Source organism: Brevibacillus borstelensis, assembly GCF_036700025.1.
GTDB classification, from domain to species: Bacteria; Bacillota; Bacilli; order Brevibacillales; family Brevibacillaceae; genus Brevibacillus; species Brevibacillus borstelensis.
Genome location: NZ_CP144922.1, coordinates 2,036,337 through 2,093,354 on the forward strand (window position 1 = coordinate 2,036,337; position 57,018 = coordinate 2,093,354).

General features: G+C 51.5%; 55 protein-coding genes, 2 tRNA genes and 2 pseudogenes (2 of these 59 running past the window's edge). 32 read left to right on the plus strand and 27 right to left on the minus strand.

The features are described 5' to 3' along the window. The 3 genes in view from V5G20_RS09375 to V5G20_RS09385 are tightly spaced (at most 52 nt apart) and all read right to left on the minus strand, a layout consistent with a single transcriptional unit that may run on beyond the window. A protein-coding gene (locus V5G20_RS09375; RefSeq protein ID WP_311068246.1) for a hypothetical protein crosses the window boundary here: on the minus strand, positions 1-382 show its start. The gene continues 1,037 nt to the left of window position 1, outside the view; only the first 382 of its 1,419 coding nucleotides appear in the window; its start codon is at positions 380-382; its stop codon lies beyond the left edge, outside the window. Beyond that, the gene (locus V5G20_RS09380; RefSeq protein ID WP_003386667.1) at positions 363-932 is read right to left on the minus strand and encodes an RNA polymerase sigma factor; all 570 of its coding nucleotides are present in this window, start codon (positions 930-932) and stop codon (positions 363-365) included. Before V5G20_RS09380 ends, V5G20_RS09375 begins: the two co-directional genes overlap by 20 nt. Before the next feature lie 52 nt (positions 933-984). Continuing rightward, on the minus strand, positions 985-2,703 hold the full coding sequence (locus V5G20_RS09385) for a DNA repair helicase XPB (RefSeq protein WP_338463354.1): 1,719 nt from the start codon (positions 2,701-2,703) through the stop codon (positions 985-987). 148 nt (positions 2,704-2,851) lie between these two features. Between V5G20_RS09385 and V5G20_RS09390 the strand changes: the two genes are divergently transcribed. Together V5G20_RS09390 and V5G20_RS09395 are read left to right on the plus strand one after the other, a co-directional pair. Further along, complete coding sequence (locus V5G20_RS09390; RefSeq protein WP_338463355.1) at positions 2,852-4,195, plus strand: hemolysin family protein; 1,344 nt, start codon at positions 2,852-2,854, stop codon at positions 4,193-4,195. Positions 4,196-4,301: 106 nt separating this feature from the next. Next, positions 4,302-5,312: an ABC transporter substrate-binding protein gene (locus V5G20_RS09395; RefSeq protein WP_024984975.1), complete on the plus strand. Its 1,011-nt coding sequence runs from the start codon at positions 4,302-4,304 to the stop codon at positions 5,310-5,312. 26 nt (positions 5,313-5,338) lie between these two features. Here the strand turns inward: V5G20_RS09395 and V5G20_RS09400 are convergent, their stop codons facing one another. After that, entirely contained in the window at positions 5,339-6,784 is a 1,446-nt protein-coding gene (locus V5G20_RS09400; RefSeq protein WP_024985259.1) for an IS1182 family transposase, read from the minus strand. 241 nt (positions 6,785-7,025) lie between these two features. Here V5G20_RS09400 and V5G20_RS09405 point away from each other — a divergent pair, with 241 nt between their 5' ends. The 3 genes from V5G20_RS09405 to V5G20_RS09415 are packed head-to-tail and all read left to right on the plus strand — an operon-like array spanning position 7,026 to position 9,822. After that, entirely contained in the window at positions 7,026-8,084 is a 1,059-nt protein-coding gene (locus V5G20_RS09405; protein ID WP_003386660.1) for an ABC transporter substrate-binding protein, read from the plus strand. Positions 8,085-8,099: 15 nt separating this feature from the next. Further along, complete coding sequence (locus V5G20_RS09410) at positions 8,100-9,032, plus strand: ABC transporter permease (RefSeq protein WP_024984977.1); 933 nt, start codon at positions 8,100-8,102, stop codon at positions 9,030-9,032. Then, entirely contained in the window at positions 9,025-9,822 is a 798-nt protein-coding gene (locus V5G20_RS09415) for an ABC transporter ATP-binding protein (protein ID WP_003386658.1), read from the plus strand. The genes V5G20_RS09410 and V5G20_RS09415 overlap by 8 nt, the downstream gene beginning before the upstream one ends. 44 nt (positions 9,823-9,866) lie before the next feature. Here V5G20_RS09415 and V5G20_RS09420 read toward each other — a convergent pair whose 3' ends face one another. Further along, a complete protein-coding gene (locus V5G20_RS09420) occupies positions 9,867-11,093 on the minus strand; it encodes an MDR family MFS transporter (RefSeq protein ID WP_172920317.1) in 1,227 nt (408 codons plus the stop codon). Positions 11,094-11,210: 117 nt separating this feature from the next. Between V5G20_RS09420 and V5G20_RS09425 the strand changes: the two genes are divergently transcribed. From V5G20_RS09425 to V5G20_RS09455, 7 genes are all read left to right on the plus strand, one after another. Further along, positions 11,211-13,019, plus strand: a complete 1,809-nt coding sequence (locus tag V5G20_RS09425; RefSeq protein ID WP_338463356.1) for an SgrR family transcriptional regulator — start codon at positions 11,211-11,213, stop codon at positions 13,017-13,019. A 101-nt stretch (positions 13,020-13,120) separates the two neighbouring features. Continuing rightward, positions 13,121-13,552 carry a TerB family tellurite resistance protein gene (locus V5G20_RS09430; RefSeq protein WP_024984980.1) on the plus strand — a complete coding sequence of 144 codons (432 nt, stop codon included), beginning with the start codon at positions 13,121-13,123 and terminating at the stop codon, positions 13,550-13,552. Positions 13,553-13,767: 215 nt separating this feature from the next. Beyond that, a complete protein-coding gene (surE, locus tag V5G20_RS09435) occupies positions 13,768-14,568 on the plus strand; it encodes a 5'/3'-nucleotidase SurE (RefSeq protein WP_003386653.1) in 801 nt (266 codons plus the stop codon). Then, positions 14,565-15,626, plus strand: a complete 1,062-nt coding sequence (locus tag V5G20_RS09440) for a hypothetical protein (RefSeq protein ID WP_003386652.1) — start codon at positions 14,565-14,567, stop codon at positions 15,624-15,626. The genes surE and V5G20_RS09440 overlap by 4 nt, the downstream gene beginning before the upstream one ends. A gap of 153 nt (positions 15,627-15,779) precedes the next feature. Further along, complete coding sequence (locus V5G20_RS09445; RefSeq protein WP_338463357.1) at positions 15,780-16,268, plus strand: hypothetical protein; 489 nt, start codon at positions 15,780-15,782, stop codon at positions 16,266-16,268. Positions 16,269-16,416: 148 nt separating this feature from the next. Beyond that, positions 16,417-16,995 carry an RNA 2',3'-cyclic phosphodiesterase gene (gene thpR, locus V5G20_RS09450; RefSeq protein ID WP_024984982.1) on the plus strand — a complete coding sequence of 193 codons (579 nt, stop codon included), beginning with the start codon at positions 16,417-16,419 and terminating at the stop codon, positions 16,993-16,995. An 89-nt stretch (positions 16,996-17,084) separates the two neighbouring features. Next, the gene (locus tag V5G20_RS09455) at positions 17,085-17,753 is read left to right on the plus strand and encodes a hypothetical protein (protein ID WP_003386649.1); all 669 of its coding nucleotides are present in this window, start codon (positions 17,085-17,087) and stop codon (positions 17,751-17,753) included. A gap of 108 nt (positions 17,754-17,861) precedes the next feature. On the opposite strand, the gene V5G20_RS09460 is transcribed toward V5G20_RS09455, so the two are convergent. From V5G20_RS09460 to V5G20_RS09485, 6 genes are all read right to left on the minus strand, one after another. Beyond that, positions 17,862-18,773, minus strand: coding sequence for a M23 family metallopeptidase (locus V5G20_RS09460; RefSeq protein WP_227277892.1), 912 nt, complete (start codon positions 18,771-18,773; stop codon positions 17,862-17,864). Further along, positions 18,761-19,237 carry a chemotaxis protein CheW gene (locus V5G20_RS09465; protein WP_003386646.1) on the minus strand — a complete coding sequence of 159 codons (477 nt, stop codon included), beginning with the start codon at positions 19,235-19,237 and terminating at the stop codon, positions 18,761-18,763. The genes V5G20_RS09460 and V5G20_RS09465 overlap by 13 nt, the downstream gene beginning before the upstream one ends. A gap of 93 nt (positions 19,238-19,330) precedes the next feature. Then, complete coding sequence (locus V5G20_RS09470; protein WP_003386645.1) at positions 19,331-19,651, minus strand: AzlD domain-containing protein; 321 nt, start codon at positions 19,649-19,651, stop codon at positions 19,331-19,333. Continuing rightward, entirely contained in the window at positions 19,648-20,388 is a 741-nt protein-coding gene (locus V5G20_RS09475) for an AzlC family ABC transporter permease (RefSeq protein ID WP_024984983.1), read from the minus strand. The genes V5G20_RS09470 and V5G20_RS09475 overlap by 4 nt, the downstream gene beginning before the upstream one ends. Continuing rightward, positions 20,385-21,803 carry a PLP-dependent aminotransferase family protein gene (locus V5G20_RS09480; protein ID WP_338463358.1) on the minus strand — a complete coding sequence of 473 codons (1,419 nt, stop codon included), beginning with the start codon at positions 21,801-21,803 and terminating at the stop codon, positions 20,385-20,387. The genes V5G20_RS09475 and V5G20_RS09480 overlap by 4 nt, the downstream gene beginning before the upstream one ends. A 155-nt stretch (positions 21,804-21,958) precedes the next feature. Further along, the gene (locus tag V5G20_RS09485) at positions 21,959-22,480 is read right to left on the minus strand and encodes a hypothetical protein (protein WP_003386642.1); all 522 of its coding nucleotides are present in this window, start codon (positions 22,478-22,480) and stop codon (positions 21,959-21,961) included. 131 nt (positions 22,481-22,611) lie between these two features. Between V5G20_RS09485 and V5G20_RS09490 the strand changes: the two genes are divergently transcribed. Then, positions 22,612-23,295, plus strand: a complete 684-nt coding sequence (locus V5G20_RS09490; RefSeq protein ID WP_003386641.1) for a TerC family protein — start codon at positions 22,612-22,614, stop codon at positions 23,293-23,295. A gap of 149 nt (positions 23,296-23,444) precedes the next feature. Here V5G20_RS09490 and V5G20_RS09495 read toward each other — a convergent pair whose 3' ends face one another. Both V5G20_RS09495 and V5G20_RS09500 read right to left on the minus strand, forming a co-directional pair. Beyond that, positions 23,445-24,533: an HD-GYP domain-containing protein gene (locus V5G20_RS09495; protein ID WP_003386640.1), complete on the minus strand. Its 1,089-nt coding sequence runs from the start codon at positions 24,531-24,533 to the stop codon at positions 23,445-23,447. Between the two features lie 150 nt (positions 24,534-24,683). After that, positions 24,684-25,307: a MerR family transcriptional regulator gene (locus V5G20_RS09500; protein WP_122958789.1), complete on the minus strand. Its 624-nt coding sequence runs from the start codon at positions 25,305-25,307 to the stop codon at positions 24,684-24,686. Between the two features lie 208 nt (positions 25,308-25,515). Here V5G20_RS09500 and V5G20_RS09505 point away from each other — a divergent pair, with 208 nt between their 5' ends. The 3 genes from V5G20_RS09505 (at position 25,516) to fabI (ending at position 27,376) form a co-directional block, all read left to right on the plus strand. After that, positions 25,516-26,253, plus strand: a complete 738-nt coding sequence (locus tag V5G20_RS09505; RefSeq protein WP_003386637.1) for a ZIP family metal transporter — start codon at positions 25,516-25,518, stop codon at positions 26,251-26,253. 75 nt (positions 26,254-26,328) lie between these two features. Next, positions 26,329-26,496 carry a hypothetical protein gene (locus V5G20_RS09510; protein ID WP_155808021.1) on the plus strand — a complete coding sequence of 56 codons (168 nt, stop codon included), beginning with the start codon at positions 26,329-26,331 and terminating at the stop codon, positions 26,494-26,496. Positions 26,497-26,602: 106 nt separating this feature from the next. After that, positions 26,603-27,376, plus strand: a complete 774-nt coding sequence (fabI, locus tag V5G20_RS09515) for an enoyl-ACP reductase FabI (RefSeq protein WP_003386635.1) — start codon at positions 26,603-26,605, stop codon at positions 27,374-27,376. A gap of 207 nt (positions 27,377-27,583) precedes the next feature. On the opposite strand, the gene V5G20_RS09520 is transcribed toward fabI, so the two are convergent. Beyond that, positions 27,584-28,486, minus strand: a complete 903-nt coding sequence (locus tag V5G20_RS09520; protein WP_003386633.1) for a LysR family transcriptional regulator — start codon at positions 28,484-28,486, stop codon at positions 27,584-27,586. Between the two features lie 124 nt (positions 28,487-28,610). Between V5G20_RS09520 and V5G20_RS09525 the strand changes: the two genes are divergently transcribed. From V5G20_RS09525 to V5G20_RS09535, 3 genes are all read left to right on the plus strand, one after another. Then, positions 28,611-29,876: an FAD-dependent oxidoreductase gene (locus tag V5G20_RS09525; protein ID WP_003386631.1), complete on the plus strand. Its 1,266-nt coding sequence runs from the start codon at positions 28,611-28,613 to the stop codon at positions 29,874-29,876. 90 nt (positions 29,877-29,966) lie between these two features. Further along, on the plus strand, positions 29,967-31,202 hold the full coding sequence (locus tag V5G20_RS09530) for an MFS transporter (RefSeq protein WP_003386630.1): 1,236 nt from the start codon (positions 29,967-29,969) through the stop codon (positions 31,200-31,202). 4 nt (positions 31,203-31,206) lie between these two features. Beyond that, positions 31,207-32,016, plus strand: coding sequence for a methyl-accepting chemotaxis protein (locus tag V5G20_RS09535; RefSeq protein WP_003386628.1), 810 nt, complete (start codon positions 31,207-31,209; stop codon positions 32,014-32,016). 184 nt (positions 32,017-32,200) lie between these two features. Here the strand turns inward: V5G20_RS09535 and V5G20_RS09540 are convergent, their stop codons facing one another. Beyond that, entirely contained in the window at positions 32,201-34,825 is a 2,625-nt protein-coding gene (locus V5G20_RS09540; protein ID WP_338463461.1) for an ATP-dependent helicase, read from the minus strand. A gap of 106 nt (positions 34,826-34,931) precedes the next feature. Beyond that, complete coding sequence (locus V5G20_RS09545) at positions 34,932-36,344, minus strand: hemolysin family protein (protein WP_003386625.1); 1,413 nt, start codon at positions 36,342-36,344, stop codon at positions 34,932-34,934. A gap of 209 nt (positions 36,345-36,553) precedes the next feature. On the opposite strand from V5G20_RS09545, the gene V5G20_RS09550 reads away from it, so the two are divergent. Further along, the gene (locus tag V5G20_RS09550) at positions 36,554-37,189 is read left to right on the plus strand and encodes a YitT family protein (protein ID WP_003386623.1); all 636 of its coding nucleotides are present in this window, start codon (positions 36,554-36,556) and stop codon (positions 37,187-37,189) included. 29 nt (positions 37,190-37,218) lie between these two features. After that, positions 37,219-38,136 carry an MBL fold metallo-hydrolase gene (locus tag V5G20_RS09555; RefSeq protein ID WP_122958794.1) on the plus strand — a complete coding sequence of 306 codons (918 nt, stop codon included), beginning with the start codon at positions 37,219-37,221 and terminating at the stop codon, positions 38,134-38,136. Here V5G20_RS09555 and V5G20_RS09560 read toward each other — a convergent pair. Continuing rightward, entirely contained in the window at positions 38,097-38,465 is a 369-nt protein-coding gene (locus V5G20_RS09560; protein ID WP_024985103.1) for a hypothetical protein, read from the minus strand. The two genes, V5G20_RS09555 and V5G20_RS09560, sit on opposite strands and share 40 nt — an antisense overlap. A gap of 105 nt (positions 38,466-38,570) precedes the next feature. Here V5G20_RS09560 and V5G20_RS09565 point away from each other — a divergent pair, with 105 nt between their 5' ends. Continuing rightward, on the plus strand, positions 38,571-39,431 hold the full coding sequence (locus tag V5G20_RS09565) for a PHP domain-containing protein (RefSeq protein WP_024985104.1): 861 nt from the start codon (positions 38,571-38,573) through the stop codon (positions 39,429-39,431). A 139-nt stretch (positions 39,432-39,570) separates the two neighbouring features. Here the strand turns inward: V5G20_RS09565 and V5G20_RS09570 are convergent, their stop codons facing one another. Together V5G20_RS09570 and V5G20_RS09575 are read right to left on the minus strand one after the other, a co-directional pair. Then, positions 39,571-40,098, minus strand: a complete 528-nt coding sequence (locus V5G20_RS09570; RefSeq protein ID WP_003386618.1) for a GNAT family N-acetyltransferase — start codon at positions 40,096-40,098, stop codon at positions 39,571-39,573. Between the two features lie 101 nt (positions 40,099-40,199). After that, positions 40,200-40,709 (minus strand): 2'-5' RNA ligase family protein, encoded by a 510-nt coding sequence (locus V5G20_RS09575; RefSeq protein WP_003386617.1) that lies wholly within the window; start codon positions 40,707-40,709, stop codon positions 40,200-40,202. Between the two features lie 153 nt (positions 40,710-40,862). On the opposite strand from V5G20_RS09575, the gene V5G20_RS09580 reads away from it, so the two are divergent. Further along, entirely contained in the window at positions 40,863-41,036 is a 174-nt protein-coding gene (locus V5G20_RS09580; protein ID WP_170208424.1) for a hypothetical protein, read from the plus strand. Between the two features lie 2 nt (positions 41,037-41,038). On the opposite strand, the gene V5G20_RS09585 is transcribed toward V5G20_RS09580, so the two are convergent. Further along, positions 41,039-41,743, minus strand: coding sequence for an alpha/beta hydrolase (locus V5G20_RS09585; RefSeq protein WP_024985105.1), 705 nt, complete (start codon positions 41,741-41,743; stop codon positions 41,039-41,041). Between the two features lie 360 nt (positions 41,744-42,103). Here V5G20_RS09585 and V5G20_RS09590 point away from each other — a divergent pair, with 360 nt between their 5' ends. The 3 genes from V5G20_RS09590 to V5G20_RS09600 all read left to right on the plus strand — a co-directional run bounded on the left by V5G20_RS09590 (position 42,104) and on the right by V5G20_RS09600 (position 43,043). Further along, positions 42,104-42,673 (plus strand): phosphatidylglycerophosphatase A family protein, encoded by a 570-nt coding sequence (locus tag V5G20_RS09590; protein ID WP_024985106.1) that lies wholly within the window; start codon positions 42,104-42,106, stop codon positions 42,671-42,673. A gap of 177 nt (positions 42,674-42,850) precedes the next feature. Further along, positions 42,851-42,927: transfer RNA gene (locus V5G20_RS09595), tRNA-Ile, on the plus strand. A gap of 40 nt (positions 42,928-42,967) precedes the next feature. After that, positions 42,968-43,043 (plus strand) — tRNA-Val (locus V5G20_RS09600). A gap of 132 nt (positions 43,044-43,175) precedes the next feature. On the opposite strand, the gene V5G20_RS09605 is transcribed toward V5G20_RS09600, so the two are convergent. The 3 genes from V5G20_RS09605 to V5G20_RS09615 are packed head-to-tail and all read right to left on the minus strand — an operon-like array spanning position 43,176 to position 45,374. After that, positions 43,176-44,387: a site-specific integrase gene (locus tag V5G20_RS09605; protein WP_122915421.1), complete on the minus strand. Its 1,212-nt coding sequence runs from the start codon at positions 44,385-44,387 to the stop codon at positions 43,176-43,178. Positions 44,388-44,394: 7 nt separating this feature from the next. Then, positions 44,395-44,745: a hypothetical protein gene (locus tag V5G20_RS09610; protein ID WP_338463359.1), complete on the minus strand. Its 351-nt coding sequence runs from the start codon at positions 44,743-44,745 to the stop codon at positions 44,395-44,397. After that, positions 44,742-45,374 (minus strand): ImmA/IrrE family metallo-endopeptidase, encoded by a 633-nt coding sequence (locus V5G20_RS09615; RefSeq protein ID WP_338463360.1) that lies wholly within the window; start codon positions 45,372-45,374, stop codon positions 44,742-44,744. Before V5G20_RS09615 ends, V5G20_RS09610 begins: the two co-directional genes overlap by 4 nt. A gap of 168 nt (positions 45,375-45,542) precedes the next feature. On the opposite strand from V5G20_RS09615, the gene V5G20_RS09620 reads away from it, so the two are divergent. Further along, positions 45,543-46,988 (plus strand): IS1182 family transposase, encoded by a 1,446-nt coding sequence (locus V5G20_RS09620; protein WP_024985259.1) that lies wholly within the window; start codon positions 45,543-45,545, stop codon positions 46,986-46,988. A 264-nt stretch (positions 46,989-47,252) separates the two neighbouring features. Beyond that, positions 47,253-47,902: pseudogene (locus tag V5G20_RS09625) on the plus strand (IS256 family transposase); the annotation flags it as partial. Positions 47,903-47,976: 74 nt separating this feature from the next. Here V5G20_RS09625 and istB read toward each other — a convergent pair. The 3 genes and pseudogenes from istB to V5G20_RS09640 all read right to left on the minus strand — a co-directional run. Next, the gene (istB, locus tag V5G20_RS09630; RefSeq protein ID WP_023555238.1) at positions 47,977-48,705 is read right to left on the minus strand and encodes an IS21-like element helper ATPase IstB; all 729 of its coding nucleotides are present in this window, start codon (positions 48,703-48,705) and stop codon (positions 47,977-47,979) included. After that, positions 48,702-50,207, minus strand: coding sequence for an IS21 family transposase (istA, locus tag V5G20_RS09635; RefSeq protein WP_023555239.1), 1,506 nt, complete (start codon positions 50,205-50,207; stop codon positions 48,702-48,704). Before istA ends, istB begins: the two co-directional genes overlap by 4 nt. A 150-nt stretch (positions 50,208-50,357) precedes the next feature. After that, a pseudogene (locus V5G20_RS09640) lies at positions 50,358-51,350 on the minus strand (IS1182 family transposase); the annotation flags it as partial. 150 nt (positions 51,351-51,500) lie between these two features. Here V5G20_RS09640 and V5G20_RS09645 point away from each other — a divergent pair. Further along, complete coding sequence (locus V5G20_RS09645; RefSeq protein WP_338463361.1) at positions 51,501-51,707, plus strand: hypothetical protein; 207 nt, start codon at positions 51,501-51,503, stop codon at positions 51,705-51,707. Between the two features lie 244 nt (positions 51,708-51,951). Here the strand turns inward: V5G20_RS09645 and V5G20_RS09650 are convergent, their stop codons facing one another. After that, a complete protein-coding gene (locus V5G20_RS09650; protein WP_338463362.1) occupies positions 51,952-53,397 on the minus strand; it encodes a toll/interleukin-1 receptor domain-containing protein in 1,446 nt (481 codons plus the stop codon). 465 nt (positions 53,398-53,862) lie between these two features. On the opposite strand from V5G20_RS09650, the gene V5G20_RS09655 reads away from it, so the two are divergent. The 3 genes from V5G20_RS09655 to V5G20_RS09665 all read left to right on the plus strand — a co-directional run. After that, the gene (locus V5G20_RS09655) at positions 53,863-54,381 is read left to right on the plus strand and encodes a hypothetical protein (RefSeq protein ID WP_338463363.1); all 519 of its coding nucleotides are present in this window, start codon (positions 53,863-53,865) and stop codon (positions 54,379-54,381) included. A gap of 893 nt (positions 54,382-55,274) precedes the next feature. Further along, a complete protein-coding gene (gene ltrA, locus V5G20_RS09660) occupies positions 55,275-56,573 on the plus strand; it encodes a group II intron reverse transcriptase/maturase (protein WP_024985477.1) in 1,299 nt (432 codons plus the stop codon). 160 nt (positions 56,574-56,733) lie between these two features. Beyond that, positions 56,734-57,018: the beginning of a hypothetical protein gene (locus tag V5G20_RS09665; protein ID WP_338463364.1), read on the plus strand. 819 nt of this gene lie beyond the right edge of the window; the window shows 285 of its 1,104 coding nt (coding positions 1-285); the start codon lies at positions 56,734-56,736; its stop codon lies off the right edge, out of view.

A 57,018-nucleotide genomic window follows, 5' to 3' on the forward strand; every position in this document is an offset into this window, starting at 1 on the left:
CCGCTTTCATGCTGATTTCCTGGCTGCTGTTTTGTGTTTGCTGGAAGCCGATCGCACCGACGACAAGCAGGATAGCCGCGGCACCAACCCATGCCATCGAAGAGATGTTCGGTCTGAAGCGGCGCGGCGCAGCCGGTTTGACGACAGGGGCTGCAGCGGCTTGGGGAGTAGACTCTTGTCCGGTCATCTTGTATATCGCTTGCATAATGTTGTCTTCCAATTGTACCGACGGCTGAGGAACCTCTTTCAAGAACTGCACCTCCTCGCCGTTTGCAAATTGTGCTTCGATCCAGACCATGCACTCTTCACATGTTTCGATATGGAAAAGCGTGCTCTCATTCGTGGTGTCTTCCCAAGCTTTTCTAAATTCCTGGCAGTTCATGTACGAGCCCCCCTTCCTTGCGTGAAAGTAGTTTGGCCAGTTCCTGGCGAGCGCGCAAATATCGGACGCGGGCTGTCGACTCGGCGATGCCGAGCAGCGCAGCAATCTTTTCGAAAGGATATTCATGCGTACAGCGCAGCACGATGACCTCCCGATACGAATCAGACAACAAGGCAAAAGCCTCCTCGATTTCCCTGCGCGTTTCCTTGTTCATGAGCGACTCCTGGGGAGATTCGTCGCGCACCTGGGAAGGGACGTAGGCCAGTTGTTCGTCAGAATCATGGAACTTGCGCCGTCTGATAAAATCGATTGTCTTGTTGCGTGCGAGCGTATGCAGCCAGGAGGAGAATTGACTGTCCCCCCGAAAGGTGGAGAGTTTTTCATACGCTTTGACGAAGACCTCCTGCGTCAGGTCTTCCGCATCGGAACGATTGTTTACCATTTTGTAGATAAACACGTAAATCATGTGCTGATACCTTTGGATCAACTCCCGGTATCCTTCAATGTCGCCCTGGAGAATCCGCTGAATGATTTCGGCGTCGGATTGCATCGAATCTCCGGCCTCCTTCCCTCTATGTGACGCTGGCATATGCTGAAACGTTTCAGTCCAGCGACTCTATTTCTATCACATCGTATTTATATCCTTGTTCTACCAGAAACAACTGGCGATTCATAGCAAATTCTTGCTCTCTCGTATCCCTGGTGACCAAGGTGTAGAAATGGGCCGTGTTTTCTTTTTGTTTTGGCCGCAGTATTCTGCCCAGCCGCTGCGCTTCCTCCTGCCGCGAGCCAAATGTACCGGATATTTGAATCGCGACATTGGCATCGGGCAGGTCGACCGCAAAGTTGGCTACCTTGGAGACGATCAAGCGCGTAAGATCGCCAGCCTTGAAGCGCTGGTAGAGCGACTCCCGTTCTTTTTCCGGCACTTTTCCGGTAATGACAGGGATGTCCAGCAGTTGTGCCATTTGCTCCAACTGCTCCACGTATTGACCGATAATCAAGACCCGGTCATTTCCGTGGCGGTCGAGCAGCTTTCTGACGACATCGAGCTTGCGGGGGTTTTCTGCAGCGATCCGGAACTTTTGTCTCGCTCCGGCATGGGCGTAAGCCTCCCGCCACTTCGCCTCAAAGGGCAGACGGATTTCCTGGCATGTGGCACCGGCGATCCACCCCTGCTCTTCAAGCACTTTCCACGGCATCTCGTACTTTTTCGGGCCGATCAGCGTAAAGACGTCCTCTTCTCGTCCGTCTTCGCGGACAAGCGTAGCGGTCAGTCCGAGCCGGCGCGTCGCCTGAATGCCTGATGTGACGCGAAAAACGGGAGCGGGCAGCAGATGCACCTCATCATAGATGATCAATCCCCAATCCCGCTTGGAAAACAGCTCCATGTGCGGAAAGTCGCTTTCTGCGTCCGGTCTGTACGTCAGAATCTGGTATGTGGCCACAGTCACGGGCTTCACTTCTTTTCGCTCGCCAGTGTACTCTCCGATCATGGCGGGATCAAGGTCTGTCTTGTCCCGTAATTCGGAAATCCACTGCCTGACAGAAGTGGTATTGGTGGTCAGGATCAGGGTTGCTTTTTGAAGCTGGCACAAAGCTCCCAGCCCGATAACGGTTTTGCCCGCCCCGCAGGGGAGCACAAGCACGCCGCTGCCGCCCAAGGCCGATCCGGCGGCATGAAAAGCATCCACCGCTTCCTGTTGGTATCCTCTCAAGGAAAACGCCTTTCCGGAAGCCGTGGTCGGTAAAAGGGAAACAGGGCAATCCTCGCCGCTTGTATAGCCTGCCAGATCCTGTACGGGATACCCCAGGCGGATCAATTCCTGCTTGATCAAACCGCGTGCGTACGGCTTGACCGGATACTCATGCTCTTCCCGATGCTCCTCCAACAATGACGATATCGAGCGATAGCTCGTCAGCTCCTGCAGAAGCAGGGGATCGTCGCTGGTCAAAAGAAGTTGATCCGCTGCTTTTTCCAGACGAATAAGTCCGTAGCGCTTCATCGTCTCATGAATCTCACGGACAATCGTAGAAGGAACTCCGTATTTACTATACGTGCCAAGCACCTCGGTTACCTGCTCAGGGGCGATATGGGCCGCTGCGGCATTCCACAGGGAAAGCGGCGTAATGCGGTACGTATGGATGTACTCGGGGCTTTTGATCAATTCCGCAAAGCCTGCTAACGCCTGACGCGCCTCATTGAACAACGGGTGCTGGGCTTCCAGGAGAATGGTCCGATCGCTTTGCACAATCATCGGCAAATCGGGACGGTACGACAACTTCTTCACCTCGCCGATTGAATGTTCGTTTAGCACCATGTTATCACATCATGATATAGAAAGAAAAACCGCCTTTTCTCAGTGGAAAAATGCTCCAGTCCTTGTTGGCGCAGTGCCGCGGGGAAACTTTTGGGACTGTGTGGGTTACACTAACCCGAAGAAACCCCGATGAAGGAGGAGAGACGGCATGGACGTATGGGGGAACGTGTTCAATCTGTTCCTGATCGTAATCCTCGTCCTTCTCAACGGCTTTTTCGTCGCAACTGAATTTGCCGTGGTCAAGGTGCGGGAATCGCGCATCACGCAGCTGGTGGCAGAGGGCAACAAAAGAGCGGGGAATGTAGAGCAGGTGCTGGACAATCTGGATGCTTATCTGTCGGCCTGTCAACTGGGAATTACCCTCGCGTCATTGGGACTGGGGTGGCTTGGAGAACCTGCCATCGCCCATCTTTTGCATCCGGTCTTTCACTATTTCGGAATGAACGAGGCCCTCGTCGGCAGCATTTCCTTTATTATCGCTTTTTCCATCATTACGTTTTTGCATATCGTCCTCGGCGAGCTCGCTCCCAAATCGCTCGCCATCCAGCGGACCGAATGGGTAGCCCTCCACGTGTCCAGACCGATCCAGTTGTTTCATAAGGTCATGTACCCGTTTATCGCCTTTCTCAATTGGTCGGCTGCAAAAATTTTGAGTCTGGCCGGCATCACGATGGAGCCGCACCAGGAGGCGCACACGGAAGAAGAGATCAGGATTTTGGTCAGCGAGAGCCACAGAAGCGGACTGATCGACCAAACCGAGCTGATGCTGGTCGACAACATCTTTGATTTTTCAGAAACGATGGCCAGAGAAATTATGGTCCCGCGTACAGATATGGTCGTGCTCAATCTCGACGACTCCCTGGAGGAAAACATCAAGCTCGTCCAGCACGGCCGGTTTACCCGCTACCCGGTGGTCGACGGGGACAAGGACCACGTCGTCGGCAGCCTGCATATCAAGGACCTTTTGACCAGCCTGCTGGAAGGCAAGAGCAACAGCCTGGAATCGATCATGCGCCCGATTTTGACCGTCCCGGAGACGATCTCGATCAGCCGTCTTTTGACCATGCTGCAAAAACAGCGGGTGCAGCTCGCCATCATCATCGACGAGTACGGGGGAACGGCGGGGCTGGTTACTCTGGAGGATATTATGGAGGAGATCGTCGGCGACATCCAGGATGAATTCGACGATGAACGGCCCGAGGTGGAAAAAAAGGACGGCCAGCTTTCCTTTGACGGACGAATGCTGCTGGAAGAAGTAAACGACTATCTCGACCTGGATCTCGATGATACAGAGGTAGACACACTCGCCGGCTGGATTTACATGCAGATCGACCATCCGCCGCGAGTCGGGGATACGGTGCGGCATACCGGCTATGAATTCGTCGTCGGCGAGGTCGATCATTACCGGATTACGAGGGTGCTGGTAAAAAAAGTCGCGAAGGAAGCGCCAAAAGAGCAGGAAGGCCAGGAGGAGCCGGTTCCAAACGGCTGAGACAAAGCGTTTGCGATAGTTGCGGCAAAAAATCTTTTCATCCGAAAAAATTGTGCTATAATGGGACACAAGTTTAGCTTAGCAGAGATTAGAGGAGGAAGTTCAGATGAGAAAAGCAGTATCTTTTTTACTATCCGCATGTTTATTCGCGGGGCTGACAGCCTGTGGCAACCAGCCGGAAGCCGCAAGCACCGGTTCGGCTACGCCTGCTGCGGGTGGTGAGCAAGTCGTCAAGCTCGGGTTGACCCAGTTTGTGGAGCACCCGGCACTGGACGCGATCCGTCAGGGGATTGTCGACGGACTGAAGGAATCCGGCTATGAAGATGGAAAAAACGTGGAGCTCGATTATCAGAACGCCCACGGTGATATGAATAATACGGTCTCGATTGCGCAGAAGTATGCCGGCGACGGAAAAGATCTGGTGATAGCGATCGCTACGCCATCCGCGCAGGCAGCCGCCAAGGCGATTACGGACAAGCCGGTCGTCTTCAGTTCTGTGACCGATCCGCTGTCTGCCCAACTGGTCAGCAGTCTGGAAAAGCCTGACAAAAACGTCACAGGCACCTCCGACAAGGTATCCATGGAGCAGCAGCTGAAGCTGGTCAAAACCTTCCTGCCCGAGCTCAAAAAGCTGGGCGTTATTTACACGACTTCGGAGGTAAACTCCGAGGTACAGGTAAAGGAACTGGAAGAAGCGGCGAAAAAAGAGGGCATTGAAGTAGTCAAGGCCGGCATCTCCCAGCTCTCTGAAGTACAGCTTGCAGCACAGGGGCTTGCCGGTAAAACGGACGCCATGTTTATCCCGATCGACAACACGGTCGTATCCTCGTTTGAAGCGGTACTGGGAGCAGCGGAGCAGAACAAAATCCCGGTATTTGCCTCCGATACCGACACGGTGAAGCGGGGAGCAGTGGCTACGTACGGCATCGACTACTATCAAATCGGCAAGCAGACCGGTGAAATGGCTTCTCGCATCCTGAAAGGACAAAAAGTCGCTGACACACCGGTAGAGGTTTCCAAACAAGCTGATTTGTACATCAATGAAAAGGCCGCGGAAACATTTGGCCTGACTGTGCCCGAAGCGCTCAAATCACAGGCGAAAGAGATCGTGAAGTAAAAAGAAGAGAGCGCCAAGCTCTCTTCTCAGGTTGCAGACAAACTCCCTCGCTGAACGAACAGCAGAGGGAGTTTGTTTAATAATTTGATGAAAATACCGAAGGTGTTTTGATCGTTCACCTTTTGGCGACCTGATTTCCATAGCCAGGTCGCCATTTTTTTCAAGTTCATGGCAGCGAAAACAAGCATCGCCTGCATCGTGACCTTCTCCAGTCCTCGTAAGGTCGTCCAACGCATGCCATGCTTTTCCTTCATATCAGCGAATACACGTTCAATCGTTTCTTTCCGTTTGCTATAGATTTGTTTGTTTTCCTCGGTATGCCGGAGGTGGTCTACCTCTTCGAGGTAATCAGCCCAGATGTGGCGACTCACTCTCTTTGTGTAGTCTTTACTTTCCGTGCATTGTTTCAAGAACGGACAACTTCGGCAAACTTGAGAATTTGATCGATAGATACGGTACCCATCCTTGTTTGTTGTCTCATATGTTAAGATTTGCTCGTTCGGGCAGATGTAGCAGTCGAAATATTCATCATACACATATTCGTGCTTTTTAAAAAAACCTTCTTTGGTGCGTGGTCTTGTGTAGGGCATAACGGGGCGAATCTGGTCATCAAGGAGTGTTTTACTGATGTAAGGCGTCTTGTATCCCGAGTCCACTGCCACAGCTTGAGGCTGTGCAAACGTCTTTCGCACTTGATTCAAAACATCCTCAAAAACCTGACTGTCATGCACATTGCCTGGCGTTACCTTGGCACCAAGCACAAATCCATTTCGATCACATGCTGTATGAAAACTATAAGCAAATACACGTTCCTTTTCCCCTTTTACAAACAATCCGCAATCCGGGTCAGTTGTGCTGACTTTCACCTCCTTCTTCGAAGTTTCTGTCTTTTTTTCAAGGGGCTTCTTTCCATGTGCAATACGATCCTGATTGATTTCTTCGTCCAGCAGCTCTTGATATTTCTTCGCTTGTTCTTCAACGATTTCTTTCACGTATTTATGCTTATTCGCACTGGCTTTTACATGCGTAGCATCAATGAAAAGCACATCAGGCTTCACGAATCCATGATGAACCGCCTCCTCCAATATTCGAAGGAAGATCGACTCGAAGAGTTGAGTATCCCGAAAACGGCGAACATAGTTCTTGCCTAGGGTCGTGAAATGGGGAATGGGCTGACTGAAATCATAGCCAATAAACCACCGATAGGCAACATTGGTTTCGATCTCTTTAATCGTTTGTCGCATGGAACGAATTCCAAAAATATATTGGATGAAAGCAATTTTAACTAAGACTACAGGGTCAACACTGGGTCTGCCATTGTCATGACAGTAAAGGCTTTCCACCAAGTCATAGATGAACGAAAAGTCGATTGCATTTTCAATTTTTCTTACGAGATGATCTTCTGGCACCAACTCATCTAGCGAGAATGCAGATATCTGATAACGCCCTTCGGCCTCTTGCTTATTAAGCATAATGCCACCTCTAAAAAATAACTTTTGAAAACGTAACATGTTCTATATTCAACAAAAAAGCCTGCAGACCCTGTTCCTTACGGAACTTTGTCTACAGGCTGAGAAGAGAGCGCCAAGCTCTCTTCTTATCTTTTTTTCAAGGATTTGTATCACTTCCCCCGAAAGCACCAGATTACAGCTTTCCAACCTGTTTTAATCATGGTAAGATTAAAAAAATTTCAAATGGGGGTTTTGATACATTATGAGAAAAAGAAAGTCTATCCAATTGGTCCAGAAAATTCTGTGTCCTTTGCTGCTTTTGTCCGTTGCAGCATGTGGGCAACAAAGTACACCGGCAAACAATTCTGCCCAGCCATCTGCTCAGACGCCGGCAGAAGCACCAGCACCTTCTCAGGAAACCAAGCAGGTAAAAATCGGTATCGCCCAGTTTGTGGAGCACCCTGCGCTTGACGCGGCACGCGAAGGTTTTATCGAACAGATGACAAAGAACGGATATGAAAAAGACAAGCAAGTCGTGTACGATATCAGTTCGGCACAGGCGAGCATGGACACAGCGATCCAAATCGCCCAGAAGTTCAACTCCGACAAGGTTGATCTCATCCTGGCGATCGCGACTCCGACCGCTCAGGCTTCCGCGCAGACGACCCAGGACATTCCGATCCTGTTTACAGCGGTGACCGATCCGGTCGAAGCGGGCCTGGTAAAGGCGATGGATAAGCCGGGCGGAAATGTAACCGGTACGTCTGACATGAACCCGGTGGAAGAGCAGCTGAAGCTGGTAAAGGAACTGAAGCCTGACGCCAAGACAGTAGGTGTCATCTACAGCTCCGGCGAAGTCAACTCCAAGGTGCAGGTAGACGCAGCCAAAGCCGTTTCCGAGAAGCTCGGCCTGGCGATACAGGAAGCAGCCGTAACGAGCGCGACAGAAGTGAAGCAGGCGGCTGAATCGATGGTAGGCAAAGTAGATGCTTTCTACGTTCCAACAGACAACCTGGTCGTCTCTTCGATCTCCGCTGTTCTCGGTGTGGCCGAATCGCAAAAAATCCCGGTAGTCGCCGGCGAAGAGAACTCCGTCAAAAGCGGCGCGATCGCAACCTACGGCATCGACTACACAAAACTGGGCGCGCAAACAGCCGACATGGCCGTGAAAATTCTCAAGGGCGAAAGCAAGCCTGCCGACATGGCTGTAGAAATGCAAGCCGACATGAAGCTGGTGCTGAACAAGAAGGCAGCAGAAAAAATGGGCGTGACAATTCCGCAATCCATGCTTGATCGCGCTGGCGAAGTGATTGAGCAATAATCGTAGGAGGATATTATGAATCTGGCATTACACGGAGCAATCGAACAGGGCTTGTTGTTCGCGATCATGGCCCTGGGCGTATATTTGACCTTTCGCATCTTGAACTTTCCCGATCTGACCGTGGACGGCAGCTTTGCACTGGGCGGGGCGCTGGCAGCCAGACTAATCATCGAAGGAACGAATCCGTTTCTCGCTACCCTGATGGCCTTCGTGGCCGGAGGGGTAGCGGGCATCTTTACCGGAGTATTGCACACGAAGGGCAAAATCAACGGTCTGTTGGCCGGGATTCTGACGATGATTGCACTTTATTCCATTAATCTTCGGATCATGGGCAAGGCCAATTTGCCGCTTCTGCGCGAGGACACGCTGTATACCTTTGTGAAAGATCTTGGGGTGCCCAATCTCGCGGTGGGAGGGGTCGTCTTTTTCACCGGGGTTGCCCTCGTTTTCCTGATCGGCATCCTTTTGCTGAAGGCTATTATCGACTGGTTTTTGCAAACCGATCTTGGACTTGATATCCGCGCAACCGGAGACAACTCGAAGATGATTCGCAGCTTTGGAGCCAACACGGATACGACAACAATTATCGGGCTCGGCCTGTCCAATGCGCTGGTCGCAGTTTCCGGCGCCTGGGTCGCACAATACCAAGGCTTTGCCGACGTAGGGATGGGGATCGGGATGATCGTCATCGGTCTTGCCTCCGTGATCGTCGGGGAAGTGCTGTTTGGCAGCTCGTCGATCTTCCGCGCTACGCTCGCCGTTATCCTCGGCTCAGTCGTGTACCGTCTGGTGATCGCGCTTGCCTTGGACGCGGGGCTCAATCCGTCCGACATGAAGCTGATTACGGCGCTCATCGTAATTATCGCGCTGACCGTTCCGGCGGTTGCAAAAAGCGTCTGGAAAAGGCAGCCGTTCCGGGCGACGAAAGGAGGGAGAGGCGATGCTTAAAATTTCACGTGTACGCAAGGTGTTCAACGAGGGGACAGTCAACGAGAAAATCGCTCTGCGGGAAATCAATCTGAACGTCACTCCCGGCGAGTTCATTACGGTTATCGGCAGCAACGGAGCGGGGAAATCCACGCTGATGAACATCATCTCCGGCGGACTGATCCCGGATACCGGCAGCGTCATCATCGACGGAAAAAACGTGACAAAGCTGGGCGAGCACAAACGGGCCTCCTTTGTTGGCCGCGTGTTTCAAGACCCGATGGCGGGGACTGCGCCGAATATGACGATCGAGGAAAATCTGGCGATCGCTTATGCGCGCGGAAAGCGGCGGACACTTTCATTTGGAGTGAACAACCGGAAGCGGGAGCTGTTCCGCGAACAGTTGAGGCAGCTAGATCAGGGGCTGGAGAACCGCCTGAAGACAAAGGTAGGCTTTTTGTCGGGAGGTCAGCGACAAGCCTTGAGCCTGTTGATGGCTACCTTTACGGAGCCGAAGATCTTGCTGCTTGACGAGCATACGGCTGCGCTCGACCCAAAACGGGCTCAATTGATCGTCGATCTGACCCAAAAGGTCGTCGAGCAGTACAAACTGACCACCATTATGGTCACCCACAACATGGAGCAGGCGCTCAATATGGGGAACCGCCTGCTGATGCTGCATGACGGCGGGATCATCCTGGACATTCCTCAGGAGAAGAAGCAAACGATGAAGCCGCAGGATCTCCTGCGGGCCTTCGAACAAGCCCGCGGCGGAGAGTCCTTCAGCGAGGACCGGTATCTTTTGTCCTAGGGGTGTCATGCTGAGCCTGCATTCAAAACGAATACACGGGCTAGTTACGAACCGGAGCCTTCCCGACTAAGCGGGGAGGCTTTTTCCATGCGGCGAAGGAAAACGTTTTGGATCACAGCACCGATCAGAAGCAAGGCCGTCGCGATGGTGAACAGGACGGCTCCGTCGAAGTGCAGAAACAGAAAGCTGCCGGCAAGCGGGCCGAGCGTGCGCGATATGTCCCAGTGCAAGCCGTACACGGCAAAGTACCTGCCCCGCATCGCGGCGGGAGCCATTTTGGATACCATCGTCAGCATATGGTTCAGGCCGATGCTTTCTCCCATGACGAACACCAGTTGCATACACAGCAGCAGGATAATGCTGTCGGCATTCCCGTAAGTCCAGGAGACTGCGGCGAAGCAGATGTAGGAAAAGACCACCAGTCGGCGGGGGGAAAAGCGCTGAGTAGCTTTCACCAGCCAAAACTCAAGCATGATGGCCGAGATGCTTTTCGTCAAAGCGAGCCATGCCAGCACATCGAGATAATTGGCGAAGCCGTTCTTCAGATGAAGCTGCAGGTTCGTCTCGGTTTGGGCATAGAAGAAGCTGATCGGCAGAGCGAGGACCATCATGGAAAGCACAGCGCGATGGGCGCCCACTTTGCGAAACGAGATTTGCTCGTGTGCGCTCGCGCATTCTTTTTGCCCCTGATGCTTCGTTTCCGGCACCTTCCACCAGATGACAGCAGCATACAGAAACAGCGAAAGACCGGTGCAGACAAAGGCAAGAGCAGGTGCCGTCTGATAGACCAGAACGCCCAGAAGAGGGCCGACGGAGGCTCCGATATAGGTTGCCGTACTCAAAAGGGCAAAGGCCTCTGTCAACTGCTTGGCCGTCATGCTGTCGGCCAGCACGGCCCGGCTTGCCGGGATAAACAGAGAACGGCCGATGCCGTTTAGCACGTACAAAAGGGCAAACGCTGCGAGCGAGCCTGCCGCGGCCATTCCGAGCATGCTGAGGCCTTGCAAAAGCAGGGCGAGCAGCATGATCGGCTTACGGCCGTACCGATCGGTTACGCCTCCCGCGATCAGCGTAAAGAGAATGTCGCTTGCAGGCTGCAGCCCGATCACGAGCATAATCAAGGGGATGCTTCCCCCGATTTTTTCGTGCAGGTACAAAATGAGAAACGGCGTTATCATGCTGCGGGACAGCTCCGTCAGCAGCTCGCCGAAGAGCCGGACCCAGAGGATCACAGGGTACCTGGAAAAAAGGCGTGTCGCTTTCTCGTTCATATCTGGTATCCTTTCTGTAATGATTTTTGGGTTGTTCCCGATTGTACGGGGAAAACACCAGGACAAAAAGGGTACAGATTCGGCCCGTTTTTTTTCATGTTTTAGGGGGACTATCGCATGCTTTTGTTCGAACACTACCATCGGCTGTATTCATTTTTTCGGGAGCAAGGCGTATCCCGCCCGATTTCCATCAGTCTGGAGCAGGTCGCATCTCACTTGTGCTGTACGAAGCGAAATGCCGCGACAACGGTAAAAAAGCTGCAGCAACGGGGATGGATAGACTGGCGGCCAGGAAGGGGCAGGGGCAATCAGTCGATGCTGACCTTTCGGCTGCAGCCGGGGGATGTCGTGCTCTCCCTGGCCCAGGAAATGATTCTTCGCGGAGATATTCGCGACGGACAAGAGCTTGTAGCCCTTCACCAGGATGAATGGGAAGGACTAGGAGAGGCGTTTGGGCGTTGGATGGACAGCCAGTTCGGGCTGCATGTCCAAAAAAGCCACGGCAAGCGGCTCGATATGCTGCGGCTGTTTGCGTCAAGACCGCAGCCGATTTTGGACCCGGCCAGACTGCTGATGCGTTCAGAGGCAAATCTGGTGCGTCACGTGTTTGACGGACTCGTCCGCTTTGATCCCGCATACAAGACAATAGATCCAGGAATTTCCTTTTATTGGGAAGTGGATAATGGCGGCACAGCCTATACGTTTTATTTGCGCAAAGGCGTACGGTTTCACCATGGCCGTGCCTTGACAGCGGAGGATGTGCGCTATTCCCTGCTCAGGCTCGGTAAACAGGCCTCCCCGCATCGGTGGATTACCCGCTCGATCCGGCAGGTGGAGGTCATTGATTCATACGTCGTAAAAGTCATGCTGCATCGTCCGGATTTTCTGTTTCTTCATGCCCTCAGCAAAGAGTACGCTGCAATCGTTCCGGAGGATTACACGGAGCGTATGGGGGAGGAGTTCGGTAGGATGCCGGCAGGCACGGGTCCGTTTCGGATCGTCCGCAACGACGATTCGATGCTGGTGATGGAGGCGTTCGAGCCGTACTTTGGGGGCAGGCCGTTTCTGGATCGGATCGAGCTGTGGCAGGTGCCGGAACGCGAGACTGCGCCTGAGCTCGGGCAAGCAGACATCCCCCGAATCCTGTATGCTCCCGGCGAGGCTGGCGTTGACGGCGAGACCATGCGAGCTGACTGGCAAACCGTTTACAGGATCGAGCAGTGCTTTCAATACCTGGCTTGCAATGCAGGCAAGCCGGGGCCGCTCCAGGACGATTCACTCCGGGAGGCGCTCGATCTCATTATCGACCGTCCGGCGATGCTGGCCGAGCTGGGAGGGGACAGACAGCCGGCTGTTCATTGGAGTGGAAGTCAGGTCAAGCCTCCAGAGATTGAGCGTCCAAGGGAAGAGCGAATTCAGCAGCTCCTGCGTCAAAGCGGCTACCGGGGCGAGACGCTCAGTCTGTTCACGATGCCCGAATACGATCATGTGGAAGATGCGGAATGGCTGCAAAAGCGCCTGGGGCGATACGGCATCAAGCTGGCGATCCATTATGTCGAGCCCGAAGTGTTGGCGAGCCAACAGATGCGCGGGGCTGATCTCATCCTGGACAGCGCCAATATGGATGAGCGCGAGCACCTGTCACTCCTGGAATTTTTATTTGACGATTCGGCTGCGTTGTCTCATTTTCTCTCGCCTGGGTTTGCCGATGAGGTGATGGAACGTGTTGAGAGAGGGTGTGCCGCAGCAGATGAGGAGCAAATAACGCAAAAAATGCAGGAGCTGATGAAATGGATCGCCAGCCAGCGCCTGTTTTTGCCCTTGTACAGCAATCGGATCGAAGCTATGGCGGACTCGAGGCTTGGCGGTATCTCGCTTGGTGCATACGGTTGGCCGGATCTTTGTCGAATTGTGGTGAGAACATAAAAAAATGTCACATTTTTGTATGAAACCGCTTTCCTCTTTCATCGTATAATTAGGAAACGATATAACAACAAGAATCAGCGTCCAAGAGTTCGAGGGAGGATATAGAAGTGTATACGAAAACGGAAAAGGACAAACATATTTTGTTTGCATCCATTCGCCTGATAATCTGCGTCGGTCATGCAGATGGTTATATAGGAAACAAAGAAGTGAGCCGAATCCATGAGCTGGTCAACTCGGAGCACTTTACGCTGAGAGAAAGACAGATTCTCATGGACGATATGGATTACCCCAAGCAGCCGGAAACCATCGTCAAGGACATGGTGGACCTGTCTCTGCCGGAGAAGCTCGGTCTGCTCCGGCAGTTGTACAAAATCGCCCTGGTCGATCAAAAGCTTTCGCTTGCGGAAACGTTGGAAATTAGACGAATTTCCTGCTTGTTGGGAATCTCCGAAGAAAAGCAAAAACAGGTGGAAGAATGGATCGTGGAAGGGATTCAATGGCGCGACCGCTGGAAGGAGATCGTCGGCGAATAAGTCCGTGAGTGCTTGGAAGCAGTTTTTTCTGGTGTGAAATGGGAATAGCTATAGAGGCGTGCAAACCGGTCTGCGGTTTTTTTGCACGCCTCTTTTTTCCCGGACAAAAGGTCTTTTTGGTACAATAAGGAGAAGACAGCCTGCCAGAATCCGGACGCGGCTTGCCGGAACAAAGAAATCATGGGCAGCAGCGTCACGAAAAGGGAGGATATGATATGTTGCGAGTATTGTTGACGAATGATGACGGGATTGAGGCTTTGGGCATCCGCAAACTGGCTGAAGCGCTTCTCGCCTTGTCCGATGTAGAGATTTTTGTTGTAGCTCCCGCCGAGGAAAGAAGCGGCGTAGGACACGGCCTGACCTACCGCAGTGCGCTCTCGCCTAAGCCGCATTCCTTTTACGGACTGCCGGTGACCGCGTGGACGATCGACGGAAATCCTGCCGACTGTATCAAGGGCGCCTACCACCTGTTGTTTGAGGAAGGCAAAAAACCGGATATCGTTTTTTCCGGGATCAATGTAGGGACAAATCTGGGACGGGACATTTATTATTCGGGTACCTGCAGCGGAGCGAGAGAAGCCGTTATTTTGGGCATTCCGGGCGTGGCTCTCTCCTATGACAACTGGACCGACCAGGACAATTACGGACAGGTGGAGGAAATCATTCGCCCGCTTTTGCAGTTGTTTTGCGATCAGGCAAGAGAGGATCGACTGGCTCCCGAAGTGTTCTGGAACGTCAACATTCCGCATTTGCCGCCGGAAGAAATCCGCGGAATCGTCCCTGCCGCACTGGCGATGAACCACTACGAAGACAAATACAATCAGGAAGCAGAAGGCTACTGGCTGACTCGCGAATACCCGGACAGAAGCAATCCTACACCTGAAGAAGACTACTATCTGGTGAAACGCGGATACATCGCGGTAACCCCGGTACATATCGACGCGACAGACCGGACACTGCTCGATAAAATGCTGGAGTGGCCGATTGTAAAGCAGTCGGGCAACGAAAAAAAATGACGGTTCACGAGTCCTTTCGTCCCGCTTTGATCCCCGATCCGAAGCGGGTATCGCCGACATCCGATACCCAGGGAGAGGTGCTTGATTCCGCGGTTTATTCCGATCTGTATCATTTGGCAGAGACAGAAGGATTGCCCTACTTTGCCCGAATGTCTGCGGCTGGCGATGTTGAGCTGTTCCTCGTCTTCGAGAGCATTGACGCCTTCAGCGAATCGACACGGGACGCTGTCTCCGTCGAGTTTAAAACGTATCGCAACAAGCTTTTGGCTGTCATCTGGACGCTCACTGATCCGCTCGATCCGTTGGGCTTTCCGCTGTCGTTTGACATCAAGCGAACTGAGGACCGCGGCATGGCGCTGCGGATGCTGGAACAAGCCGAGGTTCCCCTGCACTATTTGGCCTTTGAAGAGGGACGGCTGACGCATATTTATACGGAGGGGATTACGTTTTCGCCAGAGGAAGCGAGACAAGCGCATGCGATGGTGGAAGCATTGTTTTTCGACAGGGCTGACGAGCTTCCGCATCAGGCCGAGGTACAGGAAGCAGCGGAAGCGCAAAGCGTTCCGCTCTCTTTCCTCTCGGATGCAAAGCTGGAGGAAAAGGGAACGGCCTACTTGATCGACTTTATGCGATTGCAGGACAAACACGGCGCAGATGAAGCCCAGCATTTGCTGATGAGCACCGTCCATCAAGCTGTATGGGTGATGCGGCGCCATGCCAGAAGCGAAGTCAGGGAGAGGTCTTTTACCGTGTGGGCAGCCGAACATGATGGGCTGCTGAGACTCATCGTGACACCGGAGATGTCAGACTTGTTTGAGGTGGTTCATCTGACTGAAGATGAAGCCAATCCTTTTTCACGCTTTCTCTTTACGTTGCCGGAATTTCTTTCGACAGAGGATGCGGTGCCGCTCAGACACGGAGCTTATCCTTTGATTCGCATGGAAGCGGGGCGACTCTACCATCTGGAGCTGGATGAGACGAGTGCGGAGCGGCTAGGAGCTATCTTTGACAGGCTGTATCCGGGAGAGCTGAATCCGTACGAGAACGTGTCGGAGTAGTTTTTTCGGAAGGGCACCCGCATGACGACTGACGATTGTGGAACGAGCATTCTTTCGTGGAAAAACGGGAAAAGAAGTCACCATTCAACAAAGGAAAGTTTAGCCATCATTGCGAAGAGATATAGACAGATTTTCCATGGAAGGGTGAGGAGGATGTTCACAGTACAACCTGAGGGATTTGAGGCGATTTCCGACTGTGCCCGTCGGTTTCAGGAGGATGTGGAAAAGCTCGCAGAACGGTTTTCACTAGAGGTAGATGGCCGCTTTCCCGCCATGGAACTGCATGTCCATCCGCGCTTGCAGGCGATGCTGGAATACGCCCTTTGGGGGGAAGCGGGAGTGGTCGCTGTCAAAGGGAAGCTGAACGCATTGACGGACGATCTGGCCGATTGCAAAACAATTTCGGTTACGATGAAGTTTTCGCTGTCCTGTGACCCGCAGACCGATATCGAGTGGTTGAAGCAGCGAATCGAAGAAATCCTGTACGGGGAAGTGGAGCTGTTTTGGCACAGACCGCCCGCAGGACATATTGGACATATAGAGCTGACCATTGCTTTTCAGGCCGAGCCCGGTGCGAGCAGGATGAACGAATACGTACGCTGCGTTCTGGGCATCGTAACAGGAAAGATGATGGCCGCATAAAGGCTCCCCGTTCGTGCGGGCGGGCTTTTTTTGTCGACAGGAATTTATGAAAATGCACCTATCGACATAAGTGCAACGAAGGCTTCCCCATAAAGCTTGGCGAGGCCACGTTTTCAAATGCGATGTTGCCAAGAGGAGGAATATGTCGATGCGTCTTTTTGTGGCTCTGGATATTCCCGATGACGCTGTCCGCTACATTGCGGGCGTGCAAAAACAGGTGAAGAGCCTGATCAAGGCAGATCGGTGGCAGTCACTGCACAATCTCCATCTCACCCTGCATTTTCTCGGAGAGGTAGGAGAAAAGCTGGTGCCAGAAATCTGCAAGGACATGGATATTGTCAGCGAAATTATTTCGCCTTTTTCTTTGCAGGTCGGAGGCTTCGGCGCATTTCCCCACGCAGAACGTCCCCGAGTCCTCTGGCTCGGGCTTCGCGGACAGACAGACCCGCTCAGACAGCTTCATTTGCTGTTGGGCAAGCGGTTTGATCTGCATCCCGGCCTGACCTATGACAAGAAGCGATACAGCCCGCATATTACGCTGGCAAGAGGCCCCAAGGTTGGCCAGGAAGGGGTGCCTCTAGCGGAATGGAACGAACGACTCCTCTCCTCGGAGCCGCCCGCCTGGGAAGTGACCCGTTTTCACCTCTACCAGTCAGAGCTGCGGCCGGATGGGGCGGTACATACGATTATCCACACGAGCACGTTTGATAAAGAACACGGCAAATAATCGCCATCCGATGAATAAACTGGTAGCAAGAACGATGGCTCAAACCGTGCCAGACCAGGGAGAGCCTGCCAGAAAGCGGTGGGAATCGGATGGGTGAGTTCACGACAGGCATGTTGTATCCACGCAAATATGAACCAAAAGTATTAATCGCCCTGCCCAAATCGAGGCAGCCTTATTTCCATAGGAACATCAACCGGGACTGGAATGCCTTTTTCCTGCGGGATGAGTGGCTTGAGACAGCCCATACCCTGCAATTTATTCTGAACCTGTCCCGTCAGTGTGTCCCGCTCCTCTGGTTCCATGACGCCGAAGACAACGGATGGGGGTATCGGCTCTTTGACGCGGGCTTCGAGGTGTCGTCGGCGACAATCAGCTATTCGCTGGATGCAGATATGGCGGAAGCGGAATTTGCCCGCCTCTACCCCCACATAAACCTGCATGAGGCCATAACCGAGAGCGAGGACGTAAGGCAGATGTACGATGACATTCTGGACAGGGTCGCAAGGTCCGACCAGTATCGAAGGGAAGTAAGCAAGGGGATTAAACGGGCTTGTCCGCAATGCTTCAACCGGATTGTCGGTCCCAAGCAGGTGCAGCAGCTTCGTTCCCTGTTTGATTTGCAGCTGCTGACGGATTTCGATGATGAGACAGGGGCGTCGCTTTTGTACGATTCAGTCGATTTGTTCAAGGAGATTTTGGGCATTGAGGAAATGGTGTGGGTCAGCTATTCCTATTTGGCGAGCGGCGGTCAGAAATAAGGGAAGGACGTAGTCATGCATGAAAAGATGACCCCGCAACTCTGACGGAGAAAGAAAAAATGTACGAACATGCAAAAACAGGCGGAGTCCGGCGCTTCGCCTGTTTTTTTATTCGCTTCGCCGGTCCGGGCCCGATACCAACTGCCCCTGTACGATCCGTCGTCCGTCCTGAAAGCGGACCGGTATCGAGTGTCCGCTTAAAAGAACAGGAGAATCAGATACCTGGAAATGAAGGTGAGCCTCGCTGGAATTTCCCGAGTTGCCGCAGAGCCCGATCAAATCGCCCGGCTGCACACAATCGCCGACCTCGACGCAGACAGAGTCTTGCTTGAGATGGGCAAGCAGGCTGTATTCGCCAGCTTCGTGCTCCAGGATGACGTGGTTGCCGGCAGGCTGTGTCTCGTTTACCGTTCCGACCGGAGTGTTGTCTGGTATATGGCTTGCGACTCCTACGACTTTTCCAAAGGCCGGTGCGAGGATCGGCTGCCCGAACGCGTAATAGCTCTCATTTGCCGCAGGGTCGCCCGTAAAGGTGCGGCCTTCTTTCATCACGAGGAAATCAAAGGCGTATCGTTGGTTCGGATAGGCGTAATGATAATTGACCAGCTCGTTATGGCCTCCCCAGTACGTGAGCCACTCTCCGGCAAACGGAGGAACGAACACGGTACGGGTAAGCATGCTGTCAGTCTCCGGATGTGTCTCGAGGTGCAAAATGACGAGGGAGATGATCGTGCCCTCCTCGTCAAAGGCAGCGGCCAATCCCTTTTCTCCCGATCCGTCTACCCAGACATATCGTTTCGCGTGCTCCAGAAGTATGGTAGATTGCAGCTTGTAGCGATCTACACCGCGGTGGAAGTCTTCTCCCAGCGAGCGAAGCTCAGCGGCAGAGACTCTTTTGCGAAAAGCGGGGCTTGTCTGCGCGTAAATCTGCTCGTATTCCCCCTGCAGAAAGGCGAGAGGGAGCTGTTCCGGCGTGTAGCAGAAAGACGATTTCTTCCGTGTCATTTTTACTTTTTCCATGTGGAGAAGATCTCGTCCACATCGAGCAGCATGATCAATTTATCTTGCACCCGGGCAATCCCGTTCAAAAACTTCCCATCGACTCCACTCACGATCGGAGGAGCAGGCTCAATCAGCGATGCCGGTATGTGCATGACCTCTGAGACCGCTTCGACGACAATGCCAATATCGAGCCCGTCCAGCTGCAAGTCGACAAACCGGCTCTCTTCCGTGAGCGGAAGCGGCTCCAGGCCAAACATCGTCCGCAGGTTGATGATCGGCAGGATGCGCCCGCGCAGGTCAATCACGCCTTCGACGAATGGGGGAGACTTGGGAAAACGGGTCACGGGCAAAGGCTTGATGATTTCCTTTACCAACGAAATCGGTAAGCCGTAGTACTCTTTTCCCATTTGAAAGAGAATGGAATGAACCGTGCTTCCTTCTGTGTTCCAGTCCGTTTCTCCGTGTAGTTTCACCGTTTCCATTACCTGGTCCCTCCCGAAATCCTTTTGCAATCTATACCCTTATTGTACCACGGTCAAACGGGATCGGAAGGGAATTTTTCTCAACTCCGTTCCTTACCAGGAAAACAGACCCAGCGAGACAACAACGACGAGCCCGAGGCTTACGCCAAAGCTGAGGAATACATTCTTGCTGAGGGCCATAACACCCAGACAGACGAGGCTGGCGATCAGCAGCAAGGGCTGAATGACAAAGCTGCCGGACTGCACAAACAGAGAAGGAAAAATGAGGGACGCAAAAATGCCCAAAGGAATAAAGCTGAGACCGTTTTTTAAGCGGGGTGAAAAATGCTTGCTGGGCAGACGGAGAAACGCCCTGCGCGAAATATAGGTGAGCACGCCCATCCCCAGAAACAGCAAAAGGGTCTGTGTCGTCATGCGGATTCAGCTCCTCTCGTCTCTTCGGCGGCAGTCTGATCTCCGTCTTCCTGTGTCGGCCAGAAATACCCGATGGCAAAGGCGAGGCATCCGGCGATCAAAACCGGCAAGCCATTTGGCACTACAAACGACAGGAAAACAGACGCCGCCCCGCACAGCAAAAAGGCAAAAATGCGCAGGAGCGACGATAGCTGGTAATAGGCGAGGGCGAGGAACATGGCCGTAAAGCTGAAGCCGAGTCCGAGCGAAGCCGGATCGGGTATCCAGGCGCCCGCTGCCGTTCCGATCCAAGTACCGCCGCACCAGCCTGCGTAAAGGGCAACGCTGACGCTGAGAATATATGGAACATCGCTTTCGCGGTGGCGAAAACGGTTGAGTGTGAGCGCGTACTGCTCATCCGTGAGAAAAAAGGCGAGCCCGTTTACTTGAGCAGTGGAAAAACGCTGGTAATGAGGCGAGATTGACAAGCCCATCAGAAAGTGGCGCAGGTTTAACAGACAAGTAGTCAAGATGATGGCCCAGACGCTTGCCTGTTCAGCAATGAGCGAGCTGCCGGCAAATTGGGAAGCTCCGGAGTAGACAAGCACAGACATCGCGATGCTTTCCCAAGAGGTAAGACCGGCCTGCCCGGCCAGCATTCCAAAGATGGCTCCGTAAATGATGTAGCTGGCGGTGATCGGCAAAGAGTCGATCAGGCCTTCCTTCCAACTGGACGTTGAGGGGGATGCGTTTTTCATAGTTGCAGCTCCTTTCCTTGTTGCAGAACCTCTGCAATGATTTTCATGCCTCGATCAATTTTTTCCGAGCGCTCATGGGTAAAACAGAGACGGATGTATGGCTGCTCGGCCTCCCGCAAGAGAAACATGTCGCCGCAGGTAAAGGAAACGCCTCGCTCCAGGCATCTGGCCATCAGCTTGCGCGGGTTGATCTCTTCCGGCAGGGAGACCCAGAAGTAGAACCCGCCCTTGGGTCGCTCATACCGAATTCCCAGCGGGCTGAAGCGGTCCAGATGACTTTCCATGATGGCCGCCTGTTCACTGTATTGCAAGCGAGCGTTTTCCAGATGCGGCCGTAGAGCGCCGTTTCGCAGGTATGCAGCCAGAGCGAGCTGGCCCAGCGTATTTGTAGTGATAGACAGCTCCTTCATCCGGGTGAGCAGTTGGGCCAATTTGCGGTTGGCCGCCACCCATCCGATCCGCAGTCCGGGGAAGAGCAGCTTCGAGAACGTGTTCAAATATACGACATGGCCCGAATGATCCAGCGCTTTTAAGGCGGGCGGGGGTTCTTTGTCGAGATGGAGGTGACGGTAGGCATCGTCCTCCACGATGGGAAGCCCGTATTTTTCGCTCAAAGCCAGCAGTTGCTTGCGCCGGATGGCCGACATCGTCCATCCGGTCGGGTTGTGGTAGGTTGGGACGGTGTAAAGAAATCGCGGCCGGCAATGGCTCAAGATCCTTTCCAGTACATCTACCCGCAGGCCGTCCGCATCCATCGGGACCGGGACAACCTGCATCCCGAGCGATTGAAAAAGCTGCAGCGAGCCGAAGTAGGTGGGCATTTCCGTCAAGACGAGATCGCCAGGACGCGCTAAAAGCGAAGCGATCAGGTAGAGTCCTTCCTGCGAGCCGCTGGTGATGACCACCTGCTCCGGCGAGGAAATCTGTTCCATGTCCATCCAGCTCACAAGATGCTCGCGAAGCTCCGGCAGCCCCTGGACAGAGGTGAAGTAGTAGGAGTGAAGCTGCTCTGCCGTACTTTTGACGTAATCGGGGAAGCCCGACGATTCCAGGGTGTGCTTGCCGCCGTCGCCATGGGCAAAGTTGATGATATCCGGGTATTTGTCCGTTACGCCTAAAAGCTCAGCCATGTGGGAGGGGGCAGGGGCGAGTGTGCCGAGCGCATGAAAATGCCAGTCGATTCTCGCGGGGGCGGGAGTAAGAGCCTCCACATAACGTCCGCTGCCCATCCTGCTGGCGATGATCCCTTCCGCCTCCAGCTCTGCATAAGCCCTGACGATCGTGTTGCGGCTGACTCCGAGCTGCATGGCCAGCTTTCTCTCGGGAGGCAAAGGGGAGCCAATTGCCAGCTCCCCGCTTAAAATTTGATAGCGCAATTGATTGTAGATCTTTGTATAAAGTGCTTTGCGCCCCATGCTGTCGCCTCTTTTTCACCAGTCTATTGCTCAATACTATACGCTCTTCCAAAAATAAATAAAAGAGCCAATTTTCAATCTATAAAAAGCCAAAAAACCGGTCAGGCCAGTGGCTGTGCCGGTTTTGTGCGCTTCGTTTTGACAGCGGACAGTCCTTACGGGTCCCGCAGTTCATGTAAAGAGATGCCTTGTTCCAACGCAAATTCAAAGTCGTCAATATCGTAAAATTGGACGGGGACGACGTATTCCAGAATGCGGTCCTGAAAATCAGGCTGGTCTGTGACAAGTGGAATTTCAAACCGCATCGCGGTAAGCAGCAGCTGTGTTTCCACCGGATCAAACAGTTCGCCCCACATCTCGTTGTCATCCACCTTTACCACATGCAGCGTGACACCGTTCGGAAATGTGAAGGGAATCGTCGACCAGGGAGCGATCAACCCTTTTTCCAGTCGTTTGCGGTTAAACGGATCGTCAAAAAACTGACTCATCTCTCGCATTACCCTTCGCACGTGAAAATCATCGTCTGGGTCCGGCATAATCGGTTCGGGACTATGAATGAACTCTTCCAGCTCGTAGATTGTCGACGAAGGGATATAATAATCTGCAGGTTGCGAAGGAGCCATCAATTCCCCGTAGATGGCCAACATGATCGCTTCGATAACGAATTGTTTCGACATTTCGACAACCCTCCTCGTTACCATCATACTGAAATAAGAGGTTGACAACAACCCTGGACAGGCATAGGATAGGGATTGTTTTTTTACCCGGCAAACGTGGCACACTACTCACCAACAGGGGGGCGCAGGCATTGTTGGATGCAGGATTTTTTTCGGCACTGTTGCTTATTATTACGATTAACATAGTATTGAGCGGGGACAATGCAGTCGTGATTGCCATCGCTTGTCGAAAGCTGACGCCGGCGCATCGGAAAAAGGCGATCTTTTGGGCGACCGGTCTGGCTATTATTGTGCGCATTTTGGCGACAGCACTTGCTGTTTACTTGTTGAAAATTCCTTATCTGTACCTGATCGGCGGGCTCATTCTCGTCTGGATCAGCTACAAGCTGCTGCTCGAGGATGACGGCGAGGAACAGATCAGCGCAAGCGACAGCCTCGTACAGGCAGTCAAGACGATCGTGATTGCAGACGTCATGATGGGACTGGACAATGTGCTGGCGATTGCGGGAGCGGCTGGCGGCGATCTGGTCCTGATCATTCTTGGTCTTGTCATCAGCATTCCCATTATGGTTTTCGGAAGCCAGCTGATCCTGAAGGCTATGGAACGGTTGCCTTGGCTCGTTTACATCGGCTCCGGCATTTTAGCCTGGGCGGCAGCCAAAATGATTTTTGAGGAAAAAGTGGTAAAGCACTGGGTAGAAGGGCTGAGCGGAGTGGAGACAGCGATCAAAATAGCGATCGTTGCGGCCGTGTTAGTGCTCGGGTTTATTCAGCGAAAGCGAAGCGGCGGCAGTAAACCGGCAGAGCAGGCCTGATGTTTGTGGCTGCAAAATAGAAAAAGCTGGGACGTGGAGCCCAGCTTTTTTGTATTTTCTTGGAATGCTGCAATATGTAATGCGTACCAGCACAGACAGTTGCACCGGCATTGTTCAAGGCGACAAAAGAGCTGTCAGTCTTTCCTTGCTCACACCGAATCGACAATCGTAATGCTCATGAAGTCTTTGCTGTACAGGTCCATCTCATAGGGCGCGGCCACGGGAGAGCCGTCTGCTTCCCGGAGAATCCGGATCGTCGGCCGGTTTACAGCCAACGGGTTCACTGCAGACACGACACCGATCTGCCCAGTATTGAGAGTGACAGTCGAGGCGATCGGATATATCGCGACATGCTGCAAAAACAGCTTGACCAATTCCAGATCGAACATGCTGTTCCCGGCAGCAAACAGCAGCTCAATCGCCTCGCTCGGAGAGTAGCTGTCCCGGTAAGGGCGCTTCGAAATCAGAGCATCGAACACATCTGCGATCGCCACTATTTGCGCGTATTCATGGATTTGCTTGTCGGCCAGTTGGCGCGGATAGCCTGTTCCGTCGTAGCGTTCATGATGCTGAAGAGCGCAGTGGGCAGACAGGAGCGAGATGTTGTACTGGTTCCGCAGCAAATTGAAACCATCCTCGGTGTGATAGCGGATCCGCTGCTTCTCCTCGTCATTCAGCCTCGTCCGCTTGTTCCATAATTCTTTTGGCAGCTGGGTCATCCCGATATCAAACAGAAGCGCGCCAATTCCCAGCTCCATCAATTGCTGCTGGTTGTACCCTTTGGCCAGCCCGATAATTCCGGCGAGCACGGACACATTGACGGCGTGATGAAAAAAGTACCCGTCCAAGACATGCAGGCTGCAAAGGTTGACCAGGATGTCGCGGCGGCTGCTCAGATCAGTCAGGATTTCGCCAAAAACCTTTTGAAAGGCAAGTCCCAAATCAGGGACAGAGGTGCGCCGCTTCAGGACGGTGTTCTCCATTAAGCCGGTCATGGTGGCGTAGACGGCATCGACTGCGTGTTTGCGCGTTTCATCTCGAATGGCGTCTTCCGGGACAATGTCATCTGTATGCTTGTCTTCGATATAGAGAATATCAATACCCATGTTGATCAGGCGCTGAATGTACCGATCCGTCAGTTGGACACCTTTTCCCAAAAGGACATTGCCATTTTCCAAAAAGATCGTTTTGGCGATGATTTCTCCCGGCTTTGCAGAGTGGATGCTTACTTTTCTCACAAATGAGGACTCCTGTCTCTTGGCTTACATACAAAAAGTTCTGAAAGAAGAACCAGTTTGAATAGTAAAAATATAGCACAAAAGACAGGGTGTTCGAAACCTGTTTGTCAGAAAAGGAGGACTTTTTATCCGTGAAAAAAGACGTGTTTTTTACTGTCCGGCTGTCAGATTGCGGTCTGAACGAGTAAACCAGCGGAAGGGATTGAGAGACCAGCGGGGTTGATGCCTGTCCAGCCGCTCCTTTCTGCGTGTCAACCGCTGCTGCATCAAGTCCATTTCAAAGGTGACCCGCCTCATTTCAAGACGCAGAGACTCCTGCATTTCCTCGATGTCGGCCATTTTTTGCAGAATGGTGGACTGTAGCTGGTTCATCGTAGAGAGCTGGGCCAGCTCCTGCTGAAATTGGACGATGGCCTCCGATACGGTCATTTCCATTTCCTGTACGGAGTGCGAAAGCGCATTTGGCCCGGAAACAGACAGAGCCTGTCCGTCAGCGGCAGCCACCTCGCTTTCCGCAGCCATGCACTCCGTAATTTTGCCTTCCTCTATCATTTGTCGCTGTATCTCGCGCAAAGAGTGGTTTCCCTCGTCTTTTCTCTGCTTCACCTCACTCAGCAGGGCAAATCCAGCCTCGCTGATCAGGTAGTGACCCTGCGGATTTTTCAGCCGCTCCTGAGCCGGAACGAACATTTCCAGCCAATTTCTCAGCGTCCGCACATGAACATCCAATCGATCTGCGACTTCTTTGGAAGCCATCCAAACTTGCACATCCATTCGAATCACTCCTTTTCCCCTTCAGGTATTCCCGGTGGCCTCATTATAGCACCATTTTTTCCCGGAAAAAGCTTGTCGACAAAGGTTCTAAAAACTAGTGCTAATTCGGCTAATTCGGACAGGCTGACGCACTTTGTCGAGACACATAATGACCCGGACAGGCGCGTAGAATGGAAGGGATACACCCGGTAGAAGGGAAGGCGGTCTCATGCAGCCAGTCATCCTTGTCGTCCTGCTGAGTGCCGCGGCGGCAAGCAGCATTGGCGGGTTTTTGCTCTGTTTGCGGTCATGGTCCGAAAAGTCGCTCTTTGCAATGATCAGCGCAGGAGCGGGCTTGCTTCTGGCGATTACCCTGCTTGATTTGCTTCCCCATACACTGCATGTGGGAAGCGGGCGGGTGATGCCGTTTGTCCTGATTGGCTTTTCCTGCTTGTTTTTGCTCGATTGGATGGGGCATGCGGGTGAAAATAACACGAGAGCGATGGGGTCAGCCCGGATCATCGGAGTTTTGTCCGGATTTTTGCTTCACTCGTATGTGGAGGGAATCTCGATTTTGGCAAGCTTCTGGATGGACGAGCGACTGGGATGGTCCGTGCTGTTTGCCATGCTTTTGCATAAAGTGCCGGATGGGGTAACCGTTGCCTCCTTGCTGCTGGCTGTCACGCGTTCGCGGAAAAAGGCTTTTTGGGGAGCGGCGGGGCTGGGGGCGGCTACTCTGGCAGGGGCCCTGAGTTTTCAGATCGCGGAGCCTTTTTTGCAAGAAGGCTGGGTCCCTGTGATGATGGCGCTGACAACAGGCGTTTTTCTCTACGTCTCGGCCAGCCATCTGGTGCCGTTTATCCTCCACGAGCGAAAAGGAGGACAGGGACTGTTCTTTTTTGCCGGGATGGTGGCTTATCTTTTGCTGATGACATTTTTTCACAGCAATGCGCACCTGCATGCATAAACACGTTTCCTGCTTGTTAGTCTAAGAACATGCTTTTTGCAGCATGTATCGATCTTCGAAAGGAGAGAAGGAAACGTGGAGAACAAACAGCCTATGTCCGATACGGAAGAGATGGCAAACATGCAGGCGGAATTCCCGGCAACCGGAACACCGCTGAATCCCGTCGAAGAGGCTTGGGCGTTTACCAATTCCGCTGCCGCCCCTGTCGATGACCTCGCTCGAGCCATGCAGCAGGGAGAGTAGCCTTTTGCTTGGCCCCTTTTGCGTGTTTTGTTCCTAAATTTGCTCGTAACCGCAGACAAGATCGGTTATAATGGCAGGGAAATACGTAGGAAGGGGCCGATACATAATGAATACCATGCTTGCAGGAAAAAATATCGTGATCATGGGTGTCGCCAACCACCGCAGCATCGCCTGGGGAATCGCCCAATCCCTGAGCAAAGCGGGAGCCAATCTGATTTTTACGTATCAGGGAGAGCGCCTGCGCGAAAACGTGGCGAAGCTGACGGAAGAGCTGGAACAAGAATCGCTCTTGATCAACTGTGACGTGACCAAGGACGATGAAGTAGAAGCCGCTTTTGCCCAAATCAAGGAAAAAGTCGGCGTCATTCACGGCTTGGCGCACTGCATCGCGTTTGCCAGAACGGAGGAGCTGGAAGGCGAGTTTGTCAATACCTCCCGTGACGGCTACGCCCTTGCCCAAGACATCAGCGCATACTCGCTGGTCGCTGTCGCCCGCGCTGCTCGTCCGCTGATGACGGAGGGCGGAAGCATCGTAACGTTGACGTACCTCGGCGGCGAGCGCGTGGTGCCCAATTACAACGTCATGGGTGTGGCGAAGGCCGCGCTGGACGCTTCTGTTCGCTACCTGGCGGGCGATCTGGGCAAAGAAAACATCCGCGTCAATGCCATCTCTGCGGGTCCGATCCGCACACTCGCGGCAAAGGGCATTCGCAACTTCAACAGCGTACTGAAAGAGATCGAGGAAAGAGCGCCGCTGCGCCGCACCATCGATCAATCAGAGGTAGGGGACACGGCATTGTTCCTGATGAGCCATCTGTCCCGCGGAATCACCGGCGAAATCATTCACGTGGATGCCGGCTACAACATCATGGGCAAATAAAACACAGTTTCACCCCCCGAAACGACGGACACTTTCATCCGATATCGGGGGGTTTTTTGTCGTTTGTTTTTTGCCGTTCGTTTCTTGTTGTTCGTTTTTGCGGTTTGTTTTTCGGCATAGAGATTCTTTTGGCTGTGGTTTTTGCCTGAAGTCGCTTATGGGGTAGTTGCCATCCGTTTTGCACTTGGATCGCGGCGGCTTGTGAAATCAGTGCCACTCGTGCTCCTTTTGCCACTCCTGCAAAAAGCGGCAGAATGCATTGGCTGCCGGAGTGAGAAGGTGGTTCCGGGAAAGCGCGATTCCCGTAATTTTGGTGAAAGGCTTTTTCAGCCGGACGACGGCGATGCGGGAGCGGGGAAAGCACTTGGCGACCCGATGGGTAAATAGGGCCACGCCCATGCCCTCTTCGACGAGTCCGCAAATCGTTTCAACCTGACTGCTCTCGACAATGATGGTCGGCGTAAAGCCGGCCTCTTCGCATGCGTGCTCACAAATGTTGCGCATGAAATGGCTTGCCTTGATCGCAAGGAAGGGCTCGCCAGCAGCTTCGCTCAAATCGATTTTTTTGCGCTGGGCAAGCGGATGATAGTGGCTTGTCACCAGCACCAATTGGTCCTCAAGCAAGGGAAGGAAGTGAATGTGTTCATCCGTATCGTGATGCAGGGAAAAGGTAGTGAGGGCCAGGTCAATGTCCCCGGCATGCAGCCACTGAAGAAGATGGTCGCTGGTCGCTTCGCGTATCTCCAGATCAATTCCGGGGTAGGACTTGCGAAAACCGGCGATAGCGGGGGTCAGTCCGAGATAGCCGAGGATCGGTACGGCTCCGATCGTGACCTTCCCCCGCTCCAGTGTCCGGTGGGCCTGCATCGCTTGCTTGACGCGCTCTACCTCCCCGATGATCCGCTTGGCGTATTGGACGAATTCCAAGCCCGCAGGAGTAGGCTGAATGCTGCGGGTGGTTCGCTCGAAAAGAACGATTCCGAGCTCTTCTTCCAGCTTTCTGATCTGTTGGGAGAGGGCAGATTGAGAGATGGAAATTGCTTCGGCGGCTCGTGAAAAATGGCGATGTTTCTCCACGGCCAGGACATATTCAAACTGGTGGAGTTCCATAGGGCAAGTCTCCTTTGATTTATTAGTCCTAGTTATTAACTGTATCGGAAAGATCGATTGAACGAATAAACAAATATTTTGTAAATTTGGGACAAATCAAATTCACTCAAAAGGAGACAGACAGATGCAAAGAAAGCTAACCTTTGATGTCGCTGTAGTGGGAGGTGGCGCGGCCGGTGTCGGGGCAGCCGTAGGGGCGGCTCAGACTGGGGCAAGGACGATCCTGATCGACCGCAACCCGTACTTTGGAGGTGCGGCGACTCACAGCTCTGTATTGACCTACTGCGGTTTTTTTACGCAGGGAGAGCCGCCTGAGCAAATTGTCGGCGGCGTTGGCCAAAACGTCCTGAACCACCTCGCCCGCTTGGGCATGTATGAAGGCCCGAGGCGAACAGCGCGTACAGGAACTGTAATCGTTCTGCTCGATCCCGAAGTGACCAAGCTGGCGCTGGACCGCTGTGTGACGGAAGCGGGGGTGGAGCCTTTGCTGCACGCTCAAGTGATTGGAGCGGAGACGAGCGGAGGGAGGATTTCCGCCATTCAATGCGTGGATCATGCCGGTATGTTCACGATTGAAGCATCCGCTTTTGTCGATGCCAGCGGGGAAGGCGATCTGGCAAGTCTGTCGGGAGGGGAAGTCATCTTTGGAAACGCGGAAGGCCATTTGCAGTCAGCCACGCTGATGATCCGGATCGGCGGAGTAGCAGCTGACGCGCATGCTCATCCTCTGCAGGTAGAGCAGGCCGTTCTGAAAGGAAAAGCGGATGGAATCGAGGGGCTGACCAAGGAGCTGGGAACGATCGTCCGCATGCCCGGAGGAAATCAGGATGTACTCGCGATCCTGTGCGATGAAGAGGTAAACGGACTGGAAGCGGGCAGCATGACCAAGGCTGAGCTGTCCGGCAGACGGCAGGCATGGGCTTATTTGGAAGCATTCAAAAGGTACCTGCCCGGTTTTGAAAGCGCCTACTTGGTGCAGACTGGCCCGCAGATCGGTATCAGGGAGACGAGACATATCGTGGGGGAATACACGCTGACCGGGGACGACGTGCTCCAGGCGAGACGGCAAGCCGATGCAATCGCCCGCGGCGGCTGGCCGGTAGAGCTGCACCCGGAACCGGGAAAGCCCAACGTCTGGCATGAGATCAAGGACAAGTCTTTTTACGATATTCCACTCCGCTCGCTCAAGGTCAAAGGCGTTGGCAATCTGTGGGCCGCAGGCCGGATCATCGATTGTGATCCGCTGGCGTTCGCTTCCGCCCGTGTCATGGGAACGGCGTTTGCAACGGGACAGGCTGCGGGTGTGGCAGCGGCGCTTCACGGACAGCAGGGCGCAAGTGACTACCAGTCGGTACGCTCCGAATTGCTCCGCCAGGAAGCGATTTTATAAAAAAACATACTGTTAATGCGTTATAGTTAGGTAAGTAATAAATTTAACTCTACTAAAAAAGTTTGAGAGAATGAAATGGAGTGATACAAAATGAACGAACGAAGATGGCAGATGGGCGTTTTGCTCATCGTATGGATGGCTTTTCTCTTCTCTTTTGTGGACAGGCTGTCCTGGCCGCCGATCATGCCGCTCGCTTCCCAGGATCTGGGGCTGTCCAAGGCAGAAGCGGGCAGCTACATGACCGCCTTTTACATCGGCTACGTGATCACGCAACTGCCTGGCGGATTGCTCACCGACCGGTTTGGCTATCGCAAAGTGCTGCTGGGCTCGTTTTTCGTTATGGGTCTGTTTACGGTTTCGATGGGATTGATCAATAGCTATCATACAGGCTTTGCTATGAGGGTCCTGGCCGGACTTGGTTCAGGGGCGGTATTTTCCGCATGTGTGCGGGCCATCTTTGACTGGTTCCCGGCAAAGGGACGGGGAACCGCGATGGGCTTTTTTATGACCGCCTCCTCCCTGGGGGTATCGGTAGTAAACATGTTTGTACCGACAGTTGCCAACAGCTATAGCTGGAAAACGGCCTTTTTCGTAGCTGGTGCTTTGCCGCTGCTGGGACTTGTTCTCGGATACTTTTTCCTGCGGGAAAAGACCTCTGCCGCCGAGCAGCGGGCACAGGCGGAATCCTCTGCTGCGTTCTGGAAAGACGTCGCCCATTTGTTTAAAAACCGCAATCTGATGGTTACCGGATTCGCCGGATTTTGCGCGATGTGGGCCACATGGGGCACGGCAACCTGGGCCAACACGTACATGAACAAAGGCTTGGGCATCTCCCTCGTAGAAGCAGGTGTAATCATGTCGATTTACGGAGTAACCGCTCTACTGTGCAAGCCGGTCATCGGGATCTTGTCGGATGTGTTGAAGGTAAAACGGAAAACCTTGCTCTTTATCGTTCTCTTCTTGTTTGGTCCGGTGCTGATGTGGTTTGCGATGACAACTAGTGCCAGCATGCTCTATGTGGTTGCGGCGATTCTCGGCGTGGCTGCCTTTGTCTACAGCCCGATCATGAACAATTACATCGGCGAATTGGTCCCGCGCCGACTTGTCGGGACCGCGACAGGCTTTGTCAACACGATCTGGCAGCTGGGCTCGCTCATCTCGCCGCTTGCCGTCGGCGCCGTACTCGATGCGACAAACAGCTATTTCTTTGCATTTTTAACGCTGGCGATCGGTCCCTTGCTAGGGGCGTTCATCATCCTGCTGGTAAAAGAAGAAGCCGCAGCCGACGGGCTTGAACCGGGACAGGCCAAACGGGCTGGTGCATAATTCCATGATCGATAAGGTTTTGGCAAGCATGCCTACATTGTCCCTGCTGTTTCCGAAGGCCACTGTGGCTCTTGCAGATTTGACGCACATCAGGTACTACAGAGAAGGAGAGATCCACCTTGGCTTGACTGTCGACCATGAAGTGAATAGGCAATCCATTACGTACAAGACCCTCGAAGGGGGGCAGTCGATCCGCCAGACAGTCCCGCGAGAGTCATCCCGATTTGGCATCGCGTTTCACGCTATAAGCGTGCCTGTCAGAGATGAGGAGGGAGTGCTGAAGGGAGCCTTGACGCTGATCCTCTCCAGTGACCGGGAAGAGAGGACAGCCGTCTTGTCCGAGGAGCTGGCTGCGTCCGTCGAGCAAATGACATCGTGGGCGCAAAATATAGCGGCTACAGCTCAACAGCTCGCCAGCTCCATTGTAGAGATCAACACCAACTGCGAGACGGTGGTCCATGCCGTCGAGGAGAATGCCAAGGTCGTGGATATCGTCCGCTCCATCGCTAATCAAAGCAATCTCCTGGGGCTGAATGCATCCATCCAGGCAGCCCATGCCGGCCAGCACGGCCGCACCTTTGGCGTCGTGGCGGGAGAGATCCGAGCGCTTGCAGAACAGTCTCGCCATTCCGCTGAGAATATTTTGCAAGGCATGAACGATATGAAGCAAAAGGTGGCGACGGTGCTGAAAAAGGTGGAGGAAGAATCGGCCGCTACGCAGGAAATGGCCGCGAGCATTGAACAGATCAATGCGGCCTTGCTGTCGCTGGAGGAAATGGCAAACAGGCTGAAAGAGCTGGCGAAATTTCAATAACGGCCTTCAATAACGGCCTATAATAAAGGCCTTCCAACAGCCTTTAATAACCTCCCGCGATGAATAAAAGGCTCCCGTCATCCGCATGCTAGAAGCAAACATGCGGAAGGGAGCCTTTGCCTTGTTTCCGATCATTACGAATATGGAAGAATTTCTGATCCACATGGGCGGCGGCATCGACCGTTTATCGGCCCATTTCGGAGATGAACCGGGAGGGCCTGGTTTTTCGTCCGAAGCGCTCGCGGGGGATTCCGACACTCAAGGAGTATCTGGCCCTTGTAATGGCGACGTACAGTAATCTCCGCTCTTCCTCAAGGGAGGCATTGTTTCCTTTTCTCACGGCGTCCAGCGCGTATTCATGAGGAAGGGAGCCTTCAACGAGATCAGGCAGAAAGACGTGGTCGAACTCCAGTCCTTTTGCCCGGTGAATGCTCAAGACGTGTACTCCTTCCCCAGGGAGTGGCTGAACCTCGCGCCACTCCTTTTCCTGTTGGACCATCCGGTCGATGTACTGGAGAAATCCGCCTACGCTATCGTGTCGTTTGGCTGCCGCAATCAGCTGCTGCAGCTCCTCGCTCCAGCGTTCCCGGCCGCCATCCCGCTCTTTTGCCCGCTTTTTCAGGTAATCTCGCAGCTTGCCGTCTTCGCATATGAGCTCCAGCGCCTGGGCCGGCGGACACGAAGCGCAGGCTGCCAGTATCTCGGTGATCGTTTTCAGAGCCTTGCGTTGAAACGGCTTCCAGTGGTTCATTCCAGGCAGCACGTGCAGGATCGGGACATCCTCCAGGATCGCTTGACTGCGAACAGCGTTCCACATCTCCTGGGAAATATAGAGCGTTGGCAGAATTTCTTTCAATGCCGCCGAATCGTCAGGGTCAAGCGACAAGCGCAAGTAAGCCAGTGCCCAGCGAACGGTTTGCCGCTGGTAGAACGATTCCTCCTCCTGCGAGTAGTGAAAGGGAATGCCGGCTTCGCTCAATCTCTCCAGAATAGGGCGGGCTGACTCATTCGTCCGGTAAAGCACCGCGCATTCTCCCACTGGTGTGCCTTCGCGGATGCGGTGGCTGATCTCGTCTACGATCCGGGCCGCTTGCTCCTCTTCGTCGTCCGGCTCGAACAGATACGTTTCGCCTTCTTCGGAGTGAAAGGAAAGGCAGTCCTTTTGCCAGCGGGCCCGATTGTGGCCGATCAGCGAAAAGCCGAGCCCGACGATAGCGGAGCGGGAACGGTAGTTCACTTCCAGTGTAATTGTTTTCGCCTGGGGAAAATCTTTTGTAAAACCGAGTATGTATTGCGGGTCGCTCCCGCGAAAGCCGTAGATCGACTGGTCGTCATCGCCGATCACGCACAGGTTGTTCTGCGGCGCTGCCAGCAGCTTGACCGTCTCGTACTGGATGCGGTTGATGTCCTGAAACTCGTCGATCATCACGTGCGTGATCCGTTCCTGATAGCGCTGCAAAATGTCGGGGTGATGGCGGAGCAGCTCGTAGCAGCCGATCAGCATGTCGTCGAAGTCAAACCAGCCCGTCCGTCTTTTCGCCTCTTCATAGTGAGGATAAAGGAGCTGGGCCAGCCGTTCGGCATCATCGTTTGCCTCCCGCAATCCGGCTTGCTGGGGCAGGAGGTATTCGTTTTTCCAGCGGCTGATGACCGCCAGCGCGTCCATCACTTCATTTTCTTTGCGCGGTCCGATTTCCGCGTGCATGTTCATTGCATTGCTTTCGCGCAGGAGCCGCCACTTTTGCCAGTCCTTTTTCAGCAGTCTTTGCTGATCCCAACGCTCCGGCTGATGAAACAGAAGCATCCGGTAAAAAATGCTGTGGAACGTACCGGCAACAAGCTCCCGGGCCTGCTGCGCAGGGAGCTGGCGGGCCAGCCTGTGCTTGATCTCTTCAGCGGCCTTTGTCGTAAACGTCACGACCATGATCTGCCGTGGAGAAAGGCCGAGCTCGCGGATGAGATGGGAGGTCCGGGCCGTCATCACACGCGTCTTGCCGCTGCCTGCACCGGCCAGAATCAAAAGCGGCCCGTCGGTCGTAAGCATGGCCTCCCGCTGATGGGGGTGAAGCGGCTCGTCGTGGCGCTCAGCCAAATGCTCGATCGCCTTTTTGGGCACCAGCCTTTTGCGAAAAAGCGCCGGTTTGGGCTGAGCCGGGGGAGGGACTGTGACCGAGCCTGCTTCATGGATGGATCGCTTCTTTGGCAGGCGAAAGGCCCCTACTGTGATCGTGTCGTCTTCCTCGTCAGTTTGGCTCGCAGGAACTGCGGCGTCGTTTTGGAGGGTGGAAGCGACATTCGCAGTGGCGGAAGCGCCGTTTGCGGTAGCGGGAGTTCCGTTGGCAAAGGCAGAAACGCCATTCCCAGCGGTGGAAGCTCCAGCAGAAGATGCAGATTCAGCAGGCTGCGAATCAGCGCGTCCACGAGTCCTCGCACCATTATTGTCTGCTCCAGAAGTGGCGGCAATATCTACAGCCCCGCCAATAGCGGCTGCCCCTGTGCCCGAATGAGACAGCGCTTCCGTTGCCGCTGCCGTTTCCAAAGAAGCCGCAAAAGCAGCCTGAATGGCAGGCGGAGCTTCTGAAACGAGCCACTCGGCTGGAGGCTCGTCCAACGCTTCCCAATCGCAGGTGCTGCCCTCCGGATGCAAAAAGTGCGGATCAAAGCTTACACCGGCATACAGCCGAAGAGGTGCGCCGCATCGCAGACAGCGCACTTTTTCGCGCCGGGCGGCCAGGCGCCAAGCAGCAATCATCGAATATGTATCGGGTTGCAACCGGATCAACCGGTCGTCTAGCTGTGCAAATTTCATCATGACACCTCGAATGGAGAGGGTGTTGCGGATCGCTTCCGCACAATGAGGGAAAGAAGAAGTGCCCCCTGCGGGCAGGGGACACTTGCCTTATGTGTGTGACAGGTCAGGACTGGGCGTGCAGCAGGTAGTTGTCTTCGCTATCATCTGCCACCAGTTCTTCCTCGCTCAGATAGGAGATCCCGACTCGCGTGATACGGTGGTTCTCCAGCTCGGAAATCGTAAAAATGTAGTTTTGGTACTGCACCGATTTGCCTTCGGCTACTTCTTCATTCAGTTGGCTGTAGAGCCAGCCGGCAATCGTGTCTACCTCATCCGAGTGAATTTCTACAGATATATAGTCGTTCAACTCCGTCAACAGCGTTTTCCCGGACACGGACAGCTCGTTATTGGAGCTTTCGATGTCAGGACGCTCATTCTCGTCGAATTCATCCTGAATGTCCCCGACGATCTCCTCGAGGATATCCTCCATCGTGATCAGTCCGGCTGTTCCGCCGTACTCGTCGATGACGATCGCCATTTGCGACCGCCGCTTTTGCATGAGTCGCAGTACATGGCTGATTTCCATGGATTCCGGCACCGTCAAGAGCGGGCGGAGGAAATCCTTTAAATCGGCCTTTCCGTTGGTCAGGGCAGACAGGTAGAAATCCGAGATGTGGACAAAGCCGATCAACCGGTCTTTGTCTTCATGCGCGACCGGGAAACGCGAGTGACGGGAATCCCGCATAATTGCCAAATTTTCAGCAAAGGTATTGTCGTCGTACAGACAGACCATATCGATGCGAGGGATCATGATTTCCCTGGCGAGACGCTCCGAAAACTCGAAGACGTTGTCCACCAAAGCCATCTCCGTCTGATCGATATGACCGCTTTTGTGGCTTTGATTGACCAAAAGGCGAATCTCTTCTTCGGTATGCGCCAAATCCGTTTCAGTCGCAGGCTCAATCCCCAAGCGGCGGATAAAAAAGTTCGCCGTTCCGTTGAGCACCAAGATCAGCGGGTAGCTGAGCTTGTAGAAAACCATCAGCGGTCCAGCCGTCCAGAGAGAGGCGGCCTCCGCCTTTTGAATGGCCAGCGACTTGGGAGCGAGTTCTCCGAAGACGATGTGCATGAAGGTGATGATTCCAAAAGCGATCGCCAGCGAAACAGGGCTGACCAAATAGTTCGGCAGACCGAGTGAAACCATTACGGGTTCGACGTATTGGGATATAGCCGGTTCGCCAACCCAGCCCAAACCGAGCGATGCCAGGGTAATCCCGAGCTGGCAAGCCGACAGGTAGGCATCCAGCTGCTTCGTTACCTTCTGCGCATAGACAGCGGATTTGTTCCCTTCGCTCACCAGTTGGGCAAGACGGGTTTGACGCACTTTTACCAGCGAGAATTCTGCTGCTACAAAAAAACCGTTGAGCAGTACCAAAAACACAACGAGCAGCAGATTCAGAAGTATCTCCCCTATCGGACTCTCCAAGAAAGTCTCCACCCTTCCGCCGATGGGCGAAAGGAGGAGATTCACCTCCATTTGTTATTCTCGTTTTGCGCTTTCCTTTCAATGTACGAAAGCAAAGAGGGAAACATTCGATTTCATTATTAAAGGATAGTATACCAATAACGAAAGCAAACAGTCAAAACCATCCGATTTTATCCTGCAGTTTTGAGCAATTCCATACATACGCGGATTTCAGGGGACATAAAGATAATCGAGTAACCCTGTCCCTGGAGGCGAGAAGAATGGAATGGGTACAGAAGGGAGCGGCGATCCTTTTGGGGAGCATCGGGATAGCAGTCGGGGTAAACCTGTTTCTCGTCCCGCACCATTTGATGGACGGGGGGATGATCGGGATTGGCCTGTTGGCGACCTATTTTTTTCAATGGCCCCCGGGCCTGGTCATGATCGCTTGCAGCATACCTGTTTATGCGATGGTGTTTGCCTATGATCGTCCGTTGTTTTTTCAGAGCTTTCACGGAATGCTGATCGAAACGTTAATGATTGACGTATTTGCCCCGCTCAGAGCGTGGAATAACTGGACGCTCCCGACATCTGCGGTAATCGGAGGAGCGCTGATCGGAGCGGGGACCGGTCTCATGCTGGCGTACCAGACCAACACAGGGGGAACCGATCTGATCGCACAATTTTTGGCGCGGAGGTCAAAGGTGCCGGTAGCGTTGTATATCTTGATGATCGACGGAGTCATTGTCTCTATTTCGCTTCCCGCAATCGGGATCGAGCGCGCTGTTTTTTCCATGTGCACCATCATCGCAGTGGCCATTTTTACCCACGGTTTTTACAACATGCGATTCAAGAAGCCTCCATATGTCGTAATCGGGCCGCTCGGCAGGGAAGCTGGGCGCAGATGGAGAAACTAAGAAAAAACAGGAAGAAACGAGGGAGACAGATGGCACAGCATACGTTGGAGATGATCACCGAAACAGTCGGATACTTTCCCGGCAGCGTCAATATCGGGTTTGTCCAGGGAAAAACAGGCGCGATCCTGATTGATTCCGGGCTGGATACCCAGACAGCCAAAAAGATAAAGAAAGGGCTGGACGCGATCGCCCAGCCGCTAAGCGCAATTGTACAGACTCACGCCCATGCCGACCATTTTGGCGGCAATGCCTATCTGTTATCCTGTTGGCCAGCGGCACAGGTATACGCTCCGCCGCTGGAGGAAGCGATCATCCGCTATCCGCTGCTGGAGCCGATCTACCTGGGCATGGGAGCGCAGCCGTTGGATGAGCTGCGCAACAAATTTTTGCTCGCCGAAGCATCGCGCGTCGACCACCTCTTGCCCACAGAAGGCCGCGTAGAAATTGATGAGACCTGCTTTGAAGTCATCCCCCTTCCTGGACACAGCTGGAATCAGGTCGGACTGGCTGTCGATGGCATTTGCTTTAGCGCCGACAGCTTTCTCGGCGAGGAAACTTTGAAGAAGCACAAGCTGCCTTTTTTGGTCGATGCTCACGAAACCCTGCTAAGCTTAGTCAAGCTTTTGGAATCGAATTACCGCGGCTATTTGCCGGGTCACGGGCCATACACCACCACTCCGGAAGCGGTTTTGACGCAAAACATTCATTGTCATCGCAGGCTGTACGGGATGATCGAAGAAATTTTGTCGGAAGAGCGGACGCTGGAGCAAGCGCTGGCGCTCGTCTGTGAGCGTTTACAAATTTCCATTGAGAACGCGACGAGCTACGTGCTCTACCGTACCGCGCTGATGGGCTATTTCATTGGGTTGTTAAAGGAAGAGCGGATCCGGTACCGCTTTGCCGCAAATCAGTGGCTGTGGGGGAAACATGACGGCCTCGATAGGTAGTCCCCGATTTCAGCCAGCTTGTGCTCGGCGGCTTGGCGTATTTCCTTGGGAATAACGGAATACTCTTCTTGTTCGGTATGAAAGATCAGTTTTGCCTCAAGATAGGGGTGGCCCAATTTGACGGTCATCTCACCGGTGTGGGACGGCTTGCTCACAGGATTGGCGGGAATGCGGAGAAAATAAGAACTGCTGGTAGCGGAATCGTAAATAACGACATCATAGGTGGGGGTGTCCCCGCCAGATGGGGAAAAGCCCTGCTGCCGCAGCATCTTGTCGACAAAGGAAAGCGGCTGGACGACACCGGTCAGGTTTTTGCTCTTTAACCGCATGGACATCCTCCTTGGCATATGTAGTAAAAGCGTTTTGCCTAATCATATGTAGGGGAGTTCGGATTCAGAATGACAGACAAGGGGAAAGAAGGAGAGAAAACTTCCATGAACAAACGAGCGGATTTGCATACACACACCCGGGCTTCAGACGGCACATGCGAGCCGCATGAAAACGTGCGTCTGGCCGCCGAAGCGGGATTGGCTGCCGTGGCCATTACGGATCACGACACGGTTGCCGGCATTCCGGCAGCATTGGAAGCAGCCGGGCAGTTGGGACAAGCTGTTGAAGTCATTCCCGGCGTCGAGGTGAGCTCGCTGGCGCGCGGACAGGACATCCATGTGCTGGGGTATTTTATACCGTACGAGGACCAGGCTTTTCTCCAGAGGCTGTCCGGCCTGCGCGATACAAGACATGAGCGAAACAAGCTGATGATCGCTCGCCTGCAGGAGCTGGGCATACCGATCACGCTGGAAGGAGTCTACCGGCGCAAGTCAGGCGAAGATAAAAACATCGGACGGCCGCATATCGCGGAGGAGATGATCGAGCTGGGCGTGGTTCAGTCGATCGACGAAGCCTTTGCCGTTTATCTGGGGAAAGAGGGAAAGGCGTACGTCAACCCGCCGCGGATTACCCCTCAGGAGGCGATCACGCTGATCAAGGAAGCAGGCGGCGTCGCTGTGCTGGCCCATCCCGGGCTGTACGATGACGACGAGCTTGTGCAGGAGCTGATTGCGTTCGGTCTGGATGGCATCGAGGTGTGGCACCCGGACAACAGCCAGGAGCAAAGGGAGCAGTATCAGCGCTGGGCCGAGGCGCATGGTCTGGTCATGACCGGCGGCTCGGATTTCCACGGCTGGCGCGGCGAGGAGCCGTTTCACGCGATGCTTGGTACGCATACCGCGCCGTATGATGCGGTGGAAAGGCTGCGGGAGATTGCGGGTAAGCGGAAGAGGCAAGGGGAGTAGCGGCTTGTAGTGCTGACTTGAGGTACAAAGTTGTAGTACAGACTTGAAAAAAGAAAGGAAGCCCCCGCATCGGATGAGGATTCGTCCGTAAGCGGGGCTTGTTTTGTTTTGGGATCAAAGCGATTGTACGGATGCCAAGCTAGATCGCTTTTTCCATCGCGATGTGTTCAATTCCGGCTTCTTCAAACACTTCTCCTGCAGGAGTGTAGCCCAGCTTTTCGTAAAAGCGCTGCGCGTGGGTCTGTGCATTCAGCTTGAGGCGCTTGAAGCCTTGGCGGCGGGCAGTTTCCTCCATAGCGAGCATCAGCAGGCGTCCGAGCCCTGTGCCTCTCTCGCTTTGCAAAACAGCTACCCGCTCGATTTTGCCAACCTCGGGTGCGTACGGACGAAGACGGCTTGCTCCTACAGCCTGTTCTTCCTTATAAACGACAAAATGGATGGTTTCGGAGCCGATGCGGTCGTGCGAGTCAATCTCGATTTCCTCTGGAACCTGCTGCTCTTTAATGAAGACAGTGCGTCTTACTGAAAGAGCGTCTTGCATTTGCTTGTCAGTCTTGACCTCTTCGATTTGGTAGGGGCTCTTGGTTGAGGAGCTAGCCTCATGCGAGTCGTTCTTTTGGATTGGATTGTCTGTTTCGTTTGTTTGGTGGATTTTCGGTTCAGTCAATGGTTTTCTTCCTTTCATAGCGCTCGACGCGATGCAGTATCAAATCAAAAAGGAAAGGCCCTTCCGCAGCAGGGAAGGGCGCAAGGGGGAGGCCCCCATGTTTATTTTTTCAGCAGGAACGTCTGGTACACGCTCCAGATGCCGTCTTCCAGCTCGTAAATGAGGTGGAAGCGGTCCACATCGGAGGTGAGGTCAAACTTGACCATGCTCAACTGCCCGGTAATGTCGCGCAGCTCATCATTGGAGAGGTCCCGGCCAATCGTGAGATGCGGTACGAATGCATACGTTTCCTTTTCTTGCACAACCTTTTCTACGATCTTGGCGTGGAGCTGTTCAAACGGCTCTTTGTTTTGGACCGCCAAGTAAATGACGTTATTGGTCGGATGGAACGAAGAAACCCGGTGGAAATTGGCAGTAAAAGCTTCCGTGGAATTTGCAACCAGCTCCAAATGGCTTACCAAATGAGGCAGCTGAGATTCGTCGAGTTCAAATGCTTCTTTCAGGCGAATATACGGCGGGATCAAAGAGTAAGCTGGATCGTAACGTTTGCGGTATGAGTTGGCGACTTCTTGCACCTTGCTGGATGGAAATACAACGATACTGTACTTCATGTGAATCCCTCCTCTTTCGTTTCTATACAGCCCATATAGCCCATGGAAAAATCCAATAAACTTATTTTAACAGAAAATTCTCCATTTGTGTAATCTTATGCGTCAGCCTGTATATTCCTCCCCGCTCGGGACAGACTGTTAAGGAGCAGGGAGGTGCTATATTCAATCGTGAAAACAGCTATGATGATCATCTTCATTTTTCTCGTTCTTCTGTTGCTGTCCCTCCTTACCTTTTCCCTCATCACCGCAATCCGCAAAACCGAATTCGACGAGGCGTTGGTCTCCCCGGGAAAAGAAGAAGGTCCTCAGGAAGAACAGACAAGGTAAGTTTACCCGAAAAGCGCAGGAAGAATGCGCCGCAGGTTGGCTTGCCAATAGCCCCACGTGTGGTCACCCGCAAAGGTCTCATAGGCCAGGGTGACCGTTTTTGTTTGCAAAATGTCGCGCAGCGCTTCGTTGGCCTGGAGCAAATCGAGGGTGCCGCGGCTCGTCTCTACCGCCGTTTCTTCGAGTCCAACCTCAAGATAGACATGCAACGGTACGGGGAAGTCGGACTCCTGCACCCGGCGGTTGAGGGCGGCGTCCATAGCGGCGGACTGGCAGGCCACCTGGCCGAAGGTATGAGGATAGGAGAGCGCTGCAAACAGCGAGACGACGCCTCCCAAAGACTCGCCCAATAGCGTGCGGGCCATGCCCAGCGGGTAGGTGGAGTAGCGGCTGTCTACGGCGCTGACGACTTCGTCCGCGAGAAAGCGCAGGTACTTTTGGTGTTCCGCCCCGTCCGGGTGGTAGCGGGCGTAGCGGCGTTCTTTGTCTACGGGAAGGAAAACGGAGATGAGATTCGGGATTTCCTTTTCCCGGTGCATTTCCTCAAGCAGAGTGGCGAGACGTCCCATTGACAGGTAGTCGTCGCCGTCCTGGACATACAGGACCGGATAGGAATAGAGCGGGGAATATCGCTCCGGCAGGTAGACGAGGAGACGCTCCGTCGTCCCCAGGTGTTTGCTGGTGAGGATCAGTTCGTCAAGTGCCACTGCGTTGTCCTCCTTTGGGGTGTTGGTTTTACTGTAGCAGAAAGGGAAGGGGGAGGAAAATAGCTTTTTGGGTTGTGGGGGAAGAAGAGGGTGAACCTGCTGGGGGGTGGGTGTTGGAAGGTGAAATTGTTGGGGGTGGTTTTCGTATTATACAGTCGTGTGGGGGGCTGGAGAGGCTGGGGGGTGTCTGGGGGAGAGGTGTTTTTTGCGGGAGTAGGGGGAGGAGGGGAGCCTATCGGCTCCTTGGTTTGGATGGAGGGTGGGTTTCGACCTTGCGGCCGAAGATTGTCGCAATTTTGTCACCTTGTGATACTATGTAACATAGGTGACTTCACTTAATGGTGGAAGGGGTTGTCTTACATGAAGAAGCAGGTACACAGCAGCGAAGTCAGAAAAGCCGCATTGGATCGTTTGGCAGAGCGCGGTGTGCGCGTAGAGGATATCGCGGAGATCGTATATTTGATGCAATCGCCCTATCATCCTGACCTGACCATGGAACCGTGCATCGAGAGCGTAAAGGCTGTTCTGGAGAAAAGGGAAATGCAGCATGCCATCCTCGTGGGCATTGAGCTGGATACATTGGCGGAAAAGGGCCTATTGTCTGAGCCGCTGCAGTCGATTATCGCCTCCGATGAAGGCTTGTTTGGCTGCGACGAAACCTTGGCGCTCGGTTCGGTGTTCGGGTACGGGAGCATTGCGGTAACGACGTTTGGACATTTGGATAAGCATAAGATTGGTGTGATCAAGCGGCTGGATACGAAGACATCCGGTGGAAAAGTGCATACGTTCCTGGATGATTTGGTCGCGAGCGTGGCGGCGAATGCCTCGAGCCGGATGGCTCATCGGTTGAGAGATGAGCAGGAGCAGGCAGAGGTGCTTGCTGCGGGGCAGATTCGAGTGGAAGGCAAGGCTGTGGATGAGGCTGGGTGACCTTTAGTTGTACCTGGTTGATAGGTGTGGTGGAGGGGCATCCCTATCGGGATGCTCCTTGATTTTGCAGGGTTTTTGATGGTGGTAAAATTTTTTAAAAGAAATTTTGTTTTTCCTCTTGAAATCGGAAAAGAAATCCTGTATATTAAAACATGTGATCGACGTCCGGTACGATTCGGGCCCTTAGCTCAGTTGGTCAGAGCGGTCGGCTCATAACCGATTGGTCGTAGGTTCGAGTCCTACAGGGCCCACCATTGAACGTATGTGGTGAAGTCACAATAGCAAATATCCCATGATCCGGTAGCTCAGTTGGGAGAGCACCATCTTGACAGGGTGGGGGTCGCTGGTTCGAACCCAGTCCGGATCACCATAACAGAAACGCCAAAAGCCTTGAAAATCAAGGCTTTTTTTGTTGTAATAACCGCCTGAAAAAGACTAATACAGGCGTCAAAACTCATAATTGGGGACGGGCTGGGGACGAATTTTTTGGCCGTTGTGACCATCAGGCCTTTTTACTTTTCGGCTGACTGTCGAAGAGAGATTCAAAATGTTTAGCAGCCTCCTGGTCAGCAGATCGTAAAGCGTGACCATAAATGTTCATGGTCGTAAGGATGTTAGCATGTCCGAGACGTTCTGAAATGATCTTGGCATGGACACCTTTGTTAATAAGAAGAGTGGCCGAAGTATGTCGCAAATCGTGAAAACGGATGTACTTCAGCTTGTGCCGCTTCGTAAAACGTGACCACCAAGTCTTTACGCTGGAAGGGTAAAGTGGTTTTCCGTTCCAGGAGGAAAAGACGAAGAATCGATCGCCACCTTCCCATAGTTCCTCTGATTGCATCCGTTCCTTGCTAGTCTGAACTTTCAACGCCTTCAGATCATGATATAAACTTGGGGGAATGGACACGATCCGGACCGAATTTTTTGTCTTTGGTTCCTTTACAACGTAGCCGATCCCCTTCACGTAAGTAAGCGATTGGCGGACATCAATGGTACCGGCCTCCAGGTCAACATTTTTCCACTCCAATCCAAGAAGTTCTCCTCTTCTCAGGCCAGTTGTCAGTGCCAAGGCAATCATGACTCTCCACATCAGCTTTTCACGTTCCAATGCCAAGAACAGTTGGTGAGCTTCGGCTTCGTCATATACGCTCATTTCGGCCTGTTCAACTTTCGGCTTCTTTATCCCGTCCATAGGGCTTGTTTTAATTACCTTCCACTCAACAGCACGGTTAAATATATTTTTCAAGACGCGGTGGATATATTCGATCATCCCAGACGATAACTTTCCCTCCTTGCCGTCTTTCCGGGAGCCTTCTTCTTCAAGTTTTTTTATAAAGGTGACGATGTGGAGAGGTTTGATCTGATCGAGACGCATGTGGCCGAATTCAGGAATAATCCGGTTATTAATTTGGATCAGATAGTTCTCTAATGTTTTAGCACTTAGTTCTCGTTTGGCATACTTTTCTCTCCATTCGTCAACAAACCCAGCCAATGTCATCTTTTCGGGGGAAATATACTCACCGGCCTCAACCTCCATCTTGAATTTAAGCCACTCACTTTCCAGATATTCTCTGAGCTTCTTCGTTGTTTTCAATAACGCCTGATCTTCAACCTTGATGACTTTTCTTTCGCGCAACCGTTCTCCATTAGGTCCATACCCCAATTCAACGGTTAAACGCCAAGAATTAGCGCCGCGTTTTTCAATGCTTGCCATGTTTGGTTCACCTCCATGGATTCATCTGCAGGAGCTCTTCGAGATCTGCCACCTGCAGCATCAGAAATTCGGCATCCCAATAATCTAGCATGTTTTCCGTCACGCGCCTACGGAGAGGGTCAAGCCGAATCCCGAATTTCCCTGGTTTACCTTCGCTCACGGTCAGATCTGCAAGCGTCACCGTTATCCCCATGCTGTCCGACGAGAAATCTTCCGCTCCCTGTCGTTGGAAGGGAGCAGCTATGGGGATATAGGCTATATCTTTGTTCCAATCAAGTTCCCCCTTCCGAAAATTGATGACGTACCAGAGCGGGGCCAGCTCCCCCTCGAAATAATCGTAAAAAACTGCAATTTTCATCGAATTACAACTCCTTGTCCTTTTTTTAGTTTTCGATCAATTGCAAGTCGGAACATTTCCTTTGCTTCATCACACCAGTTTGCCGGATCAGCTTTACGGTACATACTTCGGTTATAGGAAACGAGACGCTGGCTGTATTCTTCCTGGCTGATTCGATTTTTGATCTGTCTGAATCGACGTATTGCGAGGTCAAGTGGAACCCGAAACACGTGAGCCCAGTACAGCGGGACATCTATCTCGTATGCCGGCAAGTGCAGTTCCTGCACCATAAAGAAGGGGATGGCGGCGTATAACTGGAACTGTGATGCTTGCGTCTCCTGCAAGTCCCGGAAAGCCCTGGGGAGCATTTGTTGATCACCGACGTGGCGGAGCGGGTGACAAAGTTCATGAAAAAATTCGCTCCGAGCAGATGGCTCGTCCAAACGAGAATCGAGGATGATCATGAATTCATTGGAGCCATCATCGATCCACCGGGCATGGGATTTTGTTCGTAGATATGTAATTTCGCCACCCAATGATGCCGCGATATGAAAAATATCCAGATCACTCGGAGTGCATATTGAGTTCTCAAGGTACTTTGATGTGATCCATTCCTCCAGTGGAGTCATTTTGTAAAGCGACAAATCCACACAAACCCCTCCTCAAACAAACATTTGTTCGTATTTATGGGTGAAAATAATAGCCCAAAGGGCTATGCAGCCTGTAGACAAAGTTCCGTAAGGAACAGGGTCTGCAGGCTTTTTTGTTGAATATAGAACATGTTACGTTTTCAAAAGTTATTTTTTAGAGGTGGCATTATGCTTAATAAGCAAGAGGCCGAAGGGCGTTATCAGATATCTGCATTCTCGCTAGATGAGTTGGTGCCAGAAGATCATCTCGTAAGAAAAATTGAAAATGCAATCGACTTTTCGTTCATCTATGACTTGGTGGAAAGCCTTTACTGTCATGACAATGGCAGACCCAGTGTTGACCCTGTAGTCTTAGTTAAAATTGCTTTCATCCAATATATTTTTGGAATTCGTTCCATGCGACAAACGATTAAAGAGATCGAAACCAATGTTGCCTATCGGTGGTTTATTGGCTATGATTTCAGTCAGCCCATTCCCCATTTCACGACCCTAGGCAAGAACTATGTTCGCCGTTTTCGGGATACTCAACTCTTCGAGTCGATCTTCCTTCGAATATTGGAGGAGGCGGTTCATCATGGATTCGTGAAGCCTGATGTGCTTTTCATTGATGCTACGCATGTAAAAGCCAGTGCGAATAAGCATAAATACGTGAAAGAAATCGTTGAAGAACAAGCGAAGAAATATCAAGAGCTGCTGGACGAAGAAATCAATCAGGATCGTATTGCACATGGAAAGAAGCCCCTTGAAAAAAAGACAGAAACTTCGAAGAAGGAGGTGAAAGTCAGCACAACTGACCCGGATTGCGGATTGTTTGTAAAAGGGGAAAAGGAACGTGTATTTGCTTATAGTTTTCATACAGCATGTGATCGAAATGGATTTGTGCTTGGTGCCAAGGTAACGCCAGGCAATGTGCATGACAGTCAGGTTTTTGAGGATGTTTTGAATCAAGTGCGAAAGACGTTTGCACAGCCTCAAGCTGTGGCAGTGGACTCGGGATACAAGACGCCTTACATCAGTAAAACACTCCTTGATGACCAGATTCGCCCCGTTATGCCCTACACAAGACCACGCACCAAAGAAGGTTTTTTTAAAAAGCACGAATATGTGTATGATGAATATTTCGACTGCTACATCTGCCCGAACGAGCAAATCTTAACATATGAGACAACAAACAAGGATGGGTACCGTATCTATCGATCAAATTCTCAAGTTTGCCGAAGTTGTCCGTTCTTGAAACAATGCACGGAAAGTAAAGACTACACAAAGAGAGTGAGTCGCCACATCTGGGCTGATTACCTCGAAGAGGTAGACCACCTCCGGCATACCGAGGAAAACAAACAAATCTATAGCAAACGGAAAGAAACGATTGAACGTGTATTCGCTGATATGAAGGAAAAGCATGGCATGCGTTGGACGACCTTACGAGGACTGGAGAAGGTCACGATGCAGGCGATGCTTGTTTTCGCTGCCATGAACTTGAAAAAAATGGCGACCTGGCTATGGAAATCAGGTCGCCAAAAGGTGAACGATCAAAACACCTTCGGTATTTTCATCAAATTATTAAACAAACTCCCTCTGCTGTTCGTTCAGCGAGGGAGTTTGTCTGCAACCTGAGAAGGGGAATGAAATCCCCTTCTGGCAGATTGTAGACAAACTCTCTCGTTGCCATTGGCAGTTGAGGGAGTTTGTACTGTATGTATTCGAAAGGTGATGCGGAAATGAAGGGCATTGTGCCTCCCTTTTCCTGACTTCCATAGCCAATTGGCCAGTTTTTTTAAATTCATACAAGCAAAGACAAGCAGAGTCTATAAGCTATTTTGTGTAAACTCCTAACCTTCAAATAGAGTAAATGAATTCTAAGAAAGGTTGGGAGAGCCCATGAGCCTGATGTCCAAAGAGCAACTCAAGCAGTGGATCAAGGAAAAGAACATCAATCGGTGGAAGACGTCCAATCAGCCCTAAAGGAGTTGTTTGCCGACACCCTTCAGGAAATGCTGGAAGCCGAGTTGGAGACGTCACTTGGCTACGCCAAGCACGACACGAAAAACAAGAAAACCACCAACAGCCGGAACGGCTACAGCAAGAAAAAGGTGCGTTCCGAGTACGGCGACGTGGACATTCAGGTTCCGCGTGACCGGGCCGGTGAGTTTGAGCCGACCATCGTCAAAAAGAACCAAACGAACATGACGGGTATCGAAGACCAAATCATTGCCATGTATGCCAAGGGTGTTTCTACCCGCGACATTCAGGATCACCTGCAGCAGCTCTACGGCATCGAGGTTTCTCCTACCCTCATCTCCAACGTGACCAACAAGATCGTCCCGCTGATCAAAGAATGGCAAAACCGTCCCTTGCAGGCGGTATATGCGGTCGTGTTCCTGGATGCCATTCACTTCAAGGTGAAACAAGACGGTGCCATCGTCAACAAAGCCGCCTACATGGCCATTGGCATTGACTTGGAAGGCCACAAAGATGTACTTGGCATCTGGATCGGGGAAAATGAATCGGCAAAGTTCTGGCTTCATGTGTATTTTGCAACTCAAAAATGCAGAGTTTGGCGGCCAATTTATGCAGAACACTGCCAACATCAATACAAAAGAATTTAGGAAGACTTCATGCTGGATAGAGCATGGCGCAGTCGGTAGCTTTCTCCGGTAAACGCCAGAATATGGGCGTGGTGGACGAGGCGATCCACAAGGGCTGCCGTCAATCGCGTATCTCCAAACACCGTATTCCACTGCCCAAACTCCAAATTCGACGTCACAATCACACTGTTTCTCTCATAGCAGGCCGAGATAACATGAAACAACAGCTCAGCCCCCGTTTGGTGAAAGGGAACAAACCCAACCTCGTCCAAAATCAACAACTCACAGTCTGCCAGTTCTTTTTGAAACCGCATCAGTGCCCCATTCGCGTGTTTTTCCTGCAAGAGCGCAACCAGATCGGGAACACGGAAGAATCGAACGGCATATCCCCTTCGGCACGCCTCTACGCCAAGCGCTGTTGCCAGATGGGTCTTCCCCGTGCCCACTTTTCCCAGCATCAGCACATTTTCCTTGCGCTCCAAAAAACGTAGGTCGATCAATCCCTCCTTTGTACATGTTTCCGGTAAGGTGACTGCCTCAAAAGCGTAATCTTCCAGTGTCTTCAGTTGGGGAAACGCGGCTTTCTTTATCAGTCGCTTCAGCTTTGTCTCCTCCCGCCGTTGAATCTCCATCCGCAAGACTCCCAGCAAGAAGCTCTCCCGATCTTCAAACGGCACCTGTTCATAGGTTTCCATCACATGCGCCAAATGCAAAGTTTTGCACACCTTTGCCAGCTCTTCTCTCATTCCACCCTCACCCCCAGGATCCGGTCGTACTCATCCAGTATGGGTATCTGCCCGTGAAGGGCAGGGGGTGTATGCGACTCTGAAAACGGTTCCGGGCGGAAAACAGGGTGTTTTATCGCGTAAAGGGCATGCTCCAAGGCAACAGCCAGATGCTCTTGCTGATGCGACAATTCTCCCAGTACTTGCCCGATTTCCTTCAACGTATAGGTGTCGAGCAATCGATGGAGCAGGCGAATTCGTGCTTTTCGTGCATTCATGTCTTCCACCGTCAAAAACGTTTGGAGCGCCTGAGGCATCATATTGGTAAAGGAAGAATACATCACCGCCCGCGGGCGTTTTTCATATCTCTTCAATACCGCCTTCCAATCTACTGGAATGACTTTCTCCGTATAGGGACGAGGCAATGTCACAATCGGGGTGTATGTCCCGTCTGCCGTTAACACCTCCAGCACATCCCACTTGACTTTCACCAAAACCGGCTGCATGGCCCGACACTGCGGCAACGGGAAGAGAGCCGCGTCAAACGACAGCTCAGCGTATTTGTTCAGGTGGCACGTCTCCAGCCGGAAAATCTCCAGCGGTGTCGTCGGCAGCGTCAGCAGCTTGCATTTTTCTTGCTTCCACAACTCGGCAATGGTTTGCTTTTTCACATAGTGAGGGCGCTGCATATCCGCACGGGCAGCTTCCGCCAAATACGTCTCCAGTTGTTCCGGCGTATCGATAACCGGTGGCGGAACACACCAGTTCCGGCGTCCATACCCCACTTTGTTTTCCACATGGCCTTTCTCATGGCCGCTGTATGGATTGCAAAACAGGGGCTCAAAGCGGTAATGGGCGCAGAAACGCCGAAACGCTTCCGTACACTCTCGTTTTCCGCCTTGCTGGATGGACACAACAGCAGCGGACAAGTTGTCAAACCAAATCTTGCGAGGAACCCCTCCCATTTGCTGAAATAGCCGCCCTAAGGCCTCCAGAAAGCATTCCGTGTTTTCTTTCGGAACCGGGAACACAAAGGCGGCATTGCTGTACGGAAACGACAGGGTCAATACTTTCCGCTCCACCAGTTCTCCCGACTTGACCACGTACACCGTCCCAAAGTCAGCCTGGGCTTCCCCGCCTGGATGCTCCAAACGCTCAAAATGTTCGGCTCGTTCGGCTGCCATGGCTTTCTTCCGTTTGGAGACATATTCGGATACCGTTCGCTGCCCGCCAGGGAAGCCGTACTCATCCCGTAACCGCTGAAACATGCGGACGGCTGTATGGCGTTGCTTGCGTGGAAGACGCTCATCATCCTCCAGCCATGTGTCAATAATCTCTAAGTACGGTCCCAACACCGGATGGCGGCCTTTTCGCTTGCATACCGGTTCATTCCAATCGTCGCGATCCGCATATTTCTTGGCGGTTCGCCAATTCACCTGGACACGTTCCGCAATTTCCTGAATCGAACACCCTTCGACTTCCCGCAAAAATCGGATATACTGTTGTTGTGGCACTTTCAACATTCCTCTCACTCCCTCAGATTCTAGCCAAATCCAAGGGTAGATTTTGTAGGGGGATGTTGGCAAGTGCCTTTTTCATGGCCTCAGAATTGCGGTGGAACTCTGCAGTTTTCCGCCGCAATTCTCTGCACTTTTATCCTGCCATAAACACTCATATGTTAAGATTTGCTCGTTCGGGCAGATGTAGCAGTCGAAATATTCATCATACACATATTCGTGCTTTTTAAAAAAACCTTCTTTGGTGCGTGGTCTTGTGTAGGGCATAACGGGGCGAATCTGGTCATCAAGGAGTGTTTTACTGATGTAAGGCGTCTTGTATCCCGAGTCCACTGCCACAGCTTGAGGCTGTGCAAACGTCTTTCGCACTTGATTCAAAACATCCTCAAAAACCTGACTGTCATGCACATTGCCTGGCGTTACCTTGGCACCAAGCACAAATCCATTTCGATCACATGCTGTATGAAAACTATAAGCAAATACACGTTCCTTTTCCCCTTTTACAAACAATCCGCAATCCGGGTCAGTTGTGCTGACTTTCACCTCCTTCTTCGAAGTTTCTGTCTTTTTTTCAAGGGGCTTCTTTCCATGTGCAATACGATCCTGATTGATTTCTTCGTCCAGCAGCTCTTGATATTTCTTCGCTTGTTCTTCAACGATTTCTTTCACGTATTTATGCTTATTCGCACTGGCTTTTACATGCGTAGCATCAATGAAAAGCACATCAGGCTTCACGAATCCATGATGAACCGCCTCCTCCAATATTCGAAGGAAGATCGACTCGAAGAGTTGAGTATCCCGAAAACGGCGAACATAGTTCTTGCCTAGGGTCGTGAAATGGGGAATGGGCTGACTGAAATCATAGCCAATAAACCACCGATAGGCAACATTGGTTTCGATCTCTTTAATCGTTTGTCGCATGGAACGAATTCCAAAAATATATTGGATGAAAGCAATTTTAACTAAGACTACAGGGTCAACACTGGGTCTGCCATTGTCATGACAGTAGAGGCTTTCCACCAAGTCATAGATGAACGAAAAGTCGATTGCATTTTCAATTTTTCTTACGAGATGATCTTCTGGCACCAACTCATCTAGCGAGAATGCAGATATCTGATAACGCCCTTCGGCCTCTTGCTTATTAAGCATAATGCCACCTCTAAAAAATAACTTTTGAAAACGTAACATGTTCTATATTCAACAAAAAAGCCTGCAGACCCTGTTCCTTACGGAACTTTGTCTACAGGCTGAGAAGGGGATTTCATTCCCCTTCTGTGTTTTTGAAAGGATTCATGAGCTTTGAAGAAAAGGAGATTTTCTACTGTTGAGTTTCTAAAACAACTCCAGGAGCGCAGCATCCCATCAAAAATTCCCCGTATGCAAACTCCTGGTATGTTTCGCATTGTCGAATACCTGTATGCCGGCACCGATGCATTAGAAGTCGATTTTGACAGCTTCACACTGGATGAACTGGATTACGTATACAATGAAGCTCACGCGCTGTAACTGTATTCGATGGAAGACATCTATGATGAAGAGACTGAGCGGGCCAATTGCTACAACGTAATCTATGAGTATGTCAGGAGCACGCAGTGTGATTTTTCATATATAACCGGACGAAAAGTCCAAAAATCATTGATTTTACGGGAGTGTTTTTTCAAAATTAACCGGACAAAGAAACTTATCGATCCTTAACAGGGGCGTCTTTTTCATAAATAGACGGAAAAAATACTGAGCTAAAATTAAGCAGTCAATTAAAAGTACATAGTTCCTCCGGCTTTATATGCCACAGTAGGCTAGGTACAGAGTCAAAACTATCTCGATATTTATAACCTTCTGGTTGTTCATATTTTGATAATATCGCCTTTAATTCATCCGGTTGCGTAACACCGAACAAACCTTTTACTTTTTCAAAGTACCTTCTTGACTTCAGTTTAAGTAGAAGGTCAATCTTCTGATATGTGTCACTATATACGTACAATTTGGGGAACCAAGCCCATTCGTGTTCTTCCAAAACAGCTATATAATGCAGAAGGAGGTCTGCATTCACAATTTTCTTTTTTGGATATCTCTTTAGAGTTGCTCTTTTAACAACTGTGTCCGCTGCAATACTCAACAGCCTTAATCCAAGACGATGCTTCCTTACCTCTTCTAAAGATCTAAGGTGAAAATAGAATACTTTATAATTTGCATGCGATTTTCGTTCAAAACGATCATGAATAAAAAACTCTGTTCTAAGAAAATCTCCAACGGCTTTATACTGTTCATTTTCAATCAAGATGGCAACCGTATATATAAACAACTCCTGAATCAGAAATTTATAGTGATCATACTGGTATTCTATATATGAGTTTACCTCTTCTGGTGGTTGAGAAAAGCGATAGATTTCTTCAAAGAATTTGACAAGAGGATCGATATTTAATTCTTCTTGTGAATCACATAGAAGCTCGATAAATTCTACATAATCATCTCTGAGGGGCAACATGTCATCAATTTTATCCATAATTTGCTGATCATGCGGTTCCTCCAATTTAACAATTTGCAATTCATCTAAACTGGTAAAAAAAGAACCGATGAATTCTCTGACAAGTCCTCGAATTCTTGCCGGATTTCGTGTAATAGCATCTCTAAGCTGTTTGTTAATATTGGCTGTTTTAAAATGAGGGGGCTCGTCTTCGAATAGCCAAGATGGTGCCTCACCAAGAGAAGGCTTCCGATGTTGAGGACGTTGGTACAAGTTGCGTAGAAGCTGCTGATACCCAATTTCAAACTGCTCCTCAGACGATAAATCAATATACATTCTGGACCTAATATAAGTGGGGATATAAGGTTTTCCACTTTCATCCCGTTCTGCAACGATGGGAATGAACTTTTCTTGTTTTATATCAGCATAAACTTCGGGGGAGATGATGAGTGTTTCTGTTCCTACGCCCCCTCGCCGATCCTCTGCCTTTTCATAATACTCCTTATCACAAATAATGAGAACCTTATCAATTTTATCTGAACGAACCATACTTTCCATAAAATGATAAGTATCGTGCCCCGGCTGTAAATCCCATTTATCCAATGTAACGTGAACCCGGTCTTGCATTAACCGTTCTGCTAAATCCAGTACCCAGTCTTCATGTTCAGGGCTAGTCCAACTGTATGATATAAAAACACGTGGAATCGGTAGTTCATGTTTCCGAATTGACATGTTTTCTATCTCCCTAAGTAAAGGATTTGTCGTTTCTATAAATTAATTATACACAGTCTGCTTTATTATTCACCAAATTTTGTTACTCAAATTTATAACTAGACGTATTACTACCTTACCGGGTACAAAGGAGCCAAGCAAGTGTGCATAAATTTTTTATGAACACTTCTTAATGCGATATTATTTTAAAAGTATGCGTTAGATGAAATGAATTTTCGGATACTTAATTCTGTGCAATACGATTATGCTGTTACCGTTCATTGGTTTAGACATGTAAGTGACGGGCTGGGTGTAATTGAAAAAGGCTTGTGGGATAATTGATGCGGTAAGTATGCGTATAAAAATTTGTAAATGATGAGGATGTGTGGTGGTTATACGTAAAGGATATTGTTAGAGTAAAAAAATGTTAACTAAACATATGAAGTAATGACATACGATGTAATATGTAGATAAGGGGGTATAACCATGTACATTTATCACGGCTCTCACATACAGGGACGAAGCATCATTGAGCCTTATGTTGACTCAACCGGAAAGCACGGGGACAAACCATATGTGTATGCCTCTATATTTAAATTTGTAGCAGCATTTTTTTCTGCCACACACGGGCGTAACTGGACCTGCGAACTATCACCGCCCGATCCCAATGGGGTATTTACTCTGAAAGAAAAATTTATTAATGCCTTCGATTTCCGCTATAAAGACAGAGCAGGAAGCATATACGTGATGGATTGCTGCAATTTCAAAATGGAAGGAGTACCACATCTGTGGTACGCGGGTGGAGAATGCGTCTCTGATGTTGAAGTTAAAGTGTTAAGTGAAGAGCGTTTTGACGATGCAAGTTCTTTTTTGTATAAACTCGAGGCAGAAGGAAAATTGCGAATTGAAAGATCACATCAGTTGCTGCACCCAGATTATTGGGAAAGATGGCATCAGAATCATCCAGTATCGGCTTTAGAATATCGTAGCATGTATCCGTTTTAATTTACCGGGAGTCGGCCAATGGCCGGCTTTCTTGTTTCAATTGTTCGATGATAATAATGTATTAGACCGGGCCCCCTTATGTTATAAGGAAACCCGGTCTTTTTTATCTGCAGCTAAATTCCGTTAGCCACCCATGGAGCAGAGCTGCACCACAGATTATGAAAAAAGTTCAGTGCGTCCATAATGATTGATAGGCTGGCGAAGAAGGTCGTTTTTTAACAAACTATTTCCACTGACAGAATCGAAAGGGAATACGATGAGAAACATGGATTTCCCAGAGAAATGGTTAACATCCAAGCAACAAACGTTTGGTCAATACTGCCAGGAACTGTAGATCAAAGACTTTAGCGAAAGCTACAGTCTTTATTTTTTATGAAGCGTGCCCAGCAAGCCGTTAATTGCTAGTTGGTGAAAGTCCAACCGAGGCAGGAGCCAAGTCACCTCGTAGCTGACAGGCAACTGGTGGAGAAATCCTAAGGTTGAAGCCCTGTGACAAAGTAACTCGAAAGAGTGCGAGCAAATCAGCAGGCCGTAACATAAAGTGAATCCTGCAGCCTCGTTAAGAAAGACCACCGAGAGGTGGACAAAGGGAAGCCGAGCTTGTTTCATATGGGCGAAGGCCAAGGACGGTGTGGAGAACTTGGAATACAGCACCTATGAATCCCTCGGGGTATGGGGAGCGGTATGTTGAGAAAGTAGTTAACGGAACTGGGGAGACCCTACTCTGCACGCCCCGTCAGGAGCGTAAAACGGAAACCTATAACCGTAAGGGAAGTGGTGGATGGCAGAGAGGGAGTCGGAGGGGTTCATAGTACCGATGAACATAAGGACAACACAACCTTATGGAGGGAAGGAGCCCTGCTTTGTTCACGGGTCGAAGGAGGTAAGAGTGAGTGAATGCAAGTAAACTTGCTAACTACACCGATGTAAAAGCTCGACAACTTTGGACAACCCTATATCTTTGTGCCAAGGCAAACTCAAAACGGCGATTTCATGCCTTGTATGACAAAATCTACCGCCCGGATATTCTAGCGACAGCTTGGAGGAGAGTAAAAGCAAATAAAGGGAGCGGAGGAATCGACGGACAATCCATCGCACAGATTGTGGAGGAGTATGGGGAGAGCCGTTTTCTTAACGAGATCTATCTAGATTTAAAAGAAAAGCGGTATCGTCCACATCCGGTTCGTCGAACTTACATCCCTAAACCGGATGGCAAGAAACGTCCACTCGGCATCCCGACGATCAAGGATCGGGTGGTCCAAATGGCTACTAAGCTAGTCATTGAACCGATCTTTGAAGCTGATTTTCGGGACTGTTCTTATGGCTTTCGGCCAGGAAGAAATGCTCACCAGGCAATTGCACAGATACGCAAAGCAAGCAAGAGGTGTTATTGGGTCGTAGATGTTGACATTAAAGGGTATTTCGACAACATCAACCATGAGAAGTTGATGAAACTGGTCGAAATGAGAATCAGCGACAGACGTGTTCTGAAACTTATCCGACAATGGCTGCAGGCTGGGGTCATGGAAAATGATCAATTCCATGAAACAGAACTGGGAACTCCGCAAGGAGGGGTAATCTCGCCTCTTCTTTCAAACATCTATCTAAACTACATGGACACCATTTGGGAAAATCAATTCTCCCATCTTGGCACACTTATCCGCTATGCGGATGACTTCGTTATCATGTGCAGAACCAAACAAGAAGCATTGGAAAGCATTCAAGTGCTGATGGCTATTCTAAACAAGCTGGAGCTTAGTCTCAGTAAAGAGAAATCTAGACTCGTTAATATTTGGGACAATTCCACTGGGTTTGACTTTCTTGGGCTGCACCATCGCAAATTCCCCGTGTTCAACAAAGGGGGGAGCAAGGTATTTGCTATGTCTCATGTACCAGCTAAGAAAGCAATGAAGGAAATGAGACGTAAAATTAAGGAATACACTGCACCAAGGAACAAACTGTTTCTGTCTCTAGAAGAGCTAGTGAAAGGGCTAAATCGCAAGCTAAGGGGGTTCAAGAACTACTACTTCATCTCGCCCATCGCCAAACGATGGGCAAGACGGATAGACTGGTATGTGATTGAACGCCTTACAATCTTCTGCAACAAGAAAAGAAGCAAGCGGAATAAACATGCCGGAAAGCTGAAGGTCATACAAAACACGCAGGGTAGTTTATTGAAATTAGCCGGATAAAGTAAGCCGAATGCCAAAGAAAGAAGAACATCGGAAAGCCGTATGAGGGAAAACCTCACGTACGGTTTGATGAGGGGGAGCTGAAATGAGCAAGGCGACCATACGGTCGCCCGAAAGTTTCAGTTCTCTACTCTACAAGAATGCAAGAGGAGGCATGGACATGACTGACAAACTGTATCAAGAAACTTTGTTCAGCTTTTTAGGAGAAGGGGAACCGGAGGCCATCCAGGACACAGGAAAAGGCAAAAGGACAACGGCAACCAATAAATCACGAGTGGCTTCCAAGGCCCCAAAGAAAACGTCTGAATCTGCCACGAAAAGTAAACCGGAAACATGGGAACTGAACACGGAGACGATCATCCGGTATGGAGGGGAGAACATTCCTCTGACCGATTACTTTACGCTCGAAGAAATCACAAATGGTCTTCAAGACAGTTCTCCAACT

Bases quoted from the DNA above. Each gene is read 5' to 3' on its own strand.
- V5G20_RS09470 (WP_003386645.1), bottom strand. From the start codon at position 19,651: ATGACGACACAGACCCTTTTGCTGTTTCTGGGGATGGGCGTGCTCACC.
- surE (WP_003386653.1), top strand. From the start codon at position 13,768: ATGTTGCGAGTATTGTTGACGAATGATGACGGGATTGAGGCTTTGGGC.
- V5G20_RS09575 (WP_003386617.1), bottom strand. From the start codon at position 40,709: ATGAAGTACAGTATCGTTGTATTTCCATCCAGCAAGGTGCAAGAAGTC.
- thpR (WP_024984982.1), top strand. From the start codon at position 16,417: ATGCGTCTTTTTGTGGCTCTGGATATTCCCGATGACGCTGTCCGCTAC.
- V5G20_RS09460 (WP_227277892.1), bottom strand. From the start codon at position 18,773: ATGGAAAAAGTAAAAATGACACGGAAGAAATCGTCTTTCTGCTACACG.
- V5G20_RS09395 (WP_024984975.1), top strand. From the start codon at position 4,302: ATGAGAAAAGCAGTATCTTTTTTACTATCCGCATGTTTATTCGCGGGG.
- V5G20_RS09415 (WP_003386658.1), top strand. From the start codon at position 9,025: ATGCTTAAAATTTCACGTGTACGCAAGGTGTTCAACGAGGGGACAGTC.
- V5G20_RS09410 (WP_024984977.1), top strand. From the start codon at position 8,100: ATGAATCTGGCATTACACGGAGCAATCGAACAGGGCTTGTTGTTCGCG.
- V5G20_RS09480 (WP_338463358.1), bottom strand. From the start codon at position 21,803: ATGGGGCGCAAAGCACTTTATACAAAGATCTACAATCAATTGCGCTAT.
- V5G20_RS09565 (WP_024985104.1), top strand. From the start codon at position 38,571: ATGAACAAACGAGCGGATTTGCATACACACACCCGGGCTTCAGACGGC.
- V5G20_RS09620 (WP_024985259.1), top strand. From the start codon at position 45,543: ATGCTTAATAAGCAAGAGGCCGAAGGGCGTTATCAGATATCTGCATTC.
- V5G20_RS09525 (WP_003386631.1), top strand. From the start codon at position 28,611: ATGCAAAGAAAGCTAACCTTTGATGTCGCTGTAGTGGGAGGTGGCGCG.
- V5G20_RS09560 (WP_024985103.1), bottom strand. From the start codon at position 38,465: ATGCGGTTAAAGAGCAAAAACCTGACCGGTGTCGTCCAGCCGCTTTCC.
- V5G20_RS09440 (WP_003386652.1), top strand. From the start codon at position 14,565: ATGACGGTTCACGAGTCCTTTCGTCCCGCTTTGATCCCCGATCCGAAG.
- V5G20_RS09390 (WP_338463355.1), top strand. From the start codon at position 2,852: ATGGACGTATGGGGGAACGTGTTCAATCTGTTCCTGATCGTAATCCTC.
- V5G20_RS09650 (WP_338463362.1), bottom strand. From the start codon at position 53,397: ATGTCAATTCGGAAACATGAACTACCGATTCCACGTGTTTTTATATCA.
- V5G20_RS09545 (WP_003386625.1), bottom strand. From the start codon at position 36,344: ATGGAGGTGAATCTCCTCCTTTCGCCCATCGGCGGAAGGGTGGAGACT.
- V5G20_RS09530 (WP_003386630.1), top strand. From the start codon at position 29,967: ATGAACGAACGAAGATGGCAGATGGGCGTTTTGCTCATCGTATGGATG.
- V5G20_RS09535 (WP_003386628.1), top strand. From the start codon at position 31,207: ATGATCGATAAGGTTTTGGCAAGCATGCCTACATTGTCCCTGCTGTTT.
- V5G20_RS09385 (WP_338463354.1), bottom strand. From the start codon at position 2,703: ATGGTGCTAAACGAACATTCAATCGGCGAGGTGAAGAAGTTGTCGTAC.
- V5G20_RS09475 (WP_024984983.1), bottom strand. From the start codon at position 20,388: ATGAAAAACGCATCCCCCTCAACGTCCAGTTGGAAGGAAGGCCTGATC.
- istB (WP_023555238.1), bottom strand. From the start codon at position 48,705: ATGAGAGAAGAGCTGGCAAAGGTGTGCAAAACTTTGCATTTGGCGCAT.
- V5G20_RS09605 (WP_122915421.1), bottom strand. From the start codon at position 44,387: ATGGCAAGCATTGAAAAACGCGGCGCTAATTCTTGGCGTTTAACCGTT.
- V5G20_RS09420 (WP_172920317.1), bottom strand. From the start codon at position 11,093: ATGAACGAGAAAGCGACACGCCTTTTTTCCAGGTACCCTGTGATCCTC.
- V5G20_RS09500 (WP_122958789.1), bottom strand. From the start codon at position 25,307: ATGGATGTGCAAGTTTGGATGGCTTCCAAAGAAGTCGCAGATCGATTG.
- V5G20_RS09405 (WP_003386660.1), top strand. From the start codon at position 7,026: ATGAGAAAAAGAAAGTCTATCCAATTGGTCCAGAAAATTCTGTGTCCT.
- istA (WP_023555239.1), bottom strand. From the start codon at position 50,207: ATGTTGAAAGTGCCACAACAACAGTATATCCGATTTTTGCGGGAAGTC.
- V5G20_RS09455 (WP_003386649.1), top strand. From the start codon at position 17,085: ATGGGTGAGTTCACGACAGGCATGTTGTATCCACGCAAATATGAACCA.
- V5G20_RS09425 (WP_338463356.1), top strand. From the start codon at position 11,211: ATGCTTTTGTTCGAACACTACCATCGGCTGTATTCATTTTTTCGGGAG.
- V5G20_RS09380 (WP_003386667.1), bottom strand. From the start codon at position 932: ATGCAATCCGACGCCGAAATCATTCAGCGGATTCTCCAGGGCGACATT.
- V5G20_RS09445 (WP_338463357.1), top strand. From the start codon at position 15,780: ATGTTCACAGTACAACCTGAGGGATTTGAGGCGATTTCCGACTGTGCC.
- V5G20_RS09610 (WP_338463359.1), bottom strand. From the start codon at position 44,745: ATGAAAATTGCAGTTTTTTACGATTATTTCGAGGGGGAGCTGGCCCCG.
- V5G20_RS09655 (WP_338463363.1), top strand. From the start codon at position 53,863: ATGTACATTTATCACGGCTCTCACATACAGGGACGAAGCATCATTGAG.
- V5G20_RS09400 (WP_024985259.1), bottom strand. From the start codon at position 6,784: ATGCTTAATAAGCAAGAGGCCGAAGGGCGTTATCAGATATCTGCATTC.
- V5G20_RS09540 (WP_338463461.1), bottom strand. From the start codon at position 34,825: ATGAAATTTGCACAGCTAGACGACCGGTTGATCCGGTTGCAACCCGAT.
- fabI (WP_003386635.1), top strand. From the start codon at position 26,603: ATGAATACCATGCTTGCAGGAAAAAATATCGTGATCATGGGTGTCGCC.
- V5G20_RS09520 (WP_003386633.1), bottom strand. From the start codon at position 28,486: ATGGAACTCCACCAGTTTGAATATGTCCTGGCCGTGGAGAAACATCGC.
- V5G20_RS09555 (WP_122958794.1), top strand. From the start codon at position 37,219: ATGGCACAGCATACGTTGGAGATGATCACCGAAACAGTCGGATACTTT.
- V5G20_RS09550 (WP_003386623.1), top strand. From the start codon at position 36,554: ATGGAATGGGTACAGAAGGGAGCGGCGATCCTTTTGGGGAGCATCGGG.
- V5G20_RS09505 (WP_003386637.1), top strand. From the start codon at position 25,516: ATGCAGCCAGTCATCCTTGTCGTCCTGCTGAGTGCCGCGGCGGCAAGC.
- V5G20_RS09590 (WP_024985106.1), top strand. From the start codon at position 42,104: ATGAAGAAGCAGGTACACAGCAGCGAAGTCAGAAAAGCCGCATTGGAT.
- V5G20_RS09465 (WP_003386646.1), bottom strand. From the start codon at position 19,237: ATGGAAACGGTGAAACTACACGGAGAAACGGACTGGAACACAGAAGGA.
- V5G20_RS09485 (WP_003386642.1), bottom strand. From the start codon at position 22,480: ATGTCGAAACAATTCGTTATCGAAGCGATCATGTTGGCCATCTACGGG.